The 57671-nt window shown below is 33.8% G+C and carries 45 protein-coding genes and 1 other RNA gene (1 of these 46 running past the window's edge); 19 read left to right on the top strand and 27 right to left on the bottom strand.

Annotated features, from left to right (window positions below):
* The 7 genes from L1276_RS24655 to L1276_RS24625 form a co-directional block, all read right to left on the bottom strand.
* Positions 1–943 carry the 5' portion of a peroxidase, FMP-type gene (locus L1276_RS24655; RefSeq protein ID WP_253792531.1) on the bottom strand. The gene continues 602 nt to the left of window position 1, outside the view, so the window shows 943 of its 1545 coding nt (coding positions 1–943); it begins with the start codon at positions 941–943; the stop codon falls past the left edge of the window.
* Between the two features lie 47 nt (positions 944–990).
* Positions 991–2748, bottom strand: coding sequence for an FAD-dependent oxidoreductase (locus L1276_RS24650; protein WP_253792529.1), 1758 nt, complete (start codon positions 2746–2748; stop codon positions 991–993).
* Positions 2749–2761: 13 nt separating this feature from the next.
* The gene (locus L1276_RS24645) at positions 2762–3949 is read right to left on the bottom strand and encodes an FAD-dependent oxidoreductase (protein ID WP_253792527.1); all 1188 of its coding nucleotides are present in this window, start codon (positions 3947–3949) and stop codon (positions 2762–2764) included.
* Between the two features lie 294 nt (positions 3950–4243).
* Positions 4244–5668, bottom strand: a complete 1425-nt coding sequence (locus L1276_RS24640; protein WP_253792523.1) for a SusD/RagB family nutrient-binding outer membrane lipoprotein — start codon at positions 5666–5668, stop codon at positions 4244–4246.
* Positions 5669–5679: 11 nt separating this feature from the next.
* Positions 5680–8874: a SusC/RagA family TonB-linked outer membrane protein gene (locus L1276_RS24635; RefSeq protein WP_253792521.1), complete on the bottom strand. Its 3195-nt coding sequence runs from the start codon at positions 8872–8874 to the stop codon at positions 5680–5682.
* Between the two features lie 701 nt (positions 8875–9575).
* Positions 9576–10265, bottom strand: a complete 690-nt coding sequence (locus L1276_RS24630) for an SIMPL domain-containing protein (protein WP_253792519.1) — start codon at positions 10263–10265, stop codon at positions 9576–9578.
* Positions 10266–10318: 53 nt separating this feature from the next.
* The gene (locus L1276_RS24625; protein WP_253792517.1) at positions 10319–10957 is read right to left on the bottom strand and encodes a rhomboid family intramembrane serine protease; all 639 of its coding nucleotides are present in this window, start codon (positions 10955–10957) and stop codon (positions 10319–10321) included.
* 112 nt (positions 10958–11069) lie between these two features.
* Between L1276_RS24625 and L1276_RS24620 the strand changes: the two genes are divergently transcribed.
* Positions 11070–11942 (top strand): lysophospholipid acyltransferase family protein, encoded by an 873-nt coding sequence (locus tag L1276_RS24620; RefSeq protein WP_253792515.1) that lies wholly within the window; start codon positions 11070–11072, stop codon positions 11940–11942.
* 60 nt (positions 11943–12002) lie between these two features.
* Here L1276_RS24620 and glmM read toward each other — a convergent pair whose 3' ends face one another.
* A complete protein-coding gene (gene glmM / locus L1276_RS24615; protein WP_253792513.1) occupies positions 12003–13391 on the bottom strand; it encodes a phosphoglucosamine mutase in 1389 nt (462 codons plus the stop codon).
* A gap of 298 nt (positions 13392–13689) precedes the next feature.
* Between glmM and L1276_RS24610 the strand changes: the two genes are divergently transcribed.
* The 8 genes from L1276_RS24610 to L1276_RS24575 all read left to right on the top strand — a co-directional run bounded on the left by L1276_RS24610 (position 13690) and on the right by L1276_RS24575 (position 28222).
* The gene (locus L1276_RS24610) at positions 13690–14274 is read left to right on the top strand and encodes an ACP phosphodiesterase (protein WP_253792511.1); all 585 of its coding nucleotides are present in this window, start codon (positions 13690–13692) and stop codon (positions 14272–14274) included.
* A 12-nt stretch (positions 14275–14286) separates the two neighbouring features.
* On the top strand, positions 14287–15969 hold the full coding sequence (ggt, locus tag L1276_RS24605; RefSeq protein ID WP_253792509.1) for a gamma-glutamyltransferase: 1683 nt from the start codon (positions 14287–14289) through the stop codon (positions 15967–15969).
* 84 nt (positions 15970–16053) lie between these two features.
* The gene (locus L1276_RS24600; RefSeq protein WP_253792506.1) at positions 16054–17838 is read left to right on the top strand and encodes a chloride channel protein; all 1785 of its coding nucleotides are present in this window, start codon (positions 16054–16056) and stop codon (positions 17836–17838) included.
* A gap of 164 nt (positions 17839–18002) precedes the next feature.
* The gene (gene uvrA, locus L1276_RS24595; RefSeq protein ID WP_253792504.1) at positions 18003–20834 is read left to right on the top strand and encodes an excinuclease ABC subunit UvrA; all 2832 of its coding nucleotides are present in this window, start codon (positions 18003–18005) and stop codon (positions 20832–20834) included.
* A gap of 483 nt (positions 20835–21317) precedes the next feature.
* A complete protein-coding gene (locus L1276_RS24590) occupies positions 21318–21818 on the top strand; it encodes a GNAT family N-acetyltransferase (protein WP_253792502.1) in 501 nt (166 codons plus the stop codon).
* A gap of 26 nt (positions 21819–21844) precedes the next feature.
* Entirely contained in the window at positions 21845–22573 is a 729-nt protein-coding gene (locus L1276_RS24585) for a TIGR00730 family Rossman fold protein (RefSeq protein WP_253792500.1), read from the top strand.
* Between the two features lie 300 nt (positions 22574–22873).
* Positions 22874–25621, top strand: coding sequence for an aminopeptidase (locus tag L1276_RS24580; protein ID WP_253792603.1), 2748 nt, complete (start codon positions 22874–22876; stop codon positions 25619–25621).
* Between the two features lie 189 nt (positions 25622–25810).
* Positions 25811–28222 carry a thiamine pyrophosphate-dependent enzyme gene (locus L1276_RS24575; protein WP_253792498.1) on the top strand — a complete coding sequence of 804 codons (2412 nt, stop codon included), beginning with the start codon at positions 25811–25813 and terminating at the stop codon, positions 28220–28222.
* A 205-nt stretch (positions 28223–28427) separates the two neighbouring features.
* On the opposite strand, the gene kdsB is transcribed toward L1276_RS24575, so the two are convergent.
* Entirely contained in the window at positions 28428–29162 is a 735-nt protein-coding gene (gene kdsB / locus L1276_RS24570) for a 3-deoxy-manno-octulosonate cytidylyltransferase (protein WP_253792496.1), read from the bottom strand.
* A gap of 154 nt (positions 29163–29316) precedes the next feature.
* Positions 29317–30726, bottom strand: coding sequence for an ATP-dependent RecD-like DNA helicase (locus L1276_RS24565; RefSeq protein ID WP_253792494.1), 1410 nt, complete (start codon positions 30724–30726; stop codon positions 29317–29319).
* A 341-nt stretch (positions 30727–31067) separates the two neighbouring features.
* Here L1276_RS24565 and L1276_RS24560 point away from each other — a divergent pair, with 341 nt between their 5' ends.
* Both L1276_RS24560 and L1276_RS24555 read left to right on the top strand, forming a co-directional pair.
* Positions 31068–31889, top strand: a complete 822-nt coding sequence (locus L1276_RS24560) for a DUF3822 family protein (protein WP_253792492.1) — start codon at positions 31068–31070, stop codon at positions 31887–31889.
* Positions 31886–32491: an RsmD family RNA methyltransferase gene (locus L1276_RS24555; RefSeq protein ID WP_253792490.1), complete on the top strand. Its 606-nt coding sequence runs from the start codon at positions 31886–31888 to the stop codon at positions 32489–32491. Before L1276_RS24560 ends, L1276_RS24555 begins: the two co-directional genes overlap by 4 nt.
* Positions 32492–32578: 87 nt before the next feature.
* On the opposite strand, the gene L1276_RS24550 is transcribed toward L1276_RS24555, so the two are convergent.
* Positions 32579–34696 carry a TonB-dependent receptor domain-containing protein gene (locus L1276_RS24550; RefSeq protein WP_253792488.1) on the bottom strand — a complete coding sequence of 706 codons (2118 nt, stop codon included), beginning with the start codon at positions 34694–34696 and terminating at the stop codon, positions 32579–32581.
* Positions 34697–34927: 231 nt separating this feature from the next.
* Between L1276_RS24550 and L1276_RS24545 the strand changes: the two genes are divergently transcribed.
* From L1276_RS24545 to L1276_RS24535, 3 genes are all read left to right on the top strand, one after another.
* Positions 34928–36286 carry a sensor histidine kinase KdpD gene (locus tag L1276_RS24545; RefSeq protein WP_253792486.1) on the top strand — a complete coding sequence of 453 codons (1359 nt, stop codon included), beginning with the start codon at positions 34928–34930 and terminating at the stop codon, positions 36284–36286.
* 10 nt (positions 36287–36296) lie between these two features.
* Positions 36297–36983, top strand: coding sequence for a response regulator transcription factor (locus L1276_RS24540; protein WP_253792484.1), 687 nt, complete (start codon positions 36297–36299; stop codon positions 36981–36983).
* A 93-nt stretch (positions 36984–37076) separates the two neighbouring features.
* Complete coding sequence (locus L1276_RS24535; RefSeq protein WP_008467912.1) at positions 37077–37271, top strand: hypothetical protein; 195 nt, start codon at positions 37077–37079, stop codon at positions 37269–37271.
* Positions 37272–37421: 150 nt separating this feature from the next.
* Here the strand turns inward: L1276_RS24535 and L1276_RS24530 are convergent, their stop codons facing one another.
* From L1276_RS24530 to rnpB, 3 genes are all read right to left on the bottom strand, one after another.
* On the bottom strand, positions 37422–38339 hold the full coding sequence (locus L1276_RS24530) for a ketopantoate reductase family protein (protein ID WP_253792482.1): 918 nt from the start codon (positions 38337–38339) through the stop codon (positions 37422–37424).
* A 116-nt stretch (positions 38340–38455) separates the two neighbouring features.
* Positions 38456–39706, bottom strand: a complete 1251-nt coding sequence (locus L1276_RS24525) for a cation:dicarboxylate symporter family transporter (RefSeq protein WP_253792480.1) — start codon at positions 39704–39706, stop codon at positions 38456–38458.
* A gap of 33 nt (positions 39707–39739) precedes the next feature.
* Positions 39740–40062, bottom strand: an RNA gene (gene rnpB, locus L1276_RS24520) — RNase P RNA component class A.
* A gap of 124 nt (positions 40063–40186) precedes the next feature.
* Between rnpB and L1276_RS24515 the strand changes: the two genes are divergently transcribed.
* Positions 40187–40480 (top strand): hypothetical protein, encoded by a 294-nt coding sequence (locus L1276_RS24515; protein WP_253792477.1) that lies wholly within the window; start codon positions 40187–40189, stop codon positions 40478–40480.
* Between the two features lie 397 nt (positions 40481–40877).
* Here L1276_RS24515 and L1276_RS24510 read toward each other — a convergent pair whose 3' ends face one another.
* The 7 genes from L1276_RS24510 to L1276_RS24480 form a co-directional block, all read right to left on the bottom strand.
* Positions 40878–41249, bottom strand: coding sequence for a LysM peptidoglycan-binding domain-containing protein (locus tag L1276_RS24510; RefSeq protein ID WP_253792475.1), 372 nt, complete (start codon positions 41247–41249; stop codon positions 40878–40880).
* Between the two features lie 6 nt (positions 41250–41255).
* Positions 41256–41735 (bottom strand): BON domain-containing protein, encoded by a 480-nt coding sequence (locus tag L1276_RS24505; protein WP_253792473.1) that lies wholly within the window; start codon positions 41733–41735, stop codon positions 41256–41258.
* A gap of 150 nt (positions 41736–41885) precedes the next feature.
* Positions 41886–42098, bottom strand: coding sequence for a hypothetical protein (locus tag L1276_RS24500; RefSeq protein ID WP_253792471.1), 213 nt, complete (start codon positions 42096–42098; stop codon positions 41886–41888).
* A complete protein-coding gene (locus L1276_RS24495) occupies positions 42077–42382 on the bottom strand; it encodes a hypothetical protein (protein WP_253792469.1) in 306 nt (101 codons plus the stop codon). The genes L1276_RS24500 and L1276_RS24495 overlap by 22 nt, the downstream gene beginning before the upstream one ends.
* A gap of 6 nt (positions 42383–42388) precedes the next feature.
* Positions 42389–42898 carry a hypothetical protein gene (locus L1276_RS24490; RefSeq protein WP_253792467.1) on the bottom strand — a complete coding sequence of 170 codons (510 nt, stop codon included), beginning with the start codon at positions 42896–42898 and terminating at the stop codon, positions 42389–42391.
* Between the two features lie 32 nt (positions 42899–42930).
* On the bottom strand, positions 42931–43215 hold the full coding sequence (locus L1276_RS24485) for a hypothetical protein (RefSeq protein WP_253792465.1): 285 nt from the start codon (positions 43213–43215) through the stop codon (positions 42931–42933).
* A 45-nt stretch (positions 43216–43260) separates the two neighbouring features.
* The gene (locus tag L1276_RS24480) at positions 43261–43836 is read right to left on the bottom strand and encodes a hypothetical protein (RefSeq protein ID WP_253792463.1); all 576 of its coding nucleotides are present in this window, start codon (positions 43834–43836) and stop codon (positions 43261–43263) included.
* Between the two features lie 300 nt (positions 43837–44136).
* Between L1276_RS24480 and L1276_RS24475 the strand changes: the two genes are divergently transcribed.
* Both L1276_RS24475 and dnaX read left to right on the top strand, forming a co-directional pair.
* A complete protein-coding gene (locus L1276_RS24475; protein ID WP_253792461.1) occupies positions 44137–44793 on the top strand; it encodes a hypothetical protein in 657 nt (218 codons plus the stop codon).
* 61 nt (positions 44794–44854) lie between these two features.
* The gene (gene dnaX / locus L1276_RS24470) at positions 44855–45940 is read left to right on the top strand and encodes a DNA polymerase III subunit gamma/tau (protein WP_253792459.1); all 1086 of its coding nucleotides are present in this window, start codon (positions 44855–44857) and stop codon (positions 45938–45940) included.
* 73 nt (positions 45941–46013) lie between these two features.
* On the opposite strand, the gene L1276_RS24465 is transcribed toward dnaX, so the two are convergent.
* Positions 46014–46190, bottom strand: coding sequence for a hypothetical protein (locus L1276_RS24465; protein ID WP_253792457.1), 177 nt, complete (start codon positions 46188–46190; stop codon positions 46014–46016).
* 10 nt (positions 46191–46200) lie between these two features.
* Between L1276_RS24465 and L1276_RS24460 the strand changes: the two genes are divergently transcribed.
* Positions 46201–46617: a DNA polymerase III subunit gamma/tau gene (locus L1276_RS24460; RefSeq protein ID WP_253792456.1), complete on the top strand. Its 417-nt coding sequence runs from the start codon at positions 46201–46203 to the stop codon at positions 46615–46617.
* A 97-nt stretch (positions 46618–46714) separates the two neighbouring features.
* Here the strand turns inward: L1276_RS24460 and L1276_RS24455 are convergent, their stop codons facing one another.
* From L1276_RS24455 to L1276_RS24435, 5 genes are all read right to left on the bottom strand, one after another.
* Complete coding sequence (locus tag L1276_RS24455; protein ID WP_253792454.1) at positions 46715–47293, bottom strand: NAD(P)H-dependent oxidoreductase; 579 nt, start codon at positions 47291–47293, stop codon at positions 46715–46717.
* Between the two features lie 172 nt (positions 47294–47465).
* On the bottom strand, positions 47466–48026 hold the full coding sequence (locus L1276_RS24450) for a Crp/Fnr family transcriptional regulator (RefSeq protein WP_253792452.1): 561 nt from the start codon (positions 48024–48026) through the stop codon (positions 47466–47468).
* Between the two features lie 121 nt (positions 48027–48147).
* A complete protein-coding gene (locus L1276_RS24445; protein ID WP_253792450.1) occupies positions 48148–49038 on the bottom strand; it encodes a Ppx/GppA phosphatase family protein in 891 nt (296 codons plus the stop codon).
* A 38-nt stretch (positions 49039–49076) separates the two neighbouring features.
* Positions 49077–51155: a polyphosphate kinase 1 gene (ppk1, locus tag L1276_RS24440; RefSeq protein ID WP_253792448.1), complete on the bottom strand. Its 2079-nt coding sequence runs from the start codon at positions 51153–51155 to the stop codon at positions 49077–49079.
* A gap of 5 nt (positions 51156–51160) precedes the next feature.
* Entirely contained in the window at positions 51161–51646 is a 486-nt protein-coding gene (locus L1276_RS24435; protein WP_253792447.1) for a histidine phosphatase family protein, read from the bottom strand.
* 495 nt (positions 51647–52141) lie between these two features.
* Here L1276_RS24435 and L1276_RS24430 point away from each other — a divergent pair.
* On the top strand, positions 52142–57671 hold a 5530-nt coding region (locus L1276_RS24430), incomplete at its 3' end, for a choice-of-anchor L domain-containing protein (protein WP_253792445.1).

The raw sequence follows: 57671 nt of genomic DNA, 5'->3' as shown, positions 1-57671 counted from the left end.
CTGCATCGCCATACGGAAATTTAGGCTCTTCTTTAATTAAATACCCATTATTATCTGGAGCCAGATCTCCTAATAAAGTTATCGTACTTCCGTGCGGAATTACACCACTTCGGGAAATAGAATAATCAGGAATAAAATAAGGTCCGGTTTGCCCATCTCCGGGTTTTAATTCTTTAGCTGCAACAATTGAAAGATAAGGTCTGCCGTTTAAGTTTTCAAGCGTTACATATTCTTTTTGACCCAGCTCATTTACGATCAGGAAAAGAGTTTCATCCTGATAACCGCTTTTGTATAAATCTCTATTAGGTGCATTGGGTTCTAATGCATGTATACCGCGATCTTCTTTAATTGTTTTTTCTGTCGCGGCATAATTAAATATATCGCTAAGCCATAAATACATTCCGTTTTCTTCGTGAATTGGTGTATATTTTAAAGCCGATTCACCTGGCACTGTGTTTACACTTTTAATACTTTGTTCATACTTAACAGCACCGCAAAACTGTTCATTTGCACCACCTCGATTACGAACTCCGCCCGGCACTAAATCAAATGTCAGTTTTTCGATATATTCTTCACATTCAAAACTGTATTTTCCTGGAATCGTTCCGGCATTTGTACCCGGCGACGGCATAATGGTAGTATGTATACCGCTTCCGTTTAATTTCCTGTCGCTTTGTCCGTCATGATTATAACTCACCCAGGTTCCTTGCAATACTTTTAATATACCGTAATCAACATTGTTTACAATTTGCTGCAGATTATTTTCATTAAAAGCTCTAATTGGGGTTTCAATTAAAACTTTTGAATAATCTTTCATAAAACTCGCTAATATTCCGTGGCTTTCAGGAGTTGATTTAAATGCTGTTTCATTTAGATTTTGATCTATATTTTCAGCTGAATGAGGTAAATTTAACTCATCATCAAAGCTGTTGCGTTTTAACATACTATTACTTTTTTAAATTAATGATTTGGTTTAATGGAATCTCTATTTTACCATCCTAAATAATAACTTTCAGGAAGCCAGAACGGACGATCAAGTCCAAAATAATCCTGGAGCATTTTCTCTGCTTCACAAAATGCACCTTCAACCCATCCCTGCTGATCAGAGTAAGCTTCTCCGCAAATATGAATTTGTTCGTCGTGCAAAGGTTTACGCATATATTTCATTACATTTTCAACTGAAAATCCTGCTTTCCAGGCATGGTAACCCGCTCCAAAAGGTTCATCTGTCCAGTCTTTAAAATAGGTTACATAAGGTTCTGGTATTTCTACGCTTTTACCGTGCAGTTCACGAAGCTGATTCATGACCTCATCTACCATCATTTTAGTAGCCTGAACATCATTTAACTGATGAAGTTCTTTTAAAGATGCTGATTTTGCCGCTTTTACCTCAAAAAGTACTTTATCGTCTGAAAGTGCTTTCCAGAAAGTCTCGGTTTCCATATCACCGTAACTTCCTAATAACATGGAGTTTTTAGTTTTTTCATCTGTTCCAAAGTAGTAGCACTGTCTCATTGGCAAATCGGTAATAGAATGTCCGGAGTCAATTCCCAATTCTTTGCACCAAGGACGTTCAAAGCCCATTAATATTTTGAAAGCAGGCTCCATAATAACAGAACGGATATTTTCATTTAAAACCGAATTTTCATTAATGTTGAAAAAGAAATTGTTCTGATCTAAAAGTTCCAGAGATTTTCTAGGCATTGCCAAAACAATTGAGTTAGCATATACATGCCATTTGCTGTTGGTTTTTAGATTGAGAAAAGTAAGCTGGTATTTATGTGTTTTTAGAGAATGTTCTTTGGTAAAAGTTTCCAGTTTATTTTCAGACCAAATGCAGGCGCCTTCATGTTCCATATAAGAATTGGCAACAGCATAAGCGATACTATCATAGCCTTCTTCAATGGTTTTATAAATTGTTCCTGCAGAAAAATCGCCTACCATGTACGGAAAAGCTTCGGCTGAATTCCAGTTGATGGTATTGGAATAATAACCTCCGGCATTAGCCAAAAACTGATATCCTTCCTGTGAAACCTGATCTTTAATTAAATTCCAGAAACCTAAGTCGTTTACTTTTCGTTTGTTGTAAGGAGATTTAGGGAAATTGTATACCAGTTTAGGTTTAATATCATCCCAGTCTCTGCTGTCTAACTCAAAACTATAATCGTAAACAGAAGGTCCTTTTTTAATTTTTTTGCCATAGGTTTTAGCAACCCAGGAATCGGCCATTAAAACATCGTAAATAATTTTATTAAAAAGCTGATCTGAACTAAAACCCAAATCACTATTATTAAGATAATATCTGGTTGTTAGTTTTTCTCCTTTTTTCTGAGCCTTGTTCCAGGCATCTTGTTTAAAACGTTCTTTTCTAAGATACATCAATAGTTTTGACGACTCGCCCATTGGAAACGGTACAGGCGTCATTACATCTTTTAGAATAGGAATTCGCTTGTTTGGATCTTCTGGCGGTACGTAACCTTCAATTAATGTCGTTACAATTTCCTGAGAAGTCAGATAACGCATTCCTCCCAGCTCACCCCAGAAATCCATTCCCGGCATGATTACAGATTCCAGTCTTCCGCCTAATTTATTGCTCATGTCAAAAATCTGTACCTGATCTGCAGTATATTTTTTATCGGTTACCAAACGATAAGCCGTGTATAAACCGGAAGTTCCAGCACCAATGATAGCCGTTTCAATTTTTAAATCAGGTGTCATTCCTGAATTTAAAGGAGTATTTTTATTCATAGTTTTGTGGTTTTTAAAATGCCTTAAAGTATTTGTATCCTAGTTGGAAAGGAGTAATATCAAAATCTGTATGTCCGTCTAAAGCAAGATCTGCCATGATTTTTCCTAAAAACGGAGTGAATTTTGCTGCCCATCCTGTAGCGTACAACACAATGTTTTTATGATTGGGCACATAACTTGGAGCAAAATCAATAAGCAATTCTTTGTTAGCAATTTTACTCAGAGAAATCAAACAGGTTGAAGTATATTCAGGTTCTGGGCTTAACCCGGTCATGTGATCTTTTACCCAGTCAGAAGTATATCCCAATTCTTGGGGATTAGGTATTAAAGTCCTGTCACTTGGTTCTTCGAGAGGATTGATAACAAAGTCCGGCGCTACGCGAATGTATTCCGGGTTATCCCAATCTACAGATGGAAAACCATAAAACTGATTTCCGTTTTCGCCAATGGAATTTTGGAATACAAACCAGGTTGGATATTGAATATTTGGGTCGGTTTTTTTAAAATAAGCCGAAGACATATTCCAATACGTAGCTTCAATCTTAAAGTCCAGAAGATTGATAACACTGTTAATGTAAGGTCCTGGAATAATTGCCAGTTTTTTGGCAATGTAAATTCCGTTTGGAGTCGTAAGTTCAAAAAGTTCTCCTGCCTGCTTAATTGCCAATACAGGCGAATTTTCTTGTAACTGAACCGTTTCTTCTTTTTTACATAATTCTAAAAGCGTCTCGTTTGTCGCTTTAAAATTAATGCTGGCACCATCTGCCTGAAACAATCCGGTATAAGTTTCGGGTAAGTTTCTAAAATGATATTTTTCTTCGATTTCTTTTGCTGTAAGCGTGGTATAAGGAACTCCTAATTCTTTTAATGCCTGCTCAGCTTCGGCAATATTTCCTTCTGTAGAATGTACGGCAGGATCTCCAAACCAAAGCGTACCCACTTTATCCAATAATGACGTATTGGATTCTTTTTCCAAAGCATCCCAATAAGGCTGCGCATCTAATGCCATCTGAACCATATATTCCTGCGGATATGGAATTCTAAACTGGCGCGAAACTCCGGCAGAACTTCCTAACTGATTCACAAACGTGAATTGCTCCAGTACTAAAGTTTTTGCTTTCCGTTTGCCAAGATGATAGGCAGCTGCCAAACCTATTGGACCTCCGCCAATAACAATTACATCGTAGTTTTCTGTATTCATAGTTTTTTGTTTATAGTAGTTTGGGATATACTTTCAGAACAAGACCTAAGCATTGTCATCAGTCTAAATTATTGCAGATCCAAAATCAATTCTAAAAAAATGACACAAAACGGAAATTATTGGTCACAAAACATACTTTCTACAGGATGAAATATTAAAGCAAAAAAATGCACAAACCCAGAGAGAGTTGTGCATTTTTTATTGTTGTTTTATCATAAAACGAAAGAAGCTGTCTCAAAAATCATGAGACAGCTTCTTGTATAGTATTCAACTTAAAATTAGAGTTGGCAGAATCTATTTTACATCAAACCAAAGTTTTGTAGTAAGCAAGTCTTTTCCCTGCGCTTCTACCGCTGCCTGGTAACTAACTCCATTCAGCGACTGCTCTGTTCCCGGGTAAAAGAAACGTGATGGTAACTGCCCGTCTAAAACACTAGCCGGACCTGCTATCAAAACCGGATAATCTAATCTTCTCCACTCTGTAAAAGCATCAAGACCTTGTCCGTAGAATGCAATCCATTTTTGCGTACCAATTGATTTAGCATAATTTGACGCATCATATTGTACAATTGACTGATTAAGGTAATTATTAATAACCGTTGCATCTGTAATTCCAAATTGATTGAATGATGCTGTAATTGCATTTTTATAGTACTGTTCTGCGTCTCCTGCAATATAACCACGAGCTGCAGCTTCGGCAAGATTAAATAGTGTTTCTGAATAAGAAGCAATAACAGCTGGTGATGTAGAAGTTAAAAAGTAAGTTCCTGGTTTTGATGTTTTAGCAAAACCTTGACTATTTGCAGCACTATTTGATAATCCGTTTCCTCCTCCCACATATTTACCTACACTTGCATCTGACGGCAGTTGTGCGTAAACCGCTAAACGGGGATCTGATAACTCATATAACTTATCAACCATTGTTTTTGAGATACGATAATCGTCACGCGTTTCAAACCAAGCCGAAGCAGGATTTTGCTGAGGCGAACTAATATAAGTAAACTTAAATGTATCTGCATTGCTGGTAAATACTCCGGCTGCATCGCTTGTAGCATCAATAGCCGCTTGTTTAGCTAATGCAGGTTCTCTGTCTGAAATTCTTAACGCTATACGTAAACGAAGAGAGTTTACCAGTTTTTTCCATTTTGTAATGTCTCCTTTATAAACTAAATCTCCTGTAACTGCACCATTTCCTGCAGCAAGTAAAGACTGAGCTTGTTTTAAATCTTCAAGTAATCCTGTATATACTTCTTTTTGAGTATTATATGCTGGTGTTACTTTTTGACCTGCTTCTTTATAAGGAATGCTTCCATAAGCATCTGTTAACAATAAAAAAGTCCATGAACGCAATGTAAGTGCAATTCCTTTATAATTTGGGTTGGCCTGTGCATCCGGGAAATTAATAATTGTATTCAAATCCGTGATCAGAGTCGCATATCCGGTATTCCATAAAGAGACGAAAGTACTATTAGAAACATTATATGCATCTGGCTCAGTATATTGTATTTTAGCCCAATGCTGTACAAATAGTAAAGATGAGTCAAAGTTGTTTGTGGAACCCCAATATAAGTCAGCTCCCTGCTTTAATGTTCCTGTTAACAGGTAAGGTGCCAACGGTGTTTCAGTTGCATTTGGATTTTTATTAATATCATCCAAAGTGTCGCTGCAAGAAGTCAGCGTCAATGCAAATAATGTTATATAGGCTATTTTTTTTAGCATGATTCTGTATTTTAGAATTTTAAATTAACGTTAAGACTGTAATTTCTGGTTGTTGGTAAAGATAAACTCTCTAACCCTTGTGCGTTTCCAGTATTGAAAGCTGTTTCAGGATCAATATTTGGTGCATCTTTATAGATAAAGAACAGGTTACGACCAACAGCAGTAATGCTTGCTCCTTCTAATCCCAGTTTCTTAACAAATGACTTATTGAAATTGTAAGCCAGTTTTATTTCTCTCATTTTTACAAAAGTTGAACTGTAAATATAGGCTTCACTAATATTGTAAGATCCTTTATAATATTCCTGCGCACTAACCACTTTATTGTTTGGAGTTCCATTAGAAAATACTCCGTCAAATATCATCCCGTCATCATATACCTGTGCGCCGCCTGGAGCAGCTGCGCCATCAGGAAGCAAGTTTTTTGTACTCACTGCACCTGCGGTTGTTATGTAATAATTTAATCCGCCATTTTCAGCATCACGACCTGGAAGAGTCTGAGCTAAAACTCCTGTATAAGTACCTGTTCTATTCGTTCCTGAGAAAATCTCTCCACCTACACTAGCATCAACAAGGAATGAAAATTCAAGGTTTTTATAAGATAAAGTGTTAGTAACACCCGCTAAATAATCTGGAGTATAATGACCTAATACTCTTTTTTGCGGATCGGCTCTTGGTAATCCATTATTATCAACTACAATTTTACCATTAGCGTCACGCAGATATGCAGTACCATAAAGTGCTCCGTAAGCTTGTCCAACAGAAGCTAATACATCAACACCTCCCGAAGAACCAATTGTGTAATTTTGAATCTGTTTTTCATAGTCAAGAATTTTAACTTCGCTTATATTCTTTGAATAATTCACACCGATATTCCATTTGAAATCCTGAGTCTGGATAGGAGTTCCATCCAATTGAATTTCGATACCACGGTTGTTTATTTTACCTGCATTGATCAATTGTGTATTATAACCGCTTGAAGTAGTGGTTTTAATCTCTAAAATCTGATCAAAACTGTTCGTGTTATAATAAGCGGCATCAAAATGTAATCTGTTTTTCCAGAAAGAAGCTTCTAAACCTACCTCAGTAGAACGAGTTGTTTCTGGTTTCAGGTTCTCATTCAATTTCTTTTGTGAAGAAGTTTGAATAGGATTTCCGTCAAATGCAGTTTGGAAATTATAAACTGTAGACAACTGATACGGATCTGCATCATTACCAACTTCAGACCATCCACCGCGTAACTTTAAGAAATCAAGTGTATTGCTTTTTAAATTTAAGGCTTCAGATAATATTAAACTTCCATTAATAGATGGGTAAAAATAAGAACGGTTGCTGCTTGGTAATGTCGATGACCAGTCATTACGAGCGGTAAGATTTAAATAAGCGTAATTTTTATACCCAAATTGTGCCGAAGCATACGCACTATATACTCTTAATCTTGATAATGTATTTGATGATGTCAGCGGATCTCTCGAATTTGTTAAGGTATATAAATCCGGTACAGCTAAACGTGGTGCTTTTTGATAATTGTTTGCATCGCTGTGATTACGAATATTAAATCCGGCAAGAGCATCTACAGTAAAATCATCACTTAATTTTTTAGTATAAGTAAAAATACCTTCTGTATTTTGTTCGTTTACAGTGTAAGCATCTTCAGCATAAGATCCGAATGGAGTTCCATTTGTACCATACTTAATCGTATATTTTCTACGATCGTTATAATAATCAACTGCCGTACGGAACCTAAAATTAAGTCCTTCAGCAAGTTTAGCATCTAAATGAAAATCACCAATTATACGGTTACGCTGCTGGCTTGTAGTATTGTAATAGGCATTCCAGTAAGGATTGCTGTAGTAACTATTATTCCAGTTAACATCTCTGTTATTTCTAAGCTGATTAATGTCAACCTGACGCCCGAACCAAAGAAATTGAAGCATTACACCCGCAGCACGGTTACCTGATGGGCCACCTGGCAAAGCTGGAGCATTAGTCGTAATATAATTACCTGTAACACCAACTTTTAAGTTTTCTGATATTTGGTAATTTGTATTAATAGAAAAGTTAGTTTTGTTTACTTCACTATTAGGAACTGTTCCTGTTTGTTTTTGATTGTTTACTCCAAGACGAAAATCTGATTTTTCATCTGACCGCGCTACAGAAATACTATTATCAAAAGTAAGTCCTGTATTAAAGAAATCTTTTACATTGTTAGGATGTGCTACAAAAGGCACTGCTTCTCCATTTGAATAAAATTGCGGAATAAGACGGCCGTCTAATTTAGGCCCCCAGCTTTCATCAACACCATCATTGATACCGCCTCCTTTACCATCTACATAACTAAATCTTCCGTTAGATCCTTGTCCAAATGAATTTTGAAAACTTGGCAGAGTAGCCACTTGAGAGATTGTGATACCAGAATTGAAAGTGATACCAAGTCCCTTTTGACCTTTTCCAGATTTTGTAGTAATCAAAACAACACCATGTGCCGCACGTGATCCGTAAAGTGCCGCTGCGTTAGGTCCTTTTAATACTGTTAATGTCTCAATATCGTTTGGATTCAAATCGGCAATCGCATTTTTGAAATCACGAGTTGCACCACCAACACTTCCTAATTGCGAGTTATCTACAGGAATTCCATCAACCACAAATAAAGGCTGGTTATTTCCCGCAATAGAGGTTTCTCCACGAATAATAATACGCGAAGATCCCATATCACCCTGAGAATTCGTAATACGAACTCCGGCTAATTTACCGCTAAGACTATTTAAAAAGTTAGTTTCTTTTGTATCAGCGATATCCTTGTTTTTAAGAGCCTGAGTGGTATATCCTAAAGATTTCTTTTCTTTTGTAATACCCAGTGCCGTAACTACAACTTCTGATAATTGATTTTGTTCTTCAGTAAGATCAATAACAACTCTATTTTCAGTAACTACAATTTCTCTTTTTTTGTAACCCAAAAAACTCACTATTAATGTATAAGGAAGTTTTTGTCCCGTCTGGAAAAAGAACTTTCCATCAAAATCTGTAATAACCCCGTGAGTAGTACCTTTAATGTTAATTGAAGCACCAATAACAGGCTCCTTTGTTACAGCATCAATTACTGTTCCTTCTAGTTTCGACTGGATTAAAGGCTTAGTCTCCTGAGCATTAATCCCTATGGAAATCAACAAAATACATAACCATGTATATCTATTTAATATTTTTTTCATTACTTTGTTTTAGTTTAATAAATAAGGCTGGCTAAACGGATTACTCCGCACCGCTTACCTTTCTAAGAGATGTACAATTTCTTTAAGCTTCGCCATTTCTGCTGCAACAGAAATGGTTTTTTTTTTATTATCTGCAACACATTCGTTTTTTCATTTTTCTTTTTTTTGATTACTATTATTATGAATTGGCTTTTACAAAATTTTAGCCCTAAAATTTAAGGCGGTTTTAACTAAAAAATTGGCATGAATTTGAGATTGAAGAATTCTAATCGCGAACTTATGAGGCAGAAATTCCAAATAGTTTAATGCTTGTTCAAAATTGAAATGTATCCTGAAATCTTTAATCTTTTAACTTTATTTTAAATTCTACTAATTTGATAGAACAAAAGTATATTTAAAAATAGTAACCAAAAAGTTTTAAGTACACTTTTTGCAAAAAAATTGTTAACTAAAACCTTTTAGTAATTATAAACATCTAAAAATAAGATAGTTATAATTTTTAATTATTTTCTATTTTGTGTAAGATTTTTTTTAAACGAATGGAAAAAATTAGAAATATCTAGTATTTAAAAACTTATTTTGAACAAAAAAAAACGCCTGACTTCTAAAAAGAAATTAGGCGTTTTTTAAGATTAGATCTTAAAAAAATCCAAATCCCGGAAATTGGAATTTAGATTTAATTATTGAATTTTTATATTTTTTTAGTCTAAAACAAAGCTCACACTTACATTAGCGGTGATTTCGATTTCTCCAATGGCAAGAGTTTGGTTTGAAGCACCAGAGGCATCCATCATTTCAGTTTTCATAGCTGCATACATTGGTCTTGGATGATATACTTGTGAGTTATCAGAAATTGTAAACGCTTTACCTACTTTTTGACCTAAAACAGATACATACTCTTCTGCTTTTACTTTAGCATCTTTCATTGCTATTTTTCTTGCCTCAGATTGGTATTGTGCTAATTTAGAAGACTCAAAAGAAACATTATCAATACGGTTAATTCCCTGTTGTACCAAACCTTCCATTAACTCATCATATTTGTTTAAATCTTTTAATACGATTTCAACTGTTTGAGTGGCATTATAACTTGTTTTCTTTTTCTCGTAATCGTACTGCGGATTAAGAGCTACTTGTTTTGTTTTGAAATCTGCTGTTGGAACATTCATTTTTTTGATGAATTTTAAAACCGCATCCATTTTTTCGTCATTTTGCTTTTTGACGTCTTTAGCATTATTCCCTTTTGTTTCAACTGTAGCTGAAATACAAACCTGATCAGGGGCTACTTTTACTTTTCCTTCTCCATTAACATTAATTAGAGGTATTTGTTTAATTTCCTGGCCGTAAGACATAGTCATAAACATGATTGTTAAAAATAATACTAATTTTTTCATTTTTTGTGATATTTAAGTTATTTGATAAAGGCATTTCAAAAGTTATGCCAGCATTATAATTTTCCCATTTTTGCCATTACAAAAAGTATCAAAATTGGAATTGCTAATAAAATTACCATTAAACTATGATCCGCAAATAATGAAGGTTCTTTTATCAAAGTAATTAAGTATCCGCCTATAGCACCTCCAAAATGCGCTGTATGACCAATATTGTCATTCTTGGCTTTCATTCCGTAAATTGAGTACAATAAATATAAAATTCCGAAAAGATATGCCGGTATCGGAATAACAAAAAATATTCCCAGCATCATATCGGGCTGTAATAATATAGCCGAATATAAAACGCCGGTAACAGCTCCCGAAGCTCCAACCGCACGATAGCTGTAATCATTTTTATGAAAGAGCATGGTTAGCAAACTTCCAAAAATTAAACTTCCAAAATAAATTAAAACGAAAGAAAAATTTCCAAGCCACTGCAAAACAACAGGTGCAAAAAACCAAAGCGTAAGCATATTAAATAATAAATGCATCATATCAGCATGCAAAAAACCAGATGAAAGCATTCTAATCTGTTCGCCCGCACGAATACTTCCTACATGAAATTCAAATTTTCTAAAAAAAGCATAATCATTAAAACCTTTATAGCTGATAAGTACATTGGCCACTATAATTCCAATTAAAATGGTATTCATAAATAATATTTAATGTGAAATGTAAATATAGTCAATCTCAAACATATCTCGATGACAATCCAAAATATCGATCATTTCTCATTTTTACTTTATATTTGTAAAAAAAAATTAGATGCAGTTTATCGTTTATATATTAGCCTACCCATTACTTTGGCTTATCTCTATACTTCCGTTTCGCCTATTTTATTTATTCTCAGACTTTGTTTACTTTTTGGTTTACAGGGTTATAAAATATCGTAAAAAAGTAGTGCGAGAAAATCTGGCTCTTACTTTACCTCATTTAAGTGATGCTGAAAGAAAAGTAATAGAAAAAAAATTCTATCATCATATGTGCGATATGTTTTTGGAAATGATCAAAACCATGAGTATTTCACCTGAAGAAATGGAAAAAAGATTTCAGGTTACTAATATCGATTTGGTACAGGATTATTATAAAAAAGGCAAAAGCGTTATCCTTGTTGCTTCGCACTATGCAAGTTACGAATGGCTTTTAACTATTAATCCTAAATTAGGTTTTCAGGGAGTTGCGGTTTATAAAAGACTGGCCAATCGTTATTTTGATCAACTAATTAGAAAAATACGATCAAAATACAACACTGAAATGGTCGAAACCAGAAAAGCAATTCCAACAATGGCACAAAACCAGCGTGACGGAAAATTGAGTATATATGGTTTAGCAAGCGATCAATCTCCTAAACTGGACAGAATTTTTCATTCTATGAAATTTATGGGCATTGAAGTTCCTGTGCATACCGGGGCCGAAATGCTGGCAAAAAAATACGATCTGAGTGTAATTATGGTAAAAGTTACAAAAGTGGCTAGAGGGTTTTATGAAGCTACATTTCTATCTATTGCAGATAACCCGAATGATTACGAAAATTTTGATATTACCGAGAAGTATTTAAAAGAAGTAGAAAAACAAATTTATGAAGCTCCCGAATATTATTTATGGACGCATAAAAGATGGAAACATAAAATAGAATAATAAAAAATCCCTCTTTCAAAAAGAATGAAAGAGGGATTTTTTTATGTCGTAATCCAAAAATTAAATTCCTGCAATTACTTTTATTTCATCAATAATTCGAAGAGCTAATTTATCTGCTGCATCCTGCGAAGGGGCTTCAGTGTAGATTCTGATAATTGGTTCTGTATTTGATTTTCTTAAATGAACCCATTCTGAAGCAAAATCAATTTTCACACCATCAATAGTCGAAATATCTTCGTTTTTATATTTTTCAGTCATTTGGGTTAAAATCGCATCAACATCGATTTGAGGTGTTAATTCGATTTTATTTTTGCTCATATAATATTCCGGATAAGAAGCTCTCAACGCAGAAACCGATATCTTTTTATTCGCTAAATGCGTTAAAAACAAAGCCACTCCTACCAGACTGTCTCTTCCGTAATGTAATTCAGGATAAATAATTCCGCCATTACCTTCTCCGCCAATAATCGCGTTATTTTTTTTCATTAATTCCACAACGTTTACTTCTCCTACGGCACTTGCTTCGTAATTTCCATTATGTGCATTTGTCACATCACGCAATGCACGTGAAGATGACATATTCGAAACTGTATTTCCAGGAGTTTTACTCAAAACATAATCGGCACAAGCCACCAAAGTATATTCTTCACCAAACATCTCTCCGTCTTCGCTTATAAAAGCCAAACGATCAACATCTGGATCTACAACAACTCCTAAATGCGCTTTTTCTTTTACAACTAATTCAGAAATGTCCGTTAAATGCTCTTTTAATGGTTCCGGATTGTGTGGAAAATGTCCGTTTGGTTCGCAGTACAATTCGACAACTTCTACGCCCATTAGTTTTAATAATTTCGGAATAATAATTCCTCCAGACGAGTTTACACCGTCAACCACAACTTTAAATTTTGCCGCTTTTACAGCTTCAGCATCAACTAAAGGTAAGTTTAAAACCTCGTCAATATGAATATCCATATACGCATCATTTAGAGTAATTTCCCCTAAATTATCAACATCCGAGAAATCGAAAGCCTCAGCTTCAGCAATTTCAAGGATTTTAGCACCATCGTCACCACTTAAAAATTCACCTTTTTCGTTTAGTAATTTTAAAGCATTCCATTGTTTAGGATTATGAGATGCCGTTAAGATAATTCCCCCGTCTGCTTTTTCTAATGGAACAGCAACCTCTACAGTTGGTGTTGTAGAAAGTCCAAGATCGATTACATTAATTCCTAAACCTATTAAAGTATTTACAACCAAATTATGAATCATTGGTCCCGAAATTCTGGCATCACGACCAATTACAACCGTTAATTTTTCTTTTGAAGTATTGTTTTTTAGAAAAGTTCCGTATGCCGATGCAAACTTTACAGCATCAACAGGAGTCAGGTTATCTCCAACTTTTCCACCAATAGTTCCTCGTATCCCCGAAATCGATTTTATTAAAGTCATCTTTGTGAGTTATGGTTATTTTATTACAAATATAGAAAAGTTGCTAAGGTTCTAAGATACTAAGCTGCTAAGTTTTTCAAATATCTTAAAAAAAAATCTTTCATATTAAGGCGCTGAGTTTCTAAGCTGGAGATAATATTTTATAAGAATCAAACACTAAGATTTTAAAATAATCGTTTGTTAAAAGGTTTAGAAAGCTGATTAATATAACAAAAAGATTTAAAAAAGTTTTTATACATTTACAAGAATAAGCTCAGATTTGAGTCTCTCAGACTCTTAAAAACTTAAAAAAATCAAAATGAATTTCTTAGCCCACATATATCTTTCCGGAGAAAATGACTTAATTAAAATTGGCAATTTTATGGCTGATGGAATTCGCGGCAAACAATTTGAACAATTCCCTGCTGATGTTCAAAAAGGAATCCTTTTACATCGTTTTATTGACACTTATACAGATTCGCATGATATTTTCAGACAAAGCACAAAACGTCTGCATGAAAAATATCATCACTATTCAGGCGTAATCGTTGATATTGTTTACGATCATTTTTTAGCCAAAAACTGGACGAATTATTCGGGTGAAAAACTGGAAGATTTTATAAATAGATTTTACAACTCACTGCATGAAAATTATTCTATTTTAACCGAAAAAACACAGGGTTTAATGCCTTACATGATTGAAAGAAACTGGCTTTTAAGTTATAAAAGCGTCGAAGGCATTCACCAGATTTTAACGCAAATGGACAGAAGATCAAAAAACATCTCCAAAATGCAGTTTGCAAGCGAGGAATTAAAAGAGTTTTACACTGAATTTGAACAGGAATTCACCGTATTTTTTGAAGATCTTCAGCAGCATACCAAACAAAAATTACTCTCATTATAAATAAAACCGATTATGAAAAAAATTTCACTTCTATTTTATTTTATTTCTATTTATAGTTTCGCTCAGCATACGGCAGCACCAACAGGATTAGCTGCCTCAAAAGCGATGGTGGTTTCAGCCCGCGAAGAAGCGTCAAAAATTGGCGTTGAAATCATGAAAAAAGGCGGTAATGCTTTTGATGCTATGGCTGCTACCGAACTCGCTCTTGCGGTTGCGTATCCATATGCCGGAAATCTTGGCGGAGGAGGATTTATGGTTTACAGAAAAGCAAATGGCGAAGTCGGCAGTTTAGATTATCGCGAAAAAGCGCCCCTTGCCGCAACAAAAAATATGTTTCTGGATAAAGAAGGAAATGTAATAAAAGGCAAAAGCACCGAATCGGCTTTAGCAATTGGTGTTCCGGGAACTATTGCGGGCGTTTTTGCAGTTCAAAAAAAACTGGGATCTCTGCCAATGTCAGAGATTTTAAAACCTGTAATTGCCCTTGCCGAAAAAGGCGTTGTTGTAACTAAAAAACAACAGAAACAATTAGAAGCTTATCATGATGCCATTGTAAAAGCAAATGGTCCAAATACTTTGATGGCTGGAAAATTTAAAGAGGGAGACACTATTAAATATCCTGCTCTTGCCAGCACTTTAAAACGAATTTCAAAAAACGGAAAAGACGAGTTTTACAAAGGTAAAACGGCGCAGGTTCTAGTTGATTATTTGAAGAAAAAAGGCGGTATAATAACCTTAAAAGATTTATCGGCATATGAAGCAAAATGGAGAAATCCGTTACAGTTTGATTACAAAGATTTAAAAATAACGTCGATGGCACCTCCAAGCAGCGGCGGAATTTGTCTGGCTCAAATCATGAAAATGATTTCTCCTTTTTATTTGTCTAAAATGGGACATAATTCTGAGCAGTCCATTCAGGTAATTGTAGAAGCAGAAAGAAGAGCTTATGCTGATAGAAGTCAGTTTTTAGGCGATCCTGATTTTGTAAAAATTCCAATTAAAGGGCTTTTATCCGATTCTTATTTAAAAGAAAGAATGTCCAATTTTGACTCAGAAAAAGCTACTTTATCATCTGATATAAAAGAAGGAAAAGTAACATATAACGAAAGTACCGAAACAACTCATTATTCTATTGTAGATCAGTTTGGAAATGCAGTTGCAGCCACAACAACGATAAACGACGGTTTTGGTTCAAAATATTACTGTGATGAATTAGGTTTCTTTTTAAACAACGAAATGGATGATTTCAGTGCAAAACCGGGATCACCAAATATGTTTGGATTAGTTGGAAATGAAGCCAATAGTATTGCACCTCAAAAAAGAATGCTTAGTTCTATGACGCCAACTATTGTAGAAAAAAACGGGAAATTATTTATGGTGGTAGGTTCTCCAGGCGGATCAACTATTATCACGTCTGTGCTGCAGACTATTTTAAATGTTTACGAATATAATTTAAGCATGCAGGATGCTGTAAACGCGCCTCGTTTTCATCATCAGTGGCTTCCGGATCTTATAACTTTTGAACCTGATACTTTTGACAATAAAACGCTGCAAGGCTTAAAATCAAAAGGCTATTTAATCAACGAAAAAACAACGCCGGTAATTGGAAAAGTAGATGCTATTCTAGTTAATCCTGATAACACTCTTGAAGGCGGTGCAGATTTTAGAGGTGATGACAAAGCTACAGGATTTTAAATACAAAAGATTTAAGTAGAAAAATTTGACAAAATCGAATGTTTAGAGCTAAATTTGCATTCTCCGTAATTTTTTAAAATAATAATGATAAAAAAACTGTTTCGACGACTGGAAAGCATTATTGCTTTGGCTCAATCTATTTTGACTCCAAAACAATTCATTTTTTTATCAAGTGTATTAGTTGGAATTTCCTGTGCCTTTGCCGTGATTGTTTTAAAGACTTTTGCCCATAGCGTTTTTTCTTTTGCAACATATATCAGCGGTATTTTAAAACTAGGTTTTATTAATAGTATCCTGCCTATAATTGGTATTCTGCTGACGGTTTTGGTAGTAAAGAAAGTTCTAAACGGAACGATTCAAAAAGGGACTTCTCAAATTTTATATGCGGTTGCCAAAAAAGCCAGTATTATCCCGAAAAAGCAAATGTACGCTCAGATTGTAACAAGCTCTTTAACTGTTGGTTTAGGAGGTTCTGCAGGTTTAGAAAGTCCAATCGTTATTACCGGAGCGGCTTTTGGTTCTAATTACGCTCAAAACTATAAATTAGCTTATAAAGACAGAACTTTACTTATTGGCTGTGGTGTTGCTGCCGGAATTGCCGCTGCATTTAACGCTCCAATTGCCGGAGTTCTTTTTGCTATTGAAGTTTTATTGGTTGACGTGAGTATTTCTGCTTTTACGCCTATTATGATATCGGCTGCGACCGGAGCATTGGTATCAGCAATTGTATTAGACGAAAGCATTCTTTTATCTTTCAAAAAACAAGAAACATTCGATTATCATAATATTCCTTTTTATGTACTTTTAGGCTTATTAACAGGCTTTATGGCTGTTTATTATGCTCGAAATTTTCAAAGAGTAGAACATTATTTTTCAGAACTAAAAATGGGTCCTTATAAAAAAGCCCTGATTGGTTCTTCTCTTTTAGCACTCCTTATTTTTATATTTCCTACTCTTTTTGGTGAGGGTTATGAAAGTATCAAAACTTTATCCGAAAGTGATCCCGGGCAATTATTAGATAATACTTTGTTTGCCAGCTGGAGAAACAATCATTGGGTTTTACTTCTTTTCGTGGGATGTACCATGATGATAAAAGTCTTTGCTTCAGGTCTTACTCTTGGAAGCGGAGGAAATGGGGGAAACTTTGCTCCTTCTCTTTTTTTAGGATCTTATTTAGGGTATTTCTTTTCTAAAATTATAAGCTTAACCGGTTTATCAAAATTACCAATCAGTAATTTTACAATGGTTGGTATGGCCGGAATTCTAAGCGGATTATTCCATGCACCTCTTACAGCGATATTCCTTATTGCAGAAATTACGGGAGGTTATGGCTTGATGATTCCGCTTATGATTGTTTCATCTATTAGTTTTGCGATTTCCAAGCGTTTTGAGAAATATTCGCTTGACGTAAAAAATCTGGCAAAAAAAGGACACGCTTTTACCAGCAATAAAGATTCGAATATTTTATCAACTCTGGATATTGAAACGATTATCCAGACTGATTATTTAACCGTTTCTCCCGAAGATCATTTAAGCAAATTAGTCGATCTTATTTCACATTCTAATCAAGTTGTATTTGCCGTTGTAGACAATGAAAGGAATCTTGTAGGAATCGTACATTTTAATGATATCCGCGAAATTATTTTTAATGCTTACCGCGTAAAATATACTTTAATCAAAGACGTGATGAAAACACCTGCTGCAACCATTTCTTCAAATGACAGCATGGAAATTGTAATGACCAAATTCGAAAGATCAAAATCGGCATTTTTACCCGTTTTGCGAAATGATAAATACTTTGGAATCATTTCAAAATCTATTGCACTTGAAGCTTACAGAATGAAACTGCGTTCTATGACAATAGAATAATTAAGACTTAAAAAATTAAAGTCGTCCAAAAAATATAGGATTTAAAAAAAAGAAAAACGTAGTTCTAAAACTGCGTTAATTTGTTACTAATTGTAACATAAACTTTTGCATTCGAGTACTGAAAGAACAAATCAAAGTGGTAACTTTGCGTTTTGCTCATATTTATGCTAGATAAAGACAATACTATTGAAGTTCTTGGCGCAAGAGTTCATAATCTAAAAAATATCGATATTTCAATTCCGCGTGAAAAACTGGTTGTAATTACCGGTTTATCAGGTTCGGGAAAATCATCTTTGGCATTTGATACTATATATGCCGAAGGACAGCGTCGTTATGTTGAAACTTTTTCAGCTTATGCCAGACAATTCCTTGGCGGATTAGAACGTCCCGATGTTGATAAAATCGACGGACTTTCTCCCGTTATTGCCATCGAACAAAAAACAACCAGTAAAAGTCCGCGTTCAACTGTTGGGACAATTACTGAAATATACGATTTCTTAAGACTTTTATATGCGCGTGGTGCTGATGCTTATAGTTACAACACTGGCGAAAAAATGGTTTCCTATTCTGACGAGCAAATTAAAGATTTGATTATTCAGGATTATAACGGAAAACGAATTAACATACTGGCTCCGGTAATTAAAGCCCGTAAAGGTCATTATGCCGAATTATTCCAGCAGATTACAAAACAAGGGTTTCTAAAAGTCCGCGTTAATGGTGAAGTACAGGATTTGGCAGCCGGAATGAAACTGGACCGTTACAAAACACACGATATTGAAATTGTCGTTGACAGAATGGCTATTGAAAATACAGAAGACAATCAGAAACGATTAGCTGAAAGTATCAATACCGCAATGCATCACGGCGAAAACGTATTGATGATTTTAGATCAGGATTCGAATGAAGTTCGTTATTTCAGCCGAAATTTAATGTGTCCAACAACTGGAATTTCCTATCAAAATCCAGAACCGAATTTATTCTCTTTCAATTCACCAAAAGGTGCCTGCCCGCATTGCAACGGATTAGGAACGGTACACGAAATCAATGCTAAAAAAATAATTCCGAATCCGAAATTATCAATCAAAAGCGGTGGTTTGGCCCCTCTTGGAGAATATAAATCATCCTGGATTTTCAAGCAGTTAGAAACAATTGGAGAGAAATTTGGATTTAAAATTACAGATCCGATAGAGAAAATACCGCAAGAAGCCATGACTATGATTTTGTATGGCGGAAAAGATAAATTTACAGTAAGTTCTAAAGATCTTGGTGTTACCCGCGATTACAAAATTGATTTTGAAGGAATATCAAACTTCATCAAAAATCAATATGACGAAAGCGCAACAACAAGTATAAAACGTTGGGCAAAAGATTTCATGGACGAAATTAATTGTCCGGTCTGCGAAGGTTCGCGTCTTAAAAAAGAAGCCTTGTTTTTTAGAGTTAATGAAAAAAATATCACCGAATTGTGTGATATGGATATTTCAGATTTAACCGCTTGGTTTAAAGATTTGAATAGTCACTTAACTGACAAACAGCTTTTAATTGCTTCTGAAGTTGTAAAAGAAATCAAAGACCGTTTGAACTTTTTAATGAATGTTGGTTTGAATTATTTGGCTTTAAGCAGAAGCTCAAAATCACTTTCTGGCGGTGAAGCGCAGCGTATACGATTAGCAACACAAATTGGCTCACAGCTTGTTGGTGTTTTATATATTTTAGATGAACCGAGTATTGGTTTACACCAAAGAGACAATGAAAAGCTGATTAAATCCCTGGAGCAATTACGTGATATTGGAAACTCTGTTATTGTTGTGGAACATGACAAAGACATGATCGAAACAGCAGATTATGTAATTGATATTGGCCCAAAAGCGGGGAAATATGGCGGAGAAATTATTAGTATTGGAACTCCCGCAGAAACTTTAAAATCAAACACTATTACCGCTCAATATTTGAATGGTAAAATGAAATTAGAGATTCCGAAAGAGCGAAGAAAAGGAAATGGAAAATTTTTAAAACTAACCGGAGCAACAGGAAATAACCTGAAAAATGTTTCGATAGAAATACCTTTAGGTCAATTAATTTGCGTTACGGGAGTTTCAGGAAGCGGAAAATCGACTTTGATTAACGAGACGCTCTACCCTATTTTGAACGCTTATTATTTTAATGGTGTAAAAAAACCACAGCCTTATAAAAAGATTGAAGGTTTAGAACATATAGATAAAGTAATTGATATTGACCAAAGTCCGATTGGAAGAACACCACGTTCAAATCCAGCAACTTATACTGAAGTTTTTACAGAAATAAGAAACTTATTTACCATGACTTCTGAAAGCATGATTCGTGGTTACAAAGCAGGACGTTTCAGCTTCAATGTAAAAGGCGGGCGCTGCGAAACCTGCGAAGGTTCTGGAGTTAGAACTATCGAAATGAACTTTTTACCAGACGTTTACGTAGAATGCGAAACGTGTCAGGGAAAACGTTTTAACAGAGAAACGCTGGAAATTCGATACAAAGGAAAATCTATTTCGGATGTTCTGGATATGACGGTTGACGAAGCGGTTCCGTTTTTTGAAAATATTCCTAAAATCCATAGAAAAGTAAAAACAATTCAGGATGTTGGTTTAGGTTATATTACGCTTGGTCAGCAAAGCACAACACTTTCAGGTGGTGAAGCACAGCGTATCAAACTGGCTGGAGAATTGTCTAAAAAAGATACCGGAAATACTTTCTATATTCTTGATGAACCTACTACAGGTTTGCATTTTGAAGATATTCGCGTTTTAATGGATGTTATCAATAAATTGGTTGATAAAGGAAATACAATTCTGGTTATCGAACACAATATGGACGTTATTAAACTGGCAGATTATATTATTGATATTGGACCTGAAGGCGGAAAAGGCGGCGGACAATTAATCGCTAAAGGAACTCCGGAAGAAGTAGCCAAAAATAAAAAAAGCTATACGGCGAAGTTTTTGAAAAAAGAGCTAGAATAACGTAAATCTTATATGGGATGGATTAAAATCCATCCCTACAATATTAGCCCCTAAGAACTCTATTGTTTAGGTTTGTCGATATTTTCAACAAATTAAAATCCGTTGATGATTTGATACGTCACATAATCTTATTAAAAACCACATCTCTTGTAATCATTTGATAATGAATACAAAAACTTAAATCTACATTATCTCAACATTACTTTTAGATTATAAAGTTTCTTTTTTGTAACAATTCTAGAAAAAAGAGTTAATTTAGTATCCGCTTTTTAAAAAAAATTCAAGTTTTTAAGAAAAGATTTTTTTCAGATAAACCAATTGTTTATTTGAAACCAAATGTCCTGGCCCTAATGGGAACGGCATCTCCCAATTAGAAAAACAAGGCTTTTTTGCTGTAGTTTTTCTAAATCGGGATATAATAGACCGCAGGATTAAGCTCTTTCTAGTATTGATGGTTGGAAAAAAGATTAAATAATAAAATTGATGAATTTAAAAATAAGACCTTGGAATAAAGATGACCTGGAAAGTTTAGTCGAGAACGCAAACAATTATGAGGTTTCTAAATTTTTGAGAGATACTTTTCCATATCCTTATTCACATGAAAATGGAATAGATTTTATAAATTTTGCAAACATTGATAACCCAATTCATCTATTCGCAATAGAGATCAATAACAAAGCGGTTGGAGGAATTGGAATCAAACCTCAAGCTGACATTATGAGAAAAAATGCTGAATTAGGTTATTGGCTAGGGCAAAATTACTGGGGAAAAGGAATTATAAGTCAATCTATAAAAGAAGTTGTAGATTTTGGATTCAAAACATATGATATTGAGCGAATTTATGCCAGTACGTATGGAACAAATATTGCTTCACAAAAAGTACTAGAAAAAAATAAATTTAAGCTTGAAGCAAAAATTGAAAAAAATATTTTTAAAAATGGAGAATATTTCGATGAATTAATCTATGCAATAAGAAGAAAATAAAAATATAAATAATTAAAATACCTAAAATGAGATTAGAAGATTTTGATAATGATGAGGATAAAGTAATCCAGGACAGTTTAAAACAAAAAACCTGGAATGAAATTCGAACCAATGACAGCTGGGCGATTTTTAAAATCATGTCCGAATTTGTAAACGGTTACGAGAGCATGGGGCGTATTGGACCATGTGTATCTATTTTTGGATCGGCGAGAACAAAACCAGATGATAAATATTATTTACTGGCAGAAAAAATTGCTTTTAAAATTAGTAAAGCCGGTTATGGCGTAATTACGGGAGGAGGCCCGGGAATTATGGAAGCCGGAAATAAAGGTGCGCATTTAGGCGGTGGAACTTCGGTTGGTTTAAACATCGAACTGCCTTTTGAACAGCATTTTAACCCTTATATTGATCACGACAAAAACCTTAATTTCGATTATTTCTTTGTGAGAAAAGTAATGTTCGTAAAATATTCACAAGGTTTTGTGGTTATGCCTGGAGGTTTTGGAACGCTTGACGAAATGTTTGAAGCGATTACTTTAATCCAGACTAAGAAAATTGGAAAATTCCCAATTATATTAGTTGGCGTAGAATTTTGGTCTGGTTTGATCGAATGGGTAAAAACAGTTTTGGTAGAAAAAATGCATACGGTAAGCCCGGAAGATTTGAACTTATTCAAAATCGTAGACACAGAGGATGAAGTAGTTGATGTTTTAGATAAATTCTACAAGAAATACGATTTAAGTCCGAATTTCTAATGTTTTTTTAAACCATATAAGTTATACAAGATAATTTAAGAAGCATTAATTCCGCTTAAATAACATAAACTTATATCACTTATAGGGTGAAATCACATTAAGTATCACAAAAATTGAGAGCTGTTTTTTTAAACAGCTTTTTTTGTACTATTTTTACACAAAACCAAAACATCTTTATACACGTAACTTAAGGTAAACCAATAATTTTTAAGCCAATTCTTGAAATCATTCTCTAAAATTATAATTTTAATTTTTGCTTTATTTACTTCGATAAAGCAATATGCACAACACCAGTCTAAGATGGAGGTGGCGGTTAATCTTGAACTTAAAACACTGAATGTAAAACAGGATATCACCTATTTTAATACTTCAAATGACACTTTGGATTCGATTGTTTTAAACGATTGGAACAATGCTTTTGCTAACAAAAATACACCTTTGGCAAAACGTTTTTCAGATGAATTTTATCGCGGTTTTCACTTGGCAAAAGCCGTAGAAAGAGGAAACACGACAATTTTAAACCTGACCGATTCAAACTTTATGGCTCTTGAATGGGAAAGAACAGAGAAAAACCCTGATTTCATCGTTATTCGGCTGAATAAAAAACTTCTCCCTGGCGAACAAATTGATTTGCATATCACATACATTTCAAAAATTCCGAGCGATAAATTCACACATTACGGGTTCGATCAAAACGGAATGAACTTAAAAAACTGGTTTTTAACTCCTGCCCGTTTTGAAAATCATAGTTTTGTGAAATACAATAATTTTAATCTGGATGACATTGCAAATGCAGTGTCAGATTATGAACTGGAAGTAAAAGTCCCGAACAATTATTCTATCATAACCGATTTAAATTCGGTTTCAAAAGACAGCACTAATTCAGCTTACAGTATTTATTCCTTTTCTGGAAATAACCGCACTGATTTTAATTTGTTTATAGAAAAACAAAACGACTTTAGAAGTTATAACAATGGAACTATCGAGGTTCTTTCTGATTTAAAAAACAAAAAAATAACCGAGATTCAAAAAGCAATTGTAATTAATCGTGTTGCTGCCTTTGCAAATGAATTTATCGGGAAGTATCCACACGAAAAAATCACGGTTTCGCAGGCAGATTATGAAAGAAATCCGTTTTATGGATTAAATCAGCTTCCTTCTTTTATAAGTCCGTTTTCGGATGAATTTATGTTTGAGATTACTTTTTTCAAAACCTATCTCAACAACTATTTAAAAAATTCGCTTCGTCTCGACCCAAGAAAAGACAATTGGGTTTATGACGGAATCCAGATTTATGCCATGATGAAATACATGGAAGAATATCATTTGGATGAAAAAATGCTGGGCAGACTTTCGAAAATGAAGCTTTTTAAAAGTTACAACATTACTAATCTGACTTTTAACGAGCAGTACAGCTATTATTACATGTTAATGGCTCGTAAAAATCTGGATCAGCCACTTGGTGATCCAAAAAATACTTTAATAAAATTTAACGAACAAATTGCAAGTAAATATCGTGCAGGTTTAAGTTTAAGCTATTTAGATGATTTTTTAAACCATAATATTGTTCCTGAAAGTGTTCAGGAGTTTTACCAGCTCAATAAATTACAACAGACGAATCGTTATGATTTCGAAAAAATTCTAATTAAAAAAAGTCCTAAAAATCTGGATTGGTTTTTTAATACTATAATCGATTCCAGAGAAATTATCGACTATAAGTTTACAAACGTATCGAGAACTGCTGACAGTGTTCAGTTTTCAATAAAAAACAAAACAGACATTTATGCGCCAATTCCGGTTTATGGTCTTAAAAAAAATAAAATTGTTTTTAAGGAATGGATTGAACCAAAACAACCCGATTCGGTTTATCAATTCAGCCGTAAAAATGCAGATAAATTAGTTATTAATTATGATAATGAAGTTCCTGAATTCAACCAAAGAAACAACTGGAAATCATTAAAAAGTCTGGCAATTACCAATCGCCCAATCAAATTTAACTTTGCTAAGGATTTAGAAGATCCGTATTACAACCAGATTTTATATATTCCAACGCTTACTTATAATTATTACGACGGATTTACGCCCGGAATACGTTTTCACAATAAAACCATTTTAGACAAACCGTTTATATTTGATATTAATCCGGCTTATTCTTTAAAAGCGGGAACATTGTCTGGTTCGTCAGCTTTTTCATGGAGTCAGTATTATCGAAACAGCACTTTATATAATGTACGATATTCTCTAAGCCAAAACTATTATCATTATGCTCCGGATGCCACTTATTTGAGATTAAATCCGATGGTGCAGATTCGAATTCGTGAAGAGAACTTTAGAGACAATAGAAAACAGCTTATTTTATTTCGTCAGGTAATTGTAAATCGTGAAGCAAGTGCTTTTATTACAGATAATTCTAAACCTAATTATTCTATTTTTAATGCGAGATATGCTAATACTAAAACTGAATTATTAGATCATTTTAATTTAATGACCGATGTTCAGTTTTCAAGCGGTTTTGGAAAAGTTTCCGGAGAAGTAGAATACCGAAGATTATTTGAAAATAACAGAAAGTTAAACTTGAGGGTATTTGCCGGAAGTTTCATTTATAACACAACAAATTCAGATTATTTTAGTTTTGGTTTAGATAAGCCAACTGATTATTTATTTGATTACAATATTCTGGGAAGGTCTGAAACTACAGGTTTTTTCAGTCAGCAGTATGTAATTGCCGAAGGTGGATTTAAGTCCAGATTAAATCCTTCATACGCCAATCAATGGATGGCAGCTGTAAACGCAAGTTATTCGTTATGGAACTGGATTGAAGTGTATGGAGACGCTGGATTTTTAAAAAATAAACATCAAAAAGAGTACTTTGGGTACGACAGCGGTATACGTTTAAACCTTGTTCCTGATTATTTTGAACTTTATTTTCCGGTTTACTCGAATAATGGATGGGAAATATCACAAAATAAATACAACGAAAAAATTAGATTTGTGATAACTTTTTCTCCAAGAACATTAGTCACTCTTTTCACTCGAAAATGGTTTTAATTGAATAAATTTTAATCAAAAACATAAATAATTATCAGAAAAAGAACAAAAACAGTAGAAATAACATAAATAAAATACGTAGTTTTTTGGTTTTAAATACAAATAATTAAATTATATTTATTTTAAAGAATTATGATTATTGATTGTTTTTAAGTAATTTCGCAGACTCAACATGACCCCTACAAGATTATGATAACAGAAAAAAGCAATACTACTTTAACCTTTGAAGATTTCAGAACTGAGGTACTGAATGACTACAGAATTGCCGTAACAAGCCGTGAATGTAGTTTATTAGGCCGTAAAGAGGTGTTAACAGGAAAAGCTAAATTCGGGATTTTTGGAGATGGAAAAGAAGTGCCGCAGCTTGCAATGGCAAAAGCCTTTAAAGATGGGGATTTTCGCTCTGGTTATTATCGTGATCAAACTTTTATGATGGCGATTGGCGAATTAACAGCAAAACAATTTTTTGCAGGTTTATATGGCCACACCGATTTAAATTATGATCCAATGTCTGCCGGAAGACAAATGGGCGGACACTTTGTAACGCACAGTTTAAACGAAGACGGATCCTGGAAAGATTTAACAAAACAAAAAAATTCAAGTTCAGATATATCTCCTACAGCAGGACAAATGCCAAGATTATTGGGATTGGCTCAGGCTTCAAAAATTTACAGAAACGTCAGCGGTATTAAAATCAAAGACAAATTTTCTGTAGACGGAAATGAAGTTGCGTGGGGAACAATTGGAAACGCAAGTACATCTGAAGGTTTATTTTTTGAAACCATAAATGCTGCCGGAGTTTTACAAGTTCCGATGGTAATGAGTGTCTGGGATGATGAATACGGAATTTCGGTTCACGCTAAGCATCAAACTACAAAAGAAAATATATCTGAGATCTTAAAAGGATACCAGCGTGATGAAGACTCAAAAGGTTACGAAATCTTTAGAGTAAAAGGATGGGATTATGCTGAGTTGGTTTCGACTTATGAAAGAGCCGGCGCAGTTGCCCGCGAAGAACATATTCCGGTTTTAATTCACGTAAATGAATTAACACAGCCACAAGGCCACTCTACTTCTGGTTCTCATGAACGTTATAAAAATGCAGAAAGACTAGCGTGGGAAAGAGATTTCGACTGTATCCGTCAAATGCGTTTATGGATGATTGCTATTAACATTGCATCTCCAGAAGAATTAGCCGAAATTGATTCTGAATTAAAAAAAGAAGTTCTTGAAGCTAAAAAAGAGGCTTGGAATGATTTTATTAATCCGATAATTGAAGATCAAAAAAATCTTTTAGATTTATTAGAGCAGATTGCTGAGGCAAGCATTAACCATAAAGAAAGAATTAGAAAATATATTTCTGAATTAAATGCGATCAAAGCACCTTTAAAGAAAGAATTACTGGTTTATGCACGTAAAATTCTTCGTTTTATTGAAGTTCCAAACAGCAAAGTTCTTCTATCAAACTGGATTACAAATTTTATTGGAGTTACACAGGGAAGATTCAGCAGTAATTTACATTCTGAGTCTGCACAAAATGTGTTTTCAGTAGAAAAAGTACTTCCTCAATATGCCGAAAATGCAAAACCGGATTTAGACGGAAGAATGATTCTTCGTGATAATTTCGACGCTTTATTCAGCAAATATCCTGAAACTTTAATTTTTGGAGAAGATGTTGGAAACATTGGCGACGTAAATCAGGGTCTTGAAGGGATGCAGGAAAAATACGGAGAACTTCGTGTTGCCGATGTCGGGATTCGTGAAGCAACTATTATTGGTCAGGGAATTGGTATGGCCTTAAGAGGTTTACGCCCAATCGCCGAAATTCAATATCTTGATTATTTACTGTATGCAATTCAAATCATGAGTGATGATTTGGCTACTTTACAATACAGAACTGTTGGAAAACAAAAAGCACCATTAATTATCAGAACCCGCGGACACCGTTTAGAAGGTATCTGGCATTCTGGTTCTCCAATGGGAATGATTATAAATGCTATTCGAGGCATTCATGTTTTGGTTCCTAGAGATATGACGCAGGCTGCAGGATTTTACAATACGCTTTTAGAGTGTGATGAACCGGCTTTAGTAATTGAATGTTTAAATGGTTACCGTTTAAAAGAAAAAACACCTTTGAACTTTGGTGAATTCAAAACGCCGATTGGTGTAGTTGAAACCTTAAAAGAAGGTGCCGATATTACTTTAGTTTCTTACGGATCGACTTTAAGACTGGTTCAGCAGGCGGCAACTGAGTTATTAGATTTAGGAATTGACTGTGAAGTTATTGATATTCAGTCTTTACTTCCGTTTGACATTAATAAAGATATTGTAAAAAGTATTGCTAAAACAAATCGTCTTTTAGTAATCGACGAAGATGTTCCAGGCGGCGCTTCAGCATACATTTTACAGCAGATTCTGGAAGAACAGGATGCTTATAAATACCTTGACAGCAAACCACAAACCCTTGCTGCAAAAGCCCACAGACCTGCTTACGGAACTGATGGTGATTATTTCTCTAAACCTTCTGCCGAAGATATTTTTGAGAAAATTTACAGCATGATGAATGAAGTTAATCCTTCTAAATTTCCTAATTTATACTAAGGATTTAGAATGTTTTAGATAATAAAAAAGCTCCAAAATTTTGGAGCTTTTTTTTGTTTTATATAAGTCGCCAATATTTGCCGGCTCGTGAGTGCAATTTCTCCTTCGTAGAAATGACAAACTTAGTATTAAAATAAAAATCCGTCAAAAATCCGCGCTTTCGCGAAAGCCAATCAGTAAAATTCGTGTGCTATTTAACTGTAATCTATTTAGAAGCCAAAATAGCCCTGGCCTTTTCCAAATCCTCTGCCGTATCAATTCCAATTCCAACATGGGTTGTTTCGACCATTTTAATTCGTTTTCCGAACTCTAAATATCTTAACTGCTCCAACTTCTCTGAAGCTTCCAAAGATTTCATTGGAAGACTGTAAAAATCCAATAAAGCCTGCTTTCTGAAAGCGTAAATTCCGATATGCTGAAAATATCTTACTCCAACATTCTTTTCTCTTGGATATGGAATTACAGATCTTGAAAAATACAACGCAAACTGTGACTGATCTACCACAACTTTTACATTATTCGGATTATTGATTTCGTCTTCATTTGTAATTTCACGCATAAGCGAAGCCAAATCAACCTTTTTATCGGGATCATTTTTAAAAACAGATAAAACTTGTTCCAGAGGTCCGGCTTCCGTAAAAGGTTCATCTCCTTGCACATTCACTACAATATCAACATCAAGATTAGCAACAGCCTCAGCAATTCGGTCGCTTCCAGACTCGTGTTCTTTGATACTCATTATAGCTTTTCCTCCGTTAGAAACGATTTCTTCAAAAATCAAATCAGAATCGGTTACTACAAAAACATCATCAAATAAGTTTGTTGAAACCGCAGCTTCATATGTTCTTAAAATTACTGTTTTGCCTCCCAAATCCTGCATTAGTTTTGCAGGAAAACGTGTTGATGCGTATCGTGCCGGAATTACCGCTATTATTTTCATTTTTTATATCATTGCGAGGAAAGAAGCAATTTTATTCCTCATATTAATTTATATTTTCTTTAAATTTTCTGAAACTTTTTTACGCTACGAATTACACTAATTTGCTGAACTTAAAAATAATTTGTAAAAATCATCGAAATTCGAGGCTGAAAATTTATTCCTCAAAACTCTCGTCTTTAAATCCTATCAAATACAATTTATTTTTAGCACGCGTCATTGCTGTGTAAAGCCATCTAATGTAATCAGAGTCAATTCCGTTTGGTAAATAGGGCTGTTCTATAAAAACCGTATTCCACTGCCCTCCCTGCGATTTGTGACACGTTATTGCGTAGGAGAATTTCACCTGCAAACCATTAAAGTATTCATTTTCTTTTACCTTTTGAAACCTCTTATACTTTGTCGTTTCATCTTCATAATCTTTCATTACTTCTTCGTACAAACGATTTGATTCTTCGTAGGTTAACGATGGAGATTCACTTTTTATAGTATCTAAAATCAAAACCGTTTCAAAAGGTTTTTGATCTGGATAATCAACCATCCTTATTTTTACTCTTGCAAAATTAAACCCGTATAATTCTTTAATTCCGAATAATTCTAAGACCTCAATAATATCACCATTGGCAATAAATCCAGCTTCATCGGTTTCTTTAAGCCAAAAATAATTATTCTTTACAACCATCAAAAAATCTCCCACAGAAAGTTCGCTTTCTTTAAATAAAATCCTGGTTCTGATTTGTTCATTGTATTGATTTGCTCTTTTATTTGAACGAACAATAAAAGCCGTATCTTCTATACTATAATTGCTGTAAGCAGTATTTATGGCATCCTGAATATCGTAGCCATCGGTTAAACGAACGATGTCTTTAAACTTTTTTACATTAAATTTAAACTCTGTAATAAAGCTTTCTTTCAATAATTCACGTAATTCAGTGGCATTGAATAAAATCCCTGAACTTTCTTCCTGACGCATTACTTCATCAAGTTCGATATGTTCAATTTCTTTATCATAATGAACGCCCAAAGTATGCGTATCTAAAGCCGGGCTAATATCTAAATTTACTGGAGGAAGCTGCGCTGTATCTCCCAAAAGGATCATTTTGCAATTGGTTCCCGAATAAACATAATTAATTAAATCATCCAGAAGCGAACCACTGTCTAAAGTACTATCCGAAATCATCGAAGCCTCATCGACTATAAAAATGGTGTTTTTATGTTTGTTGACCTGTTTGGTAAAAGCTACTCCTCCGCCCGATGATTTTTTAGGAAAATATATTTTTTTATGAATAGTAAACGCTGCCGTGTTCGAATAATTTGCAATTACTTTTGCCGCTCGTCCCGTTGGTGCCAGCAAAACAAACTTTTTATTAATATCACCAAGATTATTTACGATTGTCGAAATCACGGTTGTTTTTCCCGTTCCGGCATATCCTTTTAGTACAAAAATGGTATTGTTTGCTGGTTCGGTCAAAAAAATAGCGATTTTTTGAAAAAAAATATCCTGTTTATAAGTAGGTGCAAAAGGAAATCTTTTTTGTAAAACGCCGTAAAATGCGGATGAATTCATAAGGTAAATTTGAAACACAAAGTTCGTTCTTTTTAATGGCAATGACAATTTTAAACCATATAAGTGATATAAGTAAATTTAAGTTTTAGGCTTTGCTCTTAGTTCCATGAATTTTAATGATCTAAAAAAATTAAAATAAACATCCAGTAAGCTTAAATTACTTATATCACTTATATGGTTTAGAAAAAGAAAAAAAATAACGCAGCGATAATCCTCTGTTAATGTTCTTGTAATATTGTTTTTTAAAATTGCAATTATATTAGTTGCTTTTTAATTTGTAAGTTTGTGGTCACCTTAAATTCTTTCTTGAAACAAAACAGGTAACGAATTGTAAATCAAATATGTCATTACACAATACTAATATTACAACAAAAAATTACAAAAAACTTTCGATTCAGGTTTCCCTGAACGGATTCTCTTTTTGTTGCTTTGATACTTTAAATAACACGATTACTGCTTTTGACGAAGTTCTGTTTGATACTTCTCAAAAACAAAATAAAATTGAAGATTTGTATGCTTCGGCATTCAAAAATCATCCGGAATTAAAAGAAACTTACGATGATATTTTAGTTATTCACAATAACAATCTTTCTACTTTTGTTCCTACTCCTTTATTTGATGAAGATTATTTAGGAAGTTATCTGCAGTATACCACAAAAGTATTTGACACAGATTTTTTTACTTACGACCAAATTTTGAATTACGAAATGCATTCCGTTTACATTCCGTATATCAACATAAATAATTTTTTAATTGACAATGTAGGTTCGTTTGACTACAAACATGTAAACAGTATTTTAGTTGAAAAAATACTGGAAGGTTCAAAAAACAACGATGATAAAAAAATGGTCGTAAACTTTAGTCCGGATCATTTTGAAATTATTGTAGTACAAAATCAAAAGTTATTGTTATTCAATTCTTTTGAATATCAAACTCCTGAAGATTTTATTTATTATATTCTTTTTACTGCTGAGCAATTAAATCTAAATCCAGAGATTTTTCAACTGGAATTGCTTGGAACAATACATCAAAACGATCCGTTTTATGCTATTGCTTATAAATACATTCGTAATATTTCTTTTCTTGACGTTAGTACTTTAAAAGAAAAAAACAACTATACAACTGCTCAGAATCAAAAACATTATATCTTATTTCAATCATGAGAATTATTTCAGGAAAATACAAAGGGCGTAGGATCTTCCCACCAAAAAACCTTCCTGTAAGACCTACGACTGATATGAGTAAAGAAGCATTGTTTAATGTTTTGAATAATCATTTTAGTTTTGACGGCTTAAAGGTTTTAGATTTATTTTCGGGAACCGGCAATATCAGTTATGAATTCGCTTCACGCGGAAGTGCACCAATTACCTCAATCGACGGCGATTTTGGATGCGTAAAATTCATTAAACAAGTTTCCTCAGAATACGATTTTGACATCGCTGCAACTAAGAGCGATGTTTACAAATTTTTAGATAATTGCAAAACCTCTTACGATATTATTTTTGCCGATCCTCCTTATGGATTAGATCAGGCTGCTTTTGAAAAAATTGTTCTTACTGTTTTTGAAAAAGAATTACTTTCTGAAGATGGAATGATGATTATCGAGCATTCTAAATATACTAAAATGGAACATTTAAGTAATTTTTCTTTTCAGAAGAGTTACGGCGGTTCGTTTTTCAGTTTCTTCGAATTGAATTCTACCGATGATGATGAAGAACTTCCGGGAGAATCTCCATTAAAAATTGTTGAAGAAGACGAAGGTTAAAAATTATTCTACACCTAATATGTCAAATCGAGCGGAGTTTCGACTTCGCTCAACCTGACAAATGGCTTCGCTTAAGCTGAAAAACTTCTATCTAATTCTATTTTCGCTCTCATTCACATTCTTTCCCTTAAATTCGGTTTCTTTAACTTTCCCGAAAGAATATTTAACCGAAATCGAAATTTCATGTCCATCTACTACGTATCTTGCTTTTGAACTTGTATCATTAATTGTAAATTCTTCGGTTTCAGCCAGATTTTTAAAAACGTTATTGTAAATCAAAGTACAATTCCATTTTTTTAAGAATGTTTTAGAAAGTGCCATATCCACAACAAATCTGGGATTTCTTTCAAAAACGCCTTTCTTTTGTTCAGTTAATCCCCAAAAACTCAAAACGAAAGTATAGTCTTTAGGAAGCTTAAATTCATTATTTGAATAATAATACAAATACGGTTTTGAATCTAAAAACTCAGCCGAAGGATCTTCTACTTTTTCCAGAAAAAATAGCAATGAATTAGTTGTTGTCCAAAATTTATAAGTGAAAGGCAGTTCAAAATCAAGACCAAAACCCGTTTCTTTATCAAAATTCACATCTTTAAAAGTCATTATATTTTTAGCTTTATCAAATAAAAAACTATTATAAGCCGGATTTTTATTTTGATAATAACTCGCCTTAACTGATTTGTCATTGTACTGAAAAGTCGCCGAAATTTCATTATTAAATGTCGGCCCCAAATTGATATTACTGGAGTATACAAAATACGGATTTATGTAAACAGCAACATTACTTAATGACGAATAATTGGGGCGCGAAATACTTTTAGCATAATTTAAACTAATGTTTTTTGTACTGTCTATAGCCATGGAAAACTGTACTTTTGGAAAAACATTCGTATAGTTTTTATCAATCAAAGGCGAAGAATCTGTTTTATATTTCCCGATAACATTTGTATTTTCAACCCTAAATCCGGCAGAAAAATTGATCTTTTTAATTTTTCCCGAAAGCTGCGTATAAGCTGCTGAATTTGCTTCTTTAAAATCATAGTTTAAAGCTGTATTCTCATTTTTTTCGAAATCAAAAATATCGGTACCTGATTTTGATTTAGCCGAGGAATAAAGTCCGCCGTATTCCAGATTCATTTCATTTTTAAACTTTCTTTCCAAATCAATTCTTCCCGAAAAAACATCAACATTAAAGTTTTGATTTCGGTTTTGGGCTAAATTAAATTCTGTTTCGTTATAATTATTCTCAACCATAGTTATAAGAATCTGTTGAAAATTAGAATATTGAAAACCGGCAAAAAGTTGTGTATTAATGGCTTTTATTTTCTTTGAATAATTTAAGAACGAGTTCACAAAATTCTTTTTACTAGAATTATCACTCCAGGTCAAAACATTATTTTCTGCATCCTGATTTTTGTTGTACGTAAATGTATTGATAGGAAAAGTATCGTCACGAAGCCTGGAACTAACATTAAACGAAAAATAATCATCATCGTTTATTTTGTAAAACAAACCTCCGCCAAAAACATATTGTTTTCGTTTTGTAGTCGCCGAAACATCGTATTTTGAAGCAATATCAGCATTTTTAATTTGATAATCAATGCTATGACTTTCCCACGGATTGAGTCTGTTGTAATTGAAATTGGCTTTCCATTCTAATTTATTTTTCTTGAAACTCGAATTAAAACCGAGATAATTGTTGTAGTTTTTCTTAAAAGAAGCCACCTCAGAAATATCAGTTCTAAAACTGTCTTTTTTACTAAATTTTCTGGTAATTAAAATTACAGAACGACCTTCGGCTTCATATTTGGAAGATGGATTCTGAATGATCTCAATTGTTTTAATATCAGCAGGAACCAAAGCATTTAAATCGTTTATTCCCACCTTTTGATTGTCAATATAAATAAGCGGATTTCCTTTACCAACAACCGTTATATTTTCTTTATCTGAACTAACCTGAACCGTTGGCAGTTTTGAAAGTAAATCAACCGTATTGGGAATTGCATTATAAACAGAATTGGCAACATCAACTTTTATATTTCCGTTTGTATTGGTAAACGTTTTTTTGTTTTGAGTGATAACAACTTCTTTTAATTGTTCATTTGAAATGGAATCTTTCGGCGTTTCATTTTGAGCTTTTACAGCAAATGAAAGACAAAAAAGTAAAAGCGCAAGAAGAAATTTTAACGGCAGATAAATGTTCATTTTTAAAAGTTTTTGATTTATGAGATGCAAAAATGCTTCTAAAAAAGAGCAGCGAAGGTTAATTGAAGGTTAATGCGGAGTTAACGTCGTTTTTGTTCCATAAAAGCATTATTTTTGGGTGGATAAATGAACCAATGGATAAAATGGACTAAACGGGTTTACGCTGGTTTATTTATTAAGATTGGATTAAATAAAATCTGTGTGATCTGAGGATCATAAATTTGAAGCAAAATGAAACAAAGAATCAATTTATTAATAGCATTTTCGGTTGTCGCGCTAATCGTTCTGTCGATCGTGCAATGCTATTTGGTAAAAACCACTTACGATTTTAAAGTGGCGCAGTTTCATACCCAGATTAAAAATGAAATTGCCCAGATTTCAAACAATTACAGCGATATTGACTCGGTTTTAGTTTCCAGAAAGGAAGCACTTTATACGAATCTGTCCGAGAAATACATTCAGGGGAAAAATTCTAAAATTGACATTAAAAAAGGGATTTTAGAAAATGAATATCGAAGTGTATTAACGGCAGAAATTCAGCGAAAATTTGAAAGGGACTTACCTAATTTCAAAATTGATTTTGCAATTGTTCTCAACAAATTCATTTTATACAAAAACACAAAAAAGGCCGATACAATTTTCTCTGAAAAACCTTTTATTCGAAACAAATTATATGGAAATCTGGCTTCGTTAAATCATGCTTTTTTAGTTCGGAATTATGTTGGCACTACAAACGGAACTTTTGAAAATCAGGACTATCAATTATTGACTGAAGATTCTATGTATGTTTCGGTTATCGACTGGGAAATGATTATTTTAAGACGCATGGCATTTGTTTTGGTTTTATCATTATTGTCGATTCTAACACTTATAACACTTTTTATAATTGCTTTGAAAGCATTAATAAAACAGAAAAAAGTAAGCGATGTAAAAACTGATTTTATCAATAATATCACGCACGAACTTAAAACGCCTTTGGCAACTTTAGGAATTTCGACCAAAATCCTGGAACAGAAAAACATTCGTGAAAACGATGAAAATTTTAATGCAATCGTCAATACGATTTCACGCCAAAATAATCGTTTACAAAGTTTGATAGATCAGGTAATGGCTAATTCTCTTGCCGAAAATGAAATTGAATTGCAAAAAGAAAAAATCGATACCGAAGAATTCCTGCTTTCTATTGTAAATGATTTTAAAATTACTTTTCCAAAAATTAATCTTAAAACTGATTTTCAAACTCAAAAAACTATTCTAATTCTGGATAAATTTCATTTAACAACAGCCTTTTTAAATGTTTTGGAAAATGCTGTAAAATACGGTTCGAATACAATTACAGTAAAAACAAAAACCGTGGAGAATCAGTTTTGTATTTGCTTTGAAGACGACGGAATTGGAATTGCCAAAAACAAACAATCTCTTCTTTTTGAGAAATTCTATCGTGTAGAACAAGGAAATCTTCACAACACTAAAGGTTTAGGTTTAGGATTGTATTATGTTGATCAAATCGTAAAGGCGCATCAGGGTTCTGTTAACGTTATCAGCGATTTAGGAAAAGGCACTCAGTTTACTATTTTATTAAAAGTTTAATTACCATATTTTGAAAAAAGTACTTTTAGCTGAAGATGATTTTGATTTTGCAGCAATTTTAAAACAATATTTAGAACTTCATCAATTTGAAGTAATCTGGGCTGAAAATGGCGAAATAGCTTTAAACTATTTTAAAAACCAGACTTTTGATATTTGTATTTTGGATGTAATGATGCCCAAATTAGACGGCTTTTCGCTGGCTGAGGAAATAGTTACAATTAATCCTGAGATTCCGTTTATTTTTTTAACAGCAAGAAAATTAAAAGAAGACAAAATTATTGGTTTGAAATTAGGCGCAGACGATTATATTGCAAAACCTTTTGAAGTTGACGAACTAGTTCTGCGTTTGCAGAATATTCTAAAGAGAATCGAACAAAAAAGAACTCTGGAAGGAAATAATACGATTGAAATTGGTTCTTATATTTTCGACAATGAACGTTTAACTCTCAATAATAAAAATCACATCCAGCAGCTTACAGAAAAAGAAGCATGCCTTATTGAATACTTATATCTCAACCATAATCAGTTATTAAAAAGAGATCAAATTTTAATGTCTGTATGGAAAAAAGATGATTATTTTTCAGGTCGAAGCATGGATGTTTTTATCAGCAGGCTTAGAAAATATTTCAATTCAGATCCAAAAATAAAAATTGAAAGTGTTCGAAATATTGGTTTAGAATTTAAGATTCAAAAGTAATCCTGCAAATCATATAAGTTTAGTAAACAATTGTATAACAGCAATTCGTGATTGAAATTTTAAATTTGATTAGAAATTTTAAATCTAATAATCATGAACCTAAAAAGATTTTTCGGAGGATTGTTGACCATCCTTGGAATAGTAGGACTTATTTATACAGCGGTAATTTTTGCCGGCACTTCTGGCGAAACCAGAGATATTAAATCATTAATTATTTACGGTATTCTGGGAATCGTTTTTTTCATGTCAGGAATCAGTCTGGTTCGTACGACAAAAGATGAATCTTAGAATGTTTAAAACACGTAGAAACATAGTATTTGATTCTGAAAAAGTAGTTTCACTCGCATAAAATCATAGTAGTAAACTGTATTGAAAGCGAGCTTTTTTAAAGCTTCTTTACTTAAAAACTAAAATCTATGTTTCTATGTGTTCAAAAAATTATTTGACCAAAATAGCAGCAATCTTTTCGTAAAGAGGAGTTTTTACGCCGTATTTTTTTCCTTCGTTTACAACAAACTTCGTAAGCGAAACTGCTTCCGTATTTTTTCCCGCCAGTAAATCTCTGTGCATTGACGAAGTGGCTTCTTTTGGAGATTTTTCTAATTTTTGAATGGTTTGCGCCACAATATCATGAGGCAGTTTTAATCCTTTTGCCTGAGCAACATCTTCAATTTCATGAAGCAATTCAATATACATTACTTTAGATTCTGAGTTGCTTATTATTTCTCCAATATTCTGATTTAAATAGGAAGTTACAGATGCTAATGCTGAAATAAATATGAATTTCTCCCAAACCGTTTCATCAATATTTTCAACCAGATAACTTTCTATTTTAGCTTTTTGAAGGATATTTTGTAATTCTTCTAATTTTGAAAATGATGTTGTTTTTGAGCCAAAAAACAACTTTTCATAAAAACCAATCTTTCGAATAGTTCCAGGCGAAAAGATCATCGAAACAATGTAAACGCAGCCTTGCAAAACTTCATTTTCCGGAAATAGTTTCTGAATTCTTTCCTGCGCATCAACGCCATTGTACAATGGAAGAATAACCGTTTCTTTTGTGATAGAATTTCTTAAAGACGTTAAACTTTCTTCAATATCGTAAGTTTTCGTTGCACAAATTAAATAATCCAGTTCACCAATTTCTGATGGATTATTCGAAACTAAATTCGGATGAACAATCATTTCAGAATCATCAGTTACAATCTTTAATCCATTTTCGATGATAGCTTTTTGAGTTTCGCCTCGCGCGATAAAAATGACTTCAACAGCATCCGATTTTTGATAAGCTTTAGCCAAAAGTCCGCCGAAATAACCGCCTACGCCTCCAAGTCCTAAAATTCCAATTCTTTTCATAATAAATCCATTTAATGCTGCAAATTAATGCCACAAAGGCGCTAAGTCACAAAGTTATTTTAAGCCAAAAAGAAAAACAAAAACTTAGTGCCTTTGTGTCTTAGCGGCTAAACAAATTATTCCTCTAAAACAGGATTTAAATCCAGCTCTGTAAAATCGTGTTCTGTTTTAGAAATTATAATCGTTGCGACTGTATTTCCAATCAAGTTTGTAATCGCTCTCGCTTCGCTCATAAATTTATCAACTCCTAATAAAAAAGCCAAACCTTCTACAGGAATTTTATGCAGTGCTGTTAAAGTTGATGCCAGAACAATAAATCCGCTTCCGGTTAGACCTGCTGCGCCTTTAGAAGTAATCATCAAAATCCCGATAACGGTCAGGATTTCGAAAAAACTCAAATGTACATCGTACAACTGTGCCAAAAATATTACTGACATCGACAAGTAAATCGAAGTACCGTCGAGATTAAATGAATAACCAGTTGGAATCACTAATCCCACAACCGATTTACTACAGCCCATTCTTTCGAGTTTTACCATAATACTTGGAAGAGCAGCCTCGGAAGATGAAGTTCCTAAAACCAATAAAAGTTCTTCTTTAATGTATTTTAAAATCGAAAGTATATTTATTTTATAATATCGCAGAATGCTTCCTAAAATTAGAAAAACAAACAATGCCATCGTGAGATATACACAAAGCATCAATTTTCCAAGTGGAATTAAAGTTCCTAATCCGAATTTTCCAATTGTGTAGGCCATTCCGCCAAAAGCTCCAATTGGCGCGAGATACATTACATATTTTAAACCTAGAAAGACCACTTTTGAAATTCGTTCTAAAACTAAAATAGTCTGTTCTCTTTTTTTATAAAAATTCAAGGCGATTCCGCAGATAATCGCAGCGAGTAGAACCTGCAAAGTAAAATTGGAAAAGAAAAACTGAAGCCATGAAAAGTCCTTTGCACTTCCATTTGTATATTGGCTTGCATCGCCCAATGTTAATCCTGATTTGTCAATTTTTCCGGGTTGAAATAAATAGGCAATGGCAACACCAATTGCTAATGCAACGGTTGAAACTACTTCAAAATAAGCTAAAGCTTTAACGCCAATTCGTCCAACTTTCTTTAGATTTCCCATTCCGGAAATTCCCAAAACGATGGTAAGGAAAATAATTGGTCCAATAAAAAGCTTGATAAGATCAACAAATCGTTTGCCCACGATTTCCATTTTAATTCCATTTTCGGGCGAAAAATGTCCGAGTAAAACACCGGCAATAATGGCTATTAAAACCCAAAATGTAAGGTTGGTAATTATGGTTCTAAAAAGACTTTTGTTTGCTTTTGAAGCACGATTTGGAGTGGTTATATTCATGAAGATAGATTACAGTCTTTCACAAATATATATAAAAAAAGCAGACCTGTAAGCCGGATTCTGTCCCTGATAAATCAAGGCCTTATCATTTATCTAGATTCCGAATTACTTCGGAACTCAAGCTACCTACCCTTCAACAACGGACGAGAAGCCCTTAAATGCTGATATACTTGGTATTTCACCGCATAGAGTTTACCTGGTTTCACTACAGCATTACCTGTACATACTTTCTGCTGCACTTGTCCTAATCCCGACAACAAGTTATCAAGACCGACGGGCGTTACCCGCTATGCTTCTCTGTGGTGTCCGGACTTTCCTCCCTCCCTAATTGGAACGGCGATAAGGCGGTCTGCGCTGCAAAAGTACAATTTTATCACCTAACAATATTGATTTTAAATTTCGGATTTTATGAGTTTTATCATAACTTTTTAATTTTAAAATAGTTATCTTTAAAAATCTATAATTTTAAATTCAGTTATCATGAAAAGAATGTATCATTACGCAACTGTCTCAAAGGCTTTAGATCAATTAAATGAAAAAGGATTTACGTGCGATTTTAATCGAAATGCAGATTTGATTAAAAAAAATCCTGAGAAGTTTGAAATTGTTCATGTGTATCGATACGAAGGGGAATCAGACCCAGCGGATGAGGCAGTTGTATACGGAATTAAGTCCACTAGCGGCAAAAAGGGCGTTTATGTAGCAGGTTTTTCCGCCGATTCAGATCAGGAAACAGCACAATTTTTATTTGCTTTAAGTATTAAAGGAAGGTAGTTTAATCCTATTCAGTTAAGTTTTATCATTTCGACGAAAATATTCTCTCGTCGAAATGATAAAATTAAAATTTACTTTTCAAATCCATTCTTGGAAGGATTCTAACTGTTTCATTTTCTGAAATAATCTGACAGAAAAAAATGTTTTTATTAGATTTATAACCTAACATTTTATCTATAACATCATCATATTTCTTCCCAATATTATTTTTTATAAGACTGTAGAGTTATCAAAATTGGTAATATTTAGAAATCTTATGAAATTCTTATTTTCAACTACCCCATTCTTAGCAACAACATCAAACAAAAAAACCTTTGTGTGCTTTGCATAAACCATAAGCCTCTTTCGGTTAAAATAACCACAAAAAAAAGTCCATTATTAAGGACTTTTAAAAACTTTATACTGTTGGTATTTTTAATTTCCAGCCTGGCTGAATTAAATCGGGGTTTGAAATAATATCTTTATTGGCTTCAAAAATATCCTGCCAGGAAACTCCATATGCCTTTCCTATTTTAGAAAGGGAATCACCTACTTCAACTGTATATTCTTTTGAAATATGCTCTTCAACTTCAATATTCATTACGACATCTGCAGAACGATAATCCGGATCAATTTTTCCGTAAGCGTTCCAAAGTTTTTCTTTATCTGCTGCAGATTTTGCTGTTCCATCAATATATAAAACATTATCCTGTTCTCTTACTTGCAAATTGGCGATTCCTAATTCGTCAGCCACATTTGTCAATTCTCTGTATTTATCTTGTAAACTCATAACAATTTATTTTATAATTAATTTGTTATCCACTTTTTTGGGTTTCAATTCCTGCAGACTCTGCATTAAAGGCTGTAGTTTGTCTCTTTTAATTTCTCCGGAAAGTGTAATTACACCACCCACAACTGTAACACTCACACCATCATAAGCATCTACAACTTTGTGTACTGATTTATCTAAATCAGCATCTGAATTAATTATAACAGCTGCTGCAGCAGGTTCTACATTTGGCTCAGGAATCTGGCAGTTATTGACAACTGTTTTAACTCCTTTTACTGATTTTACTGAACGTTCAATATTTTTTTTGAAAGTTTCGTCATCACATGTTCCAACGATAGTAGCAACACCTTCATGCACCGTTACATGTATTCCGGGCGTATCATTTAGTTTTGCACTTATTTCTTTCTCTATATCTGCGTCCTTAGCGGTGCAAGCCAGCAAAGAAAAAGCAAGTCCGGTTCCCAATAAAATTGATCTAATTTTCATAATACAATGTTTTAATAATTAACTATTTAAAATTAAATAGATTAACTGCCAAAACTTTATATGATGAACAAGCCGTTCTTATATCTTTTCCAGTAAAAATGAGGAGATTGTAAACTTATATTGTTCTGCTAAGTGTAGAAATGGTATTTTTTAATTCAGATTTCTAAGAGTTTTAAGATATTCCAATACTAAATCAGGAACTTTGTCAAATCCCTGCTGGTAAACATCTACAAAATACACTTCATTTTCCTGCATTCCGTTTTGGATGCCTTTTTTTGAAGCCTGAGTGTCATCTTTTCTAACAATCAAAATTTTGTAATAGTGTCGATTGTCTTTTAAAGTCAGCTCATTAAAATCAGACAATTTGGATCATTGTTGATGTTTTGTTGTCCAGTATCTGCTCCTAAGTAAGATTGAAATTCCCCAAAATCATAAAATGGATTATTACTATCGTAGTTACGATAGGTTTTTCTGTTTCCTTTTTCTAAAATAAATTCTTTGACTTTTTCAAAATTTTCTACTGAGAATTGGTTTGTAATTTTTAAGAAATTAGTTTCATTGGGAGTCATAGTTTGAGATATCGATTTTACAAAACTGAATAATACCAGTAAAACAATAATTGGTTTTGAATTACTTAAAGATTTCATGATTTATTATACAACTACAGTTTCAACCTCAACTGAAATTTTACTGTCTTTTAAAATCAAAATCAATTCTTTAACTTGAGCAATTGGCATTTTTACAGCTGTTTCTATTTCAGAATTCTGACAAGTTATAACTAAAACGGCTTCATTATCTTCTTCATAACCAACCGACTTAAATGAGTATTGAGGAAGAATTAATTCTATTTCTTTTTTAGCATCTTTAAACCAGCCGTAATTGGCTTCATAGACAATTTTATTGGGTAGGAAATCTATAATTTCTTCTCCGTATGTATTCCACAACGAAACTCGCAAAAGATAAAATCCTATAAGTCCAAATACACCAATCGCAATGAAATAACCTATGTGTAGTCCACTCCCGCTTGCGATGCTTAAAATAACTCCTAATATAGGAAAAACAAAAAACAAAAAAGCCAGAAGAAACATAATCAGCCGAATTATAAAAAGCGATTTTTTTACTTTTAAGTTTAGGGTATTAAATTCCAGATTGTATTGCTTCATATATAGATTTGTTTATTTTTTTTTTGAGTTACTTATTCATTTTCACTAAATCCGTTTTGTCTTAATACACTCAAAACATGTAATTTATAATCGAACCAGTGTACATCCTTTTTTAGTTTTAAATTGTCAATTTCTGCTAATAATTCTAATATTTTCATTACGCCTTCAAAACTATTTTCTTCATTTTCAATTATATCATTTATCTTCTTAGATGCTGTGAATTCAGGCAAATAAAATTCATTATTTTTTGAATTTGACTCAAAATAACTACACATCATCTGCATATTTTCAAAATGTTGTTGAGTATATTTTTTCATTATTTTTTGATTGGGAATAATTCTAATAATTTCTTTCCTTATTAATTATTTAGAAATCAAATCAAAAATGGTCTTTTGATTTAATCGCTTCGCCTGCAAAAATGGAATTCCGATAGGAAAACACCAGGCTGCGGCGAAATAAAAAAATTCAGAAATTTGGTCGTCATTTTGTAATAATTTGACTTTTTTACCAACAAAGTAACTGACGTAAATGTAACTGGCCAATACAATCAGTGTATATAAACTGCCAAGTGCTTCAAGAATAGTCCAAGTTGAATTTTCTAATAAAATCGGTTTTTTTGTGATGTCCATTTCTAAACCTAATATGAACCTAATTAAACCGTAAGAAAATAATATCCAAAACGAAATATTAAAATACTTTTTCTCTGAAACTTCTTTTTGTTCGATATGATATACGACTCCCCAAACCCAAATAAAATATACAATTCCTACTATAGTCGCCGAAATTAAAAGTAACGGAAAGATAAATTCGAAATTGGCAAAAAAGCCTATAAAAGTTATTATTCCCGTAATAATTGCGGAAACAAAAGGCAAAATAATAAATAACATTATGAAGGTTACAGGTTGTAAAGAAAGAATTTTAGAAGTAATTTTTTCCATTTCAAAAAGTAGTTAGTTTATTTAAATATGCTTTTGGTTTAGGCTAAAATAATGTTTTTTTGATTTGAAATGCTCGTGTTATAAATTTCAATTCATTTTAATTTCCATCTGATATTTAATTTCCTTTTTACTAAAATCAGGAACCATGTTTTTATCTGTTTTATAATATAGAACTTTGTTGTCAAAATAATTTTCTATTATTAAACCTACAATAGTATACCCTGAGTTTTTTTTAAAGAAATATCGAAGTTATTATTTCAACATAAAATATTACTTATCATTGTATTAAAAATTTAGTCTATGAAATTAAAATATATATTTTTATCTGCATTATTTTTTATTTACAACTATTCTTTTTCTTGTGATTGTAAACCAATTGACCGTAAAAATATGGTAGAAACAGGATTAAAGTATGAAATTGTATTTTATGGAGAAGTTATAAAAGCAGATTCAATAAACAGAATTTATACTTTTAGAATCATAGAACTCTTTAAAGGAAAATACAATTCTCAGTTCATTTCACAAAAGTATTCGGGTAATTGTTCTGATGTTCCATCTGTAAAACAACTTTGGATTGTTTATGCCAATTTTAATGACGATAAAACTATAGAAGTGAGTGGTTGTTCTCCAAGTACGGGATTTCAACCCTATGGAAGTGACTCTATGCCTTCCCCACCCGAAATCAAAATCTCTCAAAAGACAGATGATCAAATAAAAACATTGTCTTTTTATGTTTGGGACCTGAAATTTGAAAATCGAAATTTACAAGATTGGATTTATCAAATAGAGAAATTAAGAGCTTATAAAAAATCTCAAAATGAAATTTCAGAAAAAGAAAAGACCGAGGCAAAACTTGAAACATACAGCAGATATATCATCATTTCTTTGATTGTCAACATCGTATTATTTCTTAGTTTAATCTTTCTAATTTTTAAGAAAAAGAATTTCGCCAAATAAGCAAAATCGACTTTAAACAACGAAACAAAAGTCATATATTTGCTATCGAATAAAAAAGAATATGGAACAATTTGTAGTATCGGCTCGTAAATACCGCCCGCAGACCTTTAAGGATGTTGTGGGGCAGAAAGCCATTACCAACACTTTGTTGAATGCTATTGAAACCAATCACTTGGCTTCTGCTCTTTTATTTACTGGACCGCGTGGAGTTGGTAAAACTACCTGCGCACGTATTTTGGCACGAAAAATAAATCAGCCTGGATATGACGATCCAACTGAAGATTTTGCCTTTAACGTTTTTGAGCTGGATGCAGCTTCAAATAACTCCGTTGATGATATTCGAAGCCTTATCGATCAGGTTCGAATCCCGCCGCAAACCGGACAATATAAAGTGTATATTATTGACGAGGTTCATATGTTGTCTTCGGCTGCTTTTAATGCTTTTCTTAAAACATTAGAAGAACCGCCAAAACATGCTATTTTTATTTTAGCAACAACAGAAAAACACAAAATCCTTCCAACGATTTTATCCCGCTGTCAGATTTTTGATTTTAAACGAATTACAGTTAAAGATGCTAAAGAACATTTAGCAGATGTTGCTGAAAGTCAAGGAATCAACTTTGAAGACGATGCACTGCACATTATTGCTCAAAAAGCAGACGGCGCCATGCGTGATGCCTTATCTATTTTTGACCGTGTAGTTTCGTATTGCGGTACTAATTTGACACGTCAGGCCGTAACTGAAAATCTGAATGTTTTAGATTATGAAACCTATATTACGGTTACTGATTTAATTCTTGAAAATAAAATCCCGGATCTTTTAATTGCATACAATGATATTCTTGCGAAAGGTTTTGACGGACATCATTTCATTGCCGGATTAGCATCTCATTTTAGAGATTTGTTAGTCAGTAAAACTCCTGCAACTATCGCTTTATTAGAAGTTGGAGAACAAGCACAGCAAATGTACGGCGTTCAATCGCAAAAATGTTCTCAGGAATTTTTACTTAAAGGAATTGACATTGCAAACGACTGCGATTTAAAATATAAGCTGAGTCAAAATCAGCGTCTATTAGTTGAATTATGTTTGATGCAATTGGCCTCTATCAACTTTGATGGAGAAAAAAAAAAGTTGAGCAATTCATAATTCCACCCACTTATTATAAAGATGGAAGTTTCTCCATTGTTGAAGTCCAAAGTCAAAAGCCGAAAGTTGAAAATCAACCTGAAACTTCAAAAAAAGAAGAAAATAGCAGCAGCAATGATAAACCTGCTGTAAATACTACAACGCAAACTCCTGTTGTAGAAATACCAAAAGTTGAAACTCCTGTAGCTCCAAGAGCTGAAATAGGCGGTGAACCAAAAGTTTCTGCATTTTCTTTAGCGAGTATTCGCAAGAAAAAAGAATTGGAGGCAAGTACAAAATCTTACGTTAAACCGACTTCTGTTTTACCAACAGAGGAATTTAACGAAACAGATATGCTTTTGCACTGGAACAAATATGCGGAACGTTTAGGTCAAAAAGGTCTTAAGATCATGGAGTCTATACTGCTGATTAATGATCCTGTTTTAAACGGAACTAATATTACTTACGAACTGCCAAACGAAGGTTCTAAATTAGATTTTGAAAGTCAGGTTAATGGATTATTAGGCTATTTAAAAGGTCATTTGCATAATCATGATATAACAATTGACGTGATTGTAAACGAAACGATTGAATCCAAAAGGAGCTACAATGACCAGGACCGTTACAACAGATTATTAGAAATCAACCCAAACATTGAACTTTTGCGTTCTACATTTGGCTTAGATCTTCATACTTAATTTTTTTTTCGCCACGAATTACACTGATTTCCAATAATTTATTTACGGAAAATCTTTAAAATAATTTGCAAAAATCAGTGTAATTCACAGCAGAAAATTATTTATTTTTCAAACCAAATTTATAGATTTTTTCCAGCCATTTTGTTCTTTGTAAATCGCCTGAACTCTTTATGATCCCTATATAACTTACCTTTACAGGTTTTACACCGCAGAATTCTAATGTTGATTTCTTTAATTGATTTACACTTGGCCTTCCAAAAAACAATCTGTAATACCAGCCCGGCTGATCAAGAGTTGTAATAATATGTGCGGTTTTCCCTTTTAGTAATTTATCCCACCAAACTGAATTTCCCCTGTATTGAAATGCCATTCCGGGCAAAAATAATCTATCAATAAAACCTTTAGTAATTGCCGGCAGTCCGCCCCACCAAACAGGATGTACCCAAACTAAATGATTGGCTTTTTTTATTTTTTCCCATGATTCTAATAAATCAGGTTCTAATTCGGTACGTTTCTGGTAGCCAAACTTTAAATTGGGATTAAAATTTAGAGAAGCAATTGTAATAATTTCTACAATAGCTCCCGAAGCAAGAGCTCCTTTTTTATATTCGTCGGCAATGGCAAAATTAAAACTGTCAGAATTTGGATGTCCGTTTATAATCAGTATTTTTTTCATGTTTTTCTTTTTTCAAAAATACTATTCGCCTTATTTATTTTAACAGACAAATGTCCTGAAAACTACTAAGTTTTATTTCTCGCAAAGATTTAACAAATTAGGCGGATTTATATTTCGAGAATATTTTAAAAAGAGATCAGCCTAATCTGCTAAATCTGTGAGAAACAAAAAATCAAACAATTGCTTTTCTAATTCGGCTTAAATGTCTTGGAGTTACTCCTAAATAAGAAGCCAGATATTGAAGTGGAATTAACTGCAGATACTTTTGATGATTTTTATACAGTTCCTCATACCGCTGAGAGCTGGATAATTTTTGAAATGAAACCATTCTTTTTTGCAGGTTTACAAATTCAATTTCAGTCAATTTTCTTCCGGTTTCCTGCCAGTTATATCCTGATTTATAAAGTTTTTCTAAAGCTTTTCGGTCTAAAACCTGCAATTTGGTATCGACCAGAGCCTGAACATTTTCTTCTGCTTTTTCCTGTGTTATAAAGCTGGCGAATGAGGCCATTAATTCATTTTCGAAAGCAAAACAATTGGTGATTTCATCTTCTTTATGATTATAAAAAAAAGAGCGCAGTATACCGCTTTCAATAAACACAATTTCATTACAAACCTGGTTTTCAGTCAATAAAAATTCTCCTTTTTTAAGAGTTCGAAATGTTATCAAATCATCTAAAAGAGACAATTCTTCTTCAGAGAAATCTTGTATGGACTCAAAAACTGATTTCATTATAAATATTATTTAAAAAAAGTTTGCCACAAATTACACGAATTTATACTAATTTCTCTTCTTATTGTTAAGAATGATTTGTATAAATTCTCGTAATTCGTGGCAAATAAATATTCTAATATTAAATTTTACCGTAATACATTGCTTTAACGATACCATCTGAAAGTCCGATTTTTGGAACATAAATCTGTCGCGCTCCACTCCATTTCATTGCATTTAGATAAATGCGTGTGGCGTGGATAATTACATCGGCACGGTCAGAGTTTAAACCTAATTCGGCGATTCTTTGTTCGTAAGTCAGTGAATTTAAAAAGGCATATTGTGAATTGATATAAATGTACGAAAGTGGTTTTTCCTGTTGTTTTCCGGACATTTTAAACAATTTATTGATATTACCTCCAGATCCAATCAGTGTAACCTCATCATAATCTGCTGTGTTGGTTTTAATCCATTTTTCGATTTCATCCCACACTACATCGTGAACCATATTATTTAATAAACGTACGGTTCCAGCTTTGAATGATCTTGAATTGATCATTTTTCCGTCAGAAAACAAAGTAAATTCGGTACTTCCACCGCCCACATCTACAAAAAGATAGGTTTCATCTGTTTTTAATAAATGATGTAAATCTGTTGAAGCGATAATAGCAGCTTCTTTTTTGCCATCAATAATTTCAATCTTTATATCGGCTTTTTTCTTTATTAAAGCCACCACTTCTTTTGCATTATAAGCTTCACGCATTGCCGAGGTTGCAAATGCCATATAACGCTCTACTTTATGTACTTTCATCAAAAGGTTAAATGCTTTCATGGCATCAACCATCCGGTCTATATTTTCTTCTGAAATTTCACCTACTGTAAAGGCATCCTGCCCTAAACGGATTGGAACTCGAACAAGTGAACTTTTGTTAAACTGAGGTTCTTTTCCATCTTGTTCGACAACATTGGATATTAGGAGCCTCATGGCGTTTGAACCTATATCTATTGCTGCAAATTTCTTTATATTAATCATGCTCACTATATGATTTTTTGTAATTGAATTATAATTATTTAGTTTACTTTTTGAGGAACCGCTTCTAGTACCACAATTTTGTTTTGATAATATTTGTAGGTTTCAAATTGTGCTCTAAATGGGGCATGATGATTTCTAGGTTTGTATTTATTATCTAATTTATAGGAATGATATCTTACTTTTACATTTCCTTTCCAGGCAATATTGAAATTATCGATTAGTTCTTTTTTAATTTCAAGATCATAAACCGGACAGGTAACTTCTACTCTTCCGTCAAGATTGCGTGTCATGAAATCGGCTGAAGAAATGTATACTTCGTTTAGGCCTGCGTTTCCAAAAATGTATATTCTGGAGTGTTCCAGATAATTATCGACAATACTTATGGCTTCTATGTTTTCGCTCATTCCCGGAATTCCCGGAATCAACGAGCAGATTCCTCTTACCTGAAGCTGAATTTTTACTCCGGCATTACTTGCTTCGTATAACTTGTCGATCATTTTAAAATCAGATAAACTATTCATTTTTAATTTAATGAATGTTTTTCTTCCGGCTAATGCATGAAGAATTTCACGATCGATCAGTTTTACAAATTTTGTTCTTGTATAATGCGGTGATACAATTAGATGCTTGTATCTGTGTACTCTATAATTTATATCGAAGAATTCGAATATTTTTGAAATATCTTTTAAAATTCCTTGATGGCAGGTAAAAAGGGTGACATCTGTATAAATTTTAGCGGTCGATTCGTTGAAGTTTCCTGTCGAAATAAATCCGTAACGACGATTTTTTCCTTCTTCGGTTCTTTCGATTACACAAATTTTACTATGTACTTTTAAACCTTTTATTCCAAAAATAAGTTCAATTCCTTCGGTCTGCATCTGTTCAGCGTAGGAAATATTCGAAGCTTCATCAAAACGCGCCTGAAGTTCGATTTGTACTACTACTCGTTTTCCGTTTTTTGCTGCATTAATTAACGAACTGATAATCTGAGAATTTTTTGCCAGACGATACAATGTAATTTTGATACTGGTAACTTTTGGGTCTAAAGCGGCTTCACGCAAAAATTTAGTCAGATATGAAAATGACTGATACGGTGCGTGTAGTAAATAATCTTTTTTATTAATTTTTTCCAAAATACTTCCGTCAAGGCTCAAGCCCGGAACTGGCAAAGGTTCATTGGGTTTGTATAATAAGTCGTAACGTCCTAAGTTTGGAAAACTCATATAATCACGACGATTATGATATCTTCCTCCCGGAATTATACTATCGGTTTCAACTATTTTCATTTTATCTAAGAAGAAACGCAAAGTATCATCTTCAATTAAACTATCATAAATAAAACGAACAGGTTCTCCAATTCGGCGGTCTTTTACAGAAGTAGCAATTTTTTCGAGCATACTTTTACTCAAATCGCTGTCGATATCTAATTGTGCATCGCGCGTAATTTTGATCATGTGCGCCGAAACCGTTTTGTAATCGAATATATTGAAGATGTTTTTTAGTTTAAGCCGAATTACATCATCAATTAAAATTACATATTGTTTATCATCTTCTGAAGGAAGCACCACAAATCTGTTGATTGTTTTAGGAATTTCAATAACAGCATATCGAACTTTATCATTATTAAGTTCTAATCGTACTGCTAAATATCCCAGCGTATCTTTTAATACTGGAAATTCGGCAAGATCATTTAAGATAATGGTCACTAATTCCGGACTTAATTTTTGCATGAAAAAGTCCTTTAAAAAGCATTCCTGTTTTGGTGTTACCTGATCTTCATTAATAATAAAGATGTTTTCGGCTTCTAATTCGCTTTCAATATTACCTAAAATACGTAAACTTTCGGACTGCTGCTGAATTACAATTTCTGTAATATCTTTAATCAATTGATGTGCAGAAACACCTCCCAGATATTTTTCGCCGGAAATACCGGAAAGACTCAATCTTCGAATTGCCGCATATCGAACTCTAAAAAACTCATCTAAGTTGTTTGAAAAAATTCCAACAAAACGCAGTCTGTCTAAAAGAGGAACGGTATTATCTGCCGCTTCCTGAAGTACTCTTGCATTAAACGCTAACCAGCTTTTTTCTCTATCGATATATTTCTGTTCGTACACTGTATTTATTTTAAGTCTTTGGGGAATATAGTTTTATTGGTTTTGCCTTTATTTATTGTGTCCCAGCTGTCTGAATCGAATTGAAGTGATACAAATCCGGAAGTTGGCACATTATCAATAAAAACATCTCCAAATTTATTAACAAAATTTGTAATAGCCTCGTTATGTCCAAAAAGAATAACGCTTTCGAAACTATTATCACATGATTTAATAACCTTTTCGAGTTGTCTTTCATCAAAAGTATACAAATCATCTCTGTAAACAATGCTTTCTATTGGATACGAAATGTTTTGGGCAAAAATTAAAGCCGTTTCTGAGGCACGTGCAGCGGTACTGCTCCATACGATATAAGTTTTAGGAAGATATTTTGAAATATGTGTAGATACTTCATGCGCATCTAAAATCCCTCTTTTTTGTAAAGGTCTGTCGAAATCTTTTAAAGGAGCTTCCCAACTAGATTTTGCATGTCGTATTAAAATTAAATTTTTCATAAGCAAGGTTTAAAAAACCGCAAAAACCGCTGCGATTTTATTGAAGTTCTAATTTACAAAAGATATTTTAATAGTTCTCTTTTTTTTAATTCTGTTAACACTAAAGCTAATATTTAACAAGTATAAATTATCCTTAAATCTTTAACAATCCTAAAATTAAAATTTATTAATTTTTAAAAGAATGTACTTCATCTGCCAAAATATACAGTTAGTCGATTTTTTACAAATCAACAATAAATTAACTAAATATTTGATTTTTAATCATTTAGACAAAAACAAATCTTGCGATTTTAATTAAAAATGAAAGAAAAATCAATCTTAAATTTTTATCAAATCAGTTAAAAAATTATTTTTTTGAGTCAAATTTTGATAAAAAAAGAGTAGTTAAACGAGTTTTTAGGTTAGTTGCAGATAAAAGAATTTAATTAGAAAAACTCTAATATAATTTTGATTCTGTTAAAATATCGCGAATAAGCGAAAACAAAATCCTAATATATGAGAACTAAATCTACTCTAAAAGAAGTAGGGAAATTGATTAAAAGTTGTAAGTATATTTTCCTATTTCAAAAAAACAATCAGAATGAATTTTTTACGAAAACCAGATTAAAATCTTCTTTGATTTTAATCTTGAGTTTAACGTTCTATTGTTCTACAGTTATTGCTCAGGAAATTCCTGTGCGTGTTGGAAATACTTTACCTGGTGGCAAAGTAACATCTAAAACAACATCAAAGACTGCCGAGGTAAGCGCACTGGCTGCTGTTGCAGGTTCCATTGATGTTGCTAATCCATCTGCTGGTTACAACAGCTACACTGCCGATCAATTGGTTCGAAATGTTTTAACCTCAGGGTGTTTAACGATTAGTAATGTGCGCTTTGGGTATTACAAAAGAAACAATAACAACACCTGGACGTGGAACAACCACGTATGGTCATCAACAGCCGGGAACCGTCAGTTAGGGTATTACAGTAAAGGAACTTCTACTTTTCCTATTGATGAAGGTCTTCTTTTATCTACCGGAAAAATCAGCTCTGCCATGGGACCTAACACGTACACGAACAGATCTGATGAAATGGTAGATGATGCAAGTGATCCGGATTTAACTACTATTTCTGGCAGAACTATGCATGATGCATCGATACTTGAATTTGATTTTGTTCCCGATGGAAATCTGGTTGAGTTTAAATTTGTTTTTGCATCTGAAGAATATCTGGAATATGTTCATACCAACTACAATGATGCTTTTGGGTTCTTTTTAAGCGGATTTGGAATAACTGGTGCTTATACTAATAATGCCATAAATCTTGCTCAGCTTCCAAATGGCGATGCTGTAACGATTAACAACATTCACTCCGCAGGAACAAATGTTGATGGCAACTCTTTTCCAAATCACAATGTCGCTTATTATTCAAATAATCCATCGGGCTCTGCAACAATGGAATTTGATGGATCAACAGTAGTTTTGACTGCGACATATGCTGTTACTCCCGGAAAAAATTATAAAATAAAAATGGCTATAGCCGATGCATCAGATCAAAAATGGGATGCGGGTGTATTTTTGAAAGCTAAAAGTTTTGCCACAAATACGCTGGTAATTACTAATCCGGCTCCAATATGTGCTAACGGAACTACAAACATTACTTTGCCTGCCATCACTGCTGGAAGTACGGCTGGTTTAACTTACAGTTACTGGAAAGATGCTGCCGCAACGATTCCGTATACAACACCAACTGCTGCAACTGCTGGAACTTATTACATTAAAGGGCTGAATTCTCAATCCGGATGTTATGATATTAAACCGGTGGTTGTGAGCCAGACCACTATTGTTATTACAGAAACAACTGCTTCGCATATAGACGTAAAATGCAAAGGGACCTCAACAGGATCTGCTGTTGTTACGGCTTCTGGCGGAACTGCTCCGTATACCTATTCATGGAACACAACTCCGGTTCAAACTACTGCAACATCCAGCAATTTAGCTGCGGGAACTTATACAGTTACCGTGACTGATTCAAAAGGATGCAGTAACACTAAACAAGTAGTTATAACAGAACCTTCAGCTGTTTTATCGGCAACGACTTCACAAAGTAATATAACTTGTTTTGGAGGTGCAACGGGTTCTGCAGCAGTAACAGTTTCTGGCGGTACTGGCGCATACACCTATTCTTGGAATACATCTCCGGTGCAAACTACAGCAACTGCCTCTAACTTAACAGTGGGAACTTATATTGTTACTATTAAAGATGCTAATCTTTGTACACTGACAAAAACGTTTACTATTACACAGCCAACAGCTGCTTTAGTTTTAGGAGTTTCTTCTAAAACTGATATTTCTTGTTTTGGAGCAAACACTGGAAATGTGACAGCTGGTACAGTGACAAACGCGGTAGGTACGGTAACGTATTCATGGAAAAACGCATCAAATCTTTCTGTTGGAAATTCGGCTTCAGTTTCGAATTTACCTGCAGGAACTTATACTTTAACGGTTACTGATAGCTGTTCAAGCCAGTCCAACTCGGTTACAATTATGCAGCCGAGTGCGGCACTGGCCCTTGGAACTTCATCTAAAACAAATATTTCTTGTTTTGGAGCAAGCACAGGAACGGTAACAGCAGGCACAGTAACAAATGCCATGGGAACTGTAACCTATTCTTGGAAAAATGCTTCAAACGTTTCAGTAGGAAATACAGCTTCGGTTTCGAATTTACCTGCGGGAACTTATACTTTGACCGTTTCTGATAATTGTTCTTCTCAAACTAATTTGGTTACAATTACGCAGCCAACAGCTGCTTTAGCTTTGGGAACTTCTTCTAAAACGGATGTTTCTTGTTTTGGAGCAAGCACAGGAACGGTAACTGCAGGCGCAGTAACTAATGCCGTAGGAACTGTAACCTATTCTTGGAAAAATGCTTCAAACGTTTCAGTAGGAAATACAGCTTCGGTTTCTAATTTACCTGCAGGAACTTATACTTTGACTGTTTCTGATAATTGTTCTACACAAACTAATTTGGTTACAATTACGCAGCCAACAGCTGCTTTAGCTTTGGGAACTTCTTCTAAAACGGATGTTTCTTGTTTTGGAGCAAGCACAGGGACGGTAACTGCAGGCGCAGTAACTAATGCTGTAGGAACAGTAACCTATTCTTGGAAAAACGCTTCAAACGTTTCAGTAGGAAATACAGCTTCGGTTTCAAATCTGCCTGCGGGAACTTATACTTTGACGGTTTCTGATAATTGTTCTTCTCAAACTAATTTGGTTACAATTTCTCAGCCAACAGCTGCTTTAGCTTTGGGAACTTCTTCTAAAACGGATGTTTCTTGTTTTGGAGCAAGCACAGGAACGGTAACTGCAGGCATAGTAACTAATGCTGTAGGAACAGTAACGTATTCTTGGAAAAATGCTTCAAACGTTTCAGTAGGAAATTCGGCTTCGGTTTCGAATTTACCTGCGGGAACTTATACTTTGACGGTTACTGACAGCTGTTCTTCTCAAACTAATTTGGTTACAATTACGCAGCCAACAGCTGCTTTAGCTTTGGGCACTTCTTCTAAAACGGATGTTTTTTGTTTTGGAGCAAACACAGGAACGGTAACAGCAGGCACAGTGACTAATGCCGTGGGAACTGTAACCTATTCTTGGAAAAATGCTTCAAACGTTTCAGTAGGAAATACAGCTTCGGTTTCGAATTTACCTGCAGGAACTTATACTTTGACCGTTTCTGATAATTGTTCTACACAAACTAATTTGGTTACAATTACGCAGCCAACAGCTGCTTTAGCTTTGGGAACTTCTTCTAAAACGGACGTTTCTTGTTTTGGAGCAAACACAGGAACGGTAACTGCAGGCACAGTGACTAATGCCGTGGGAACTGTAACCTATTCTTGGAAAAATGCTTCAAACGTTTCAGTAGGAAATACGGCTTCGGTTTCGAATTTACCTGCGGGAACTTATACTTTGACTGTTTCTGATAATTGTTCTTCTCAAACTAATTTGGTTACTATCAGCCAGCCAAATACAGCTTTGTCTTGTTCTATAACACAAAATAAAGCAGTAACAGCAAATGGTTTAAGCAATGGCGAAGCAACAGTAACGCCAATTGGCGGTACAGCGAATTACACTTATTTATGGGATAATAATGAAACTACTCAAAAAGCAATAGCATTAAATGCCGGATTACATACAGTTACAGTTACAGATTCAAAAGGATGTACAACTACTTGTTCTATAACTATTACACAACCTAATGTTTTATCTTGCAGTATTACTCAAGAGAGCGCTGTAAAATGTTATGGAGGCAATACAGGAAAAGCAACTGTAACAGCAATTGGCGGTAATGGCGATTACACTTATTTATGGGATAATAACGAAATAACACCTCAAGCTGCAACTTTAACAGCCGGATTGCATACTGTTACTGTTACTGATAAATTAGGCTACACTACAACCTGCAGTGTTACTATTGGTCAGCCTCAACAAGCATTAAGTGCCACAACAACTCAAATTGATGTTGTTTGCGGCGGAAAAGCAACTGGATCAGCAACTGTAATTGTTTCCGGAGGAACTAGTCCATACACTTATTCATGGAATACAATTCCGGTTCAGACATCAGCAACTGCGAATTCTTTGACTGCGGGAACTTATACTGTTTTTGTAACAGATAGTAATTCTTGTACAATGACAAAATCAGTTACAATACTTGATGGGGATTCTATTAATCCAGTAGTTAATCCGCTGCCGGAAACTTCAACAATTAATTGTCCGGCAGAACCTGTTTTTGCTACAGCAACTGCTACAGATAATAACGGTACTATAACATCTCTTACTTATGAAGATACAATTACTCCCGGAAACTGTACTGGCTCTTATACTAAAACAAGAACATGGACGGCAAAAGATCCTTGCGGCAATACTTCGCTTCCGGTAAGTCAGACTATTATTGTTCAAGACAATACAGCACCAACCTGGACAACTCAAACGGGTTCTTTAAACCAAACTATCGAATGCAGCAATCAAGAAGCTTTGACTTCGGCGCAAGCCTTATTCCCAACTGCTTCTGATTTTTGTGATGCCGATGTCGCCAATATTACAAAAGTAAGCGGTCAGTTTATAGCTTCACAAGTTTGCGGAAATGCCGGAACTTACACGAATACCTGGACGGTTAAAGATGACTGTGGTAATACTTCTGAGACTTTCACGCAAGTGATTACAATTCAAGATACAACATCGCCGACTTGGACAACTCAGGCGGGTTCTTTAAACCAAACTATCGAATGCAGCAATCAAGAAGCTTTGACTTCGGCGCAAGCCTTATTCCCAACTGCTTCCGATTCTTGTGATACCGATGTAACCAATATTACAAAAGTAAGCGGTCAGTTTATGGCTTCACAAGGTTGCGGAAATGCCGGAACTTATACGAATACCTGGACAGTTAAAGACGATTGCGGTAATACTTCTGATACTTTCATACAGGTAATTACAATTCAGGATACAACATCTCCGACTTGGTCAATTCAGGCGGGTTCTTTAAACCAAACTATCGAATGCAGCAATCAAGAAGCTTTGACTTCGGCGCAAGCCTTATTCCCAACTGCTTCCGATTCTTGTGATACCGATGTAACCAATATTACAAAAGTAAGCGGTCAGTTTGTGGCTTCACAAAGTTGCGGAAACGCCGGAACTTATACCAATACCTGGACGGTTAAAGATGACTGCGGTAATACTTCTGATACTTTCACGCAAGTGATTACAATTCAAGATACAACATCGCCGACTTGGTCAACTCAGGCTGGTTCTTTAAACCAAACAATCGAATGCAGCAATCAAGAAGCTTTGACTTCGGCGCAAGCCTTATTTCCAACTGCTTCAGATTCTTGTGATGCCGATGTCGCCAATATTACAAAAGTAAACGGTCAGTTTGTGGCTTCACAAAGTTGCGGAAATGCCGGAACTTACACGAATACCTGGACGGTTAAAGATGACTGCGGTAATACTTCTGATACTTTCACGCAAGTGATTACAATTCAAG

It is taken from the genome of Flavobacterium sp. HSC-32F16, from assembly GCF_024171645.1.
Classification (GTDB): Bacteria; Bacteroidota; Bacteroidia; order Flavobacteriales; family Flavobacteriaceae; genus Flavobacterium.
This window is presented reverse-complemented; position numbering and strand designations above follow the sequence as displayed.

Bases quoted from the DNA above. Each gene is read 5' to 3' on its own strand.
- L1276_RS24640 (WP_253792523.1), bottom strand. From the start codon at position 5,668: ATGCTAAAAAAAATAGCCTATATAACATTATTTGCATTGACGCTGACT.
- L1276_RS24450 (WP_253792452.1), bottom strand. From the start codon at position 48,026: ATGAAATCAGTTTTTGAGTCCATACAAGATTTCTCTGAAGAAGAATTG.
- L1276_RS24590 (WP_253792502.1), top strand. From the start codon at position 21,318: ATGAATTTAAAAATAAGACCTTGGAATAAAGATGACCTGGAAAGTTTA.
- L1276_RS24510 (WP_253792475.1), bottom strand. From the start codon at position 41,249: ATGAGTTTACAAGATAAATACAGAGAATTGACAAATGTGGCTGACGAA.
- L1276_RS24575 (WP_253792498.1), top strand. From the start codon at position 25,811: ATGATAACAGAAAAAAGCAATACTACTTTAACCTTTGAAGATTTCAGA.
- L1276_RS24445 (WP_253792450.1), bottom strand. From the start codon at position 49,038: ATGATTAATATAAAGAAATTTGCAGCAATAGATATAGGTTCAAACGCC.
- L1276_RS24480 (WP_253792463.1), bottom strand. From the start codon at position 43,836: ATGGAAAAAATTACTTCTAAAATTCTTTCTTTACAACCTGTAACCTTC.
- glmM (WP_253792513.1), bottom strand. From the start codon at position 13,391: ATGACTTTAATAAAATCGATTTCGGGGATACGAGGAACTATTGGTGGA.
- L1276_RS24435 (WP_253792447.1), bottom strand. From the start codon at position 51,646: ATGAAAAATTTAATTTTAATACGACATGCAAAATCTAGTTGGGAAGCT.
- L1276_RS24535 (WP_008467912.1), top strand. From the start codon at position 37,077: ATGAACCTAAAAAGATTTTTCGGAGGATTGTTGACCATCCTTGGAATA.
- uvrA (WP_253792504.1), top strand. From the start codon at position 18,003: ATGCTAGATAAAGACAATACTATTGAAGTTCTTGGCGCAAGAGTTCAT.
- L1276_RS24455 (WP_253792454.1), bottom strand. From the start codon at position 47,293: ATGAAAAAAATACTGATTATAAACGGACATCCAAATTCTGACAGTTTT.
- dnaX (WP_253792459.1), top strand. From the start codon at position 44,855: ATGGAACAATTTGTAGTATCGGCTCGTAAATACCGCCCGCAGACCTTT.
- L1276_RS24650 (WP_253792529.1), bottom strand. From the start codon at position 2,748: ATGAATAAAAATACTCCTTTAAATTCAGGAATGACACCTGATTTAAAA.
- kdsB (WP_253792496.1), bottom strand. From the start codon at position 29,162: ATGAAAATAATAGCGGTAATTCCGGCACGATACGCATCAACACGTTTT.
- L1276_RS24600 (WP_253792506.1), top strand. From the start codon at position 16,054: ATGATAAAAAAACTGTTTCGACGACTGGAAAGCATTATTGCTTTGGCT.
- L1276_RS24505 (WP_253792473.1), bottom strand. From the start codon at position 41,735: ATGAAAATTAGATCAATTTTATTGGGAACCGGACTTGCTTTTTCTTTG.
- L1276_RS24620 (WP_253792515.1), top strand. From the start codon at position 11,070: ATGCAGTTTATCGTTTATATATTAGCCTACCCATTACTTTGGCTTATC.
- L1276_RS24580 (WP_253792603.1), top strand. From the start codon at position 22,874: ATGGAGGTGGCGGTTAATCTTGAACTTAAAACACTGAATGTAAAACAG.
- L1276_RS24490 (WP_253792467.1), bottom strand. From the start codon at position 42,898: ATGAAGCAATACAATCTGGAATTTAATACCCTAAACTTAAAAGTAAAA.
- L1276_RS24645 (WP_253792527.1), bottom strand. From the start codon at position 3,949: ATGAATACAGAAAACTACGATGTAATTGTTATTGGCGGAGGTCCAATA.
- L1276_RS24475 (WP_253792461.1), top strand. From the start codon at position 44,137: ATGAAATTAAAATATATATTTTTATCTGCATTATTTTTTATTTACAAC.
- L1276_RS24550 (WP_253792488.1), bottom strand. From the start codon at position 34,696: ATGAACATTTATCTGCCGTTAAAATTTCTTCTTGCGCTTTTACTTTTT.
- L1276_RS24515 (WP_253792477.1), top strand. From the start codon at position 40,187: ATGAAAAGAATGTATCATTACGCAACTGTCTCAAAGGCTTTAGATCAA.
- L1276_RS24635 (WP_253792521.1), bottom strand. From the start codon at position 8,874: ATGAAAAAAATATTAAATAGATATACATGGTTATGTATTTTGTTGATT.
- ggt (WP_253792509.1), top strand. From the start codon at position 14,287: ATGAAAAAAATTTCACTTCTATTTTATTTTATTTCTATTTATAGTTTC.
- L1276_RS24545 (WP_253792486.1), top strand. From the start codon at position 34,928: ATGAAACAAAGAATCAATTTATTAATAGCATTTTCGGTTGTCGCGCTA.
- L1276_RS24625 (WP_253792517.1), bottom strand. From the start codon at position 10,957: ATGAATACCATTTTAATTGGAATTATAGTGGCCAATGTACTTATCAGC.
- L1276_RS24585 (WP_253792500.1), top strand. From the start codon at position 21,845: ATGAGATTAGAAGATTTTGATAATGATGAGGATAAAGTAATCCAGGAC.
- L1276_RS24525 (WP_253792480.1), bottom strand. From the start codon at position 39,706: ATGAATATAACCACTCCAAATCGTGCTTCAAAAGCAAACAAAAGTCTT.
- L1276_RS24560 (WP_253792492.1), top strand. From the start codon at position 31,068: ATGTCATTACACAATACTAATATTACAACAAAAAATTACAAAAAACTT.
- L1276_RS24565 (WP_253792494.1), bottom strand. From the start codon at position 30,726: ATGAATTCATCCGCATTTTACGGCGTTTTACAAAAAAGATTTCCTTTT.
- L1276_RS24630 (WP_253792519.1), bottom strand. From the start codon at position 10,265: ATGAAAAAATTAGTATTATTTTTAACAATCATGTTTATGACTATGTCT.
- L1276_RS24530 (WP_253792482.1), bottom strand. From the start codon at position 38,339: ATGAAAAGAATTGGAATTTTAGGACTTGGAGGCGTAGGCGGTTATTTC.
- L1276_RS24610 (WP_253792511.1), top strand. From the start codon at position 13,690: ATGAATTTCTTAGCCCACATATATCTTTCCGGAGAAAATGACTTAATT.
- L1276_RS24555 (WP_253792490.1), top strand. From the start codon at position 31,886: ATGAGAATTATTTCAGGAAAATACAAAGGGCGTAGGATCTTCCCACCA.
- L1276_RS24495 (WP_253792469.1), bottom strand. From the start codon at position 42,382: ATGAAATCTTTAAGTAATTCAAAACCAATTATTGTTTTACTGGTATTA.
- L1276_RS24485 (WP_253792465.1), bottom strand. From the start codon at position 43,215: ATGAAAAAATATACTCAACAACATTTTGAAAATATGCAGATGATGTGT.